Origin of the sequence: Candidatus Thiosymbion oneisti, assembly GCF_004359955.1 — a bacterium.
In the GTDB taxonomy this organism is placed as follows: Bacteria; Pseudomonadota; Gammaproteobacteria; order Chromatiales; family Chromatiaceae; genus Thiosymbion; species Thiosymbion oneisti.
Genome location: NZ_SMSC01000014.1, coordinates 1 through 57,671, shown reverse-complemented (window position 1 = coordinate 57,671; position 57,671 = coordinate 1). Strand labels below are relative to the sequence as shown.

General features: G+C 53.4%; 46 protein-coding genes and 2 pseudogenes. 31 read left to right on the top strand and 17 right to left on the bottom strand.

Annotated features, from left to right (window positions below):
- The first annotated feature begins 44 nt into the window (after positions 1-44).
- The 21 genes and pseudogenes from E1958_RS09700 to E1958_RS09600 all read left to right on the top strand — a co-directional run bounded on the left by E1958_RS09700 (position 45) and on the right by E1958_RS09600 (position 24,070).
- Positions 45-1,094, top strand: a complete 1,050-nt coding sequence (locus E1958_RS09700) for a Gfo/Idh/MocA family protein (protein ID WP_133511710.1) — start codon at positions 45-47, stop codon at positions 1,092-1,094.
- Positions 1,095-1,100: 6 nt separating this feature from the next.
- The gene (locus E1958_RS09695; RefSeq protein ID WP_133511709.1) at positions 1,101-2,165 is read left to right on the top strand and encodes a glycerol-3-phosphate dehydrogenase/oxidase; all 1,065 of its coding nucleotides are present in this window, start codon (positions 1,101-1,103) and stop codon (positions 2,163-2,165) included.
- A gap of 13 nt (positions 2,166-2,178) precedes the next feature.
- Positions 2,179-2,781: an acyltransferase gene (locus tag E1958_RS09690; RefSeq protein ID WP_133511708.1), complete on the top strand. Its 603-nt coding sequence runs from the start codon at positions 2,179-2,181 to the stop codon at positions 2,779-2,781.
- A 43-nt stretch (positions 2,782-2,824) separates the two neighbouring features.
- A complete protein-coding gene (locus E1958_RS09685) occupies positions 2,825-3,823 on the top strand; it encodes an NAD-dependent epimerase/dehydratase family protein (RefSeq protein WP_133511707.1) in 999 nt (332 codons plus the stop codon).
- Entirely contained in the window at positions 3,823-4,971 is a 1,149-nt protein-coding gene (locus tag E1958_RS09680; RefSeq protein ID WP_133511706.1) for a DegT/DnrJ/EryC1/StrS family aminotransferase, read from the top strand. The genes E1958_RS09685 and E1958_RS09680 overlap by 1 nt, the downstream gene beginning before the upstream one ends.
- Positions 4,972-5,001: 30 nt before the next feature.
- Positions 5,002-5,958 carry a class I SAM-dependent methyltransferase gene (locus E1958_RS09675; RefSeq protein ID WP_165741498.1) on the top strand — a complete coding sequence of 319 codons (957 nt, stop codon included), beginning with the start codon at positions 5,002-5,004 and terminating at the stop codon, positions 5,956-5,958.
- A 6-nt stretch (positions 5,959-5,964) separates the two neighbouring features.
- Positions 5,965-7,851, top strand: a complete 1,887-nt coding sequence (gene asnB / locus E1958_RS09670) for an asparagine synthase (glutamine-hydrolyzing) (protein WP_133511704.1) — start codon at positions 5,965-5,967, stop codon at positions 7,849-7,851.
- A 123-nt stretch (positions 7,852-7,974) separates the two neighbouring features.
- Entirely contained in the window at positions 7,975-8,469 is a 495-nt protein-coding gene (locus tag E1958_RS09665; RefSeq protein WP_207787538.1) for an acyltransferase, read from the top strand.
- 8 nt (positions 8,470-8,477) lie between these two features.
- Positions 8,478-9,653 (top strand): N-acetyl sugar amidotransferase, encoded by a 1,176-nt coding sequence (locus E1958_RS09660; protein WP_133511702.1) that lies wholly within the window; start codon positions 8,478-8,480, stop codon positions 9,651-9,653.
- Positions 9,650-10,267 carry an imidazole glycerol phosphate synthase subunit HisH gene (gene hisH / locus E1958_RS09655; RefSeq protein WP_133511701.1) on the top strand — a complete coding sequence of 206 codons (618 nt, stop codon included), beginning with the start codon at positions 9,650-9,652 and terminating at the stop codon, positions 10,265-10,267. The genes E1958_RS09660 and hisH overlap by 4 nt, the downstream gene beginning before the upstream one ends.
- Before the next feature lie 2 nt (positions 10,268-10,269).
- On the top strand, positions 10,270-11,028 hold the full coding sequence (locus tag E1958_RS09650; RefSeq protein ID WP_133511700.1) for an AglZ/HisF2 family acetamidino modification protein: 759 nt from the start codon (positions 10,270-10,272) through the stop codon (positions 11,026-11,028).
- A gap of 465 nt (positions 11,029-11,493) precedes the next feature.
- Positions 11,494-13,074, top strand: a complete 1,581-nt coding sequence (locus tag E1958_RS09645; RefSeq protein WP_133511699.1) for a hypothetical protein — start codon at positions 11,494-11,496, stop codon at positions 13,072-13,074.
- Between the two features lie 7 nt (positions 13,075-13,081).
- On the top strand, positions 13,082-14,578 hold the full coding sequence (locus E1958_RS09640; RefSeq protein WP_133511698.1) for a lipopolysaccharide biosynthesis protein: 1,497 nt from the start codon (positions 13,082-13,084) through the stop codon (positions 14,576-14,578).
- Between the two features lie 7 nt (positions 14,579-14,585).
- Complete coding sequence (locus E1958_RS09635) at positions 14,586-15,842, top strand: O-antigen polymerase (protein ID WP_133511697.1); 1,257 nt, start codon at positions 14,586-14,588, stop codon at positions 15,840-15,842.
- 204 nt (positions 15,843-16,046) lie between these two features.
- Positions 16,047-16,536 (top strand): annotated as a pseudogene (locus tag E1958_RS09630) (IS1595 family transposase); the annotation flags it as partial.
- 130 nt (positions 16,537-16,666) lie between these two features.
- On the top strand, positions 16,667-17,845 hold the full coding sequence (locus E1958_RS09625; RefSeq protein WP_133511696.1) for a glycosyltransferase: 1,179 nt from the start codon (positions 16,667-16,669) through the stop codon (positions 17,843-17,845).
- A 20-nt stretch (positions 17,846-17,865) separates the two neighbouring features.
- Positions 17,866-18,996 (top strand): Gfo/Idh/MocA family protein, encoded by a 1,131-nt coding sequence (locus E1958_RS09620; protein ID WP_133511695.1) that lies wholly within the window; start codon positions 17,866-17,868, stop codon positions 18,994-18,996.
- A 173-nt stretch (positions 18,997-19,169) separates the two neighbouring features.
- Positions 19,170-19,343, top strand: coding sequence for a hypothetical protein (locus E1958_RS20855; RefSeq protein ID WP_207787539.1), 174 nt, complete (start codon positions 19,170-19,172; stop codon positions 19,341-19,343).
- A gap of 249 nt (positions 19,344-19,592) precedes the next feature.
- Positions 19,593-20,756: an ATP-binding protein gene (locus E1958_RS09610; protein ID WP_133511694.1), complete on the top strand. Its 1,164-nt coding sequence runs from the start codon at positions 19,593-19,595 to the stop codon at positions 20,754-20,756.
- Positions 20,757-20,839: 83 nt separating this feature from the next.
- Complete coding sequence (locus E1958_RS09605; protein ID WP_133511693.1) at positions 20,840-21,487, top strand: class I SAM-dependent methyltransferase; 648 nt, start codon at positions 20,840-20,842, stop codon at positions 21,485-21,487.
- Between the two features lie 414 nt (positions 21,488-21,901).
- Positions 21,902-24,070 carry a bi-domain-containing oxidoreductase gene (locus E1958_RS09600; RefSeq protein WP_133511692.1) on the top strand — a complete coding sequence of 723 codons (2,169 nt, stop codon included), beginning with the start codon at positions 21,902-21,904 and terminating at the stop codon, positions 24,068-24,070.
- A gap of 277 nt (positions 24,071-24,347) precedes the next feature.
- Here the strand turns inward: E1958_RS09600 and E1958_RS09595 are convergent, their stop codons facing one another.
- Positions 24,348-25,451 (bottom strand): SGNH/GDSL hydrolase family protein, encoded by a 1,104-nt coding sequence (locus E1958_RS09595; protein WP_133511691.1) that lies wholly within the window; start codon positions 25,449-25,451, stop codon positions 24,348-24,350.
- Positions 25,452-26,110: 659 nt separating this feature from the next.
- Here E1958_RS09595 and E1958_RS09590 point away from each other — a divergent pair.
- Both E1958_RS09590 and E1958_RS09585 read left to right on the top strand, forming a co-directional pair.
- The gene (locus E1958_RS09590) at positions 26,111-27,736 is read left to right on the top strand and encodes a heparinase II/III family protein (protein WP_133511767.1); all 1,626 of its coding nucleotides are present in this window, start codon (positions 26,111-26,113) and stop codon (positions 27,734-27,736) included.
- A 1-nt stretch (position 27,737) separates the two neighbouring features.
- A complete protein-coding gene (locus E1958_RS09585) occupies positions 27,738-29,006 on the top strand; it encodes a glycosyltransferase family 4 protein (protein WP_133511690.1) in 1,269 nt (422 codons plus the stop codon).
- 4 nt (positions 29,007-29,010) lie between these two features.
- Here E1958_RS09585 and E1958_RS09580 read toward each other — a convergent pair whose 3' ends face one another.
- The 5 genes and pseudogenes from E1958_RS09580 to E1958_RS09565 all read right to left on the bottom strand — a co-directional run bounded on the left by E1958_RS09580 (position 29,011) and on the right by E1958_RS09565 (position 34,956).
- Complete coding sequence (locus tag E1958_RS09580) at positions 29,011-30,324, bottom strand: hypothetical protein (RefSeq protein ID WP_133511689.1); 1,314 nt, start codon at positions 30,322-30,324, stop codon at positions 29,011-29,013.
- Positions 30,325-30,424: 100 nt separating this feature from the next.
- Positions 30,425-31,228: a hypothetical protein gene (locus tag E1958_RS21275; RefSeq protein ID WP_243725254.1), complete on the bottom strand. Its 804-nt coding sequence runs from the start codon at positions 31,226-31,228 to the stop codon at positions 30,425-30,427.
- Positions 31,229-31,432: 204 nt separating this feature from the next.
- Positions 31,433-31,852, bottom strand: a pseudogene (locus tag E1958_RS21990) (J domain-containing protein); the annotation flags it as partial.
- A gap of 144 nt (positions 31,853-31,996) precedes the next feature.
- Positions 31,997-34,309 carry a GumC family protein gene (locus E1958_RS09570; RefSeq protein ID WP_133511687.1) on the bottom strand — a complete coding sequence of 771 codons (2,313 nt, stop codon included), beginning with the start codon at positions 34,307-34,309 and terminating at the stop codon, positions 31,997-31,999.
- Positions 34,310-34,326: 17 nt separating this feature from the next.
- Positions 34,327-34,956, bottom strand: coding sequence for a polysaccharide biosynthesis/export family protein (locus tag E1958_RS09565; RefSeq protein ID WP_165741965.1), 630 nt, complete (start codon positions 34,954-34,956; stop codon positions 34,327-34,329).
- A gap of 878 nt (positions 34,957-35,834) precedes the next feature.
- Between E1958_RS09565 and E1958_RS09560 the strand changes: the two genes are divergently transcribed.
- Complete coding sequence (locus tag E1958_RS09560) at positions 35,835-37,304, top strand: O-antigen ligase family protein (protein WP_165741969.1); 1,470 nt, start codon at positions 35,835-35,837, stop codon at positions 37,302-37,304.
- Between the two features lie 44 nt (positions 37,305-37,348).
- Here E1958_RS09560 and E1958_RS09555 read toward each other — a convergent pair whose 3' ends face one another.
- The 10 genes from E1958_RS09555 to E1958_RS09510 all read right to left on the bottom strand — a co-directional run bounded on the left by E1958_RS09555 (position 37,349) and on the right by E1958_RS09510 (position 46,491).
- Positions 37,349-38,821 carry a cobyric acid synthase gene (locus tag E1958_RS09555; RefSeq protein ID WP_133511684.1) on the bottom strand — a complete coding sequence of 491 codons (1,473 nt, stop codon included), beginning with the start codon at positions 38,819-38,821 and terminating at the stop codon, positions 37,349-37,351.
- A 193-nt stretch (positions 38,822-39,014) separates the two neighbouring features.
- Positions 39,015-40,469, bottom strand: coding sequence for an Asp-tRNA(Asn)/Glu-tRNA(Gln) amidotransferase subunit GatA (gene gatA / locus E1958_RS09550; protein WP_133511683.1), 1,455 nt, complete (start codon positions 40,467-40,469; stop codon positions 39,015-39,017).
- 246 nt (positions 40,470-40,715) lie between these two features.
- A complete protein-coding gene (locus E1958_RS09545; RefSeq protein WP_133511682.1) occupies positions 40,716-41,030 on the bottom strand; it encodes a CopG family ribbon-helix-helix protein in 315 nt (104 codons plus the stop codon).
- Between the two features lie 502 nt (positions 41,031-41,532).
- Positions 41,533-42,426, bottom strand: coding sequence for an HTD2 family dehydratase (locus E1958_RS09540; protein ID WP_207787780.1), 894 nt, complete (start codon positions 42,424-42,426; stop codon positions 41,533-41,535).
- Positions 42,423-43,661: a CoA transferase gene (locus E1958_RS09535; RefSeq protein ID WP_133511680.1), complete on the bottom strand. Its 1,239-nt coding sequence runs from the start codon at positions 43,659-43,661 to the stop codon at positions 42,423-42,425. Before E1958_RS09535 ends, E1958_RS09540 begins: the two co-directional genes overlap by 4 nt.
- A gap of 260 nt (positions 43,662-43,921) precedes the next feature.
- Positions 43,922-44,980, bottom strand: a complete 1,059-nt coding sequence (locus tag E1958_RS09530; protein WP_133511679.1) for an HpcH/HpaI aldolase/citrate lyase family protein — start codon at positions 44,978-44,980, stop codon at positions 43,922-43,924.
- A gap of 350 nt (positions 44,981-45,330) precedes the next feature.
- Positions 45,331-45,498 (bottom strand): hypothetical protein, encoded by a 168-nt coding sequence (locus E1958_RS20255; RefSeq protein ID WP_165741971.1) that lies wholly within the window; start codon positions 45,496-45,498, stop codon positions 45,331-45,333.
- A 2-nt stretch (positions 45,499-45,500) separates the two neighbouring features.
- Positions 45,501-45,929 (bottom strand): type II toxin-antitoxin system VapC family toxin, encoded by a 429-nt coding sequence (locus E1958_RS09520; protein WP_208108585.1) that lies wholly within the window; start codon positions 45,927-45,929, stop codon positions 45,501-45,503.
- Positions 45,930-45,952: 23 nt separating this feature from the next.
- On the bottom strand, positions 45,953-46,213 hold the full coding sequence (locus tag E1958_RS09515) for a DUF2442 domain-containing protein (RefSeq protein WP_133511677.1): 261 nt from the start codon (positions 46,211-46,213) through the stop codon (positions 45,953-45,955).
- Between the two features lie 8 nt (positions 46,214-46,221).
- The gene (locus tag E1958_RS09510; RefSeq protein ID WP_133511676.1) at positions 46,222-46,491 is read right to left on the bottom strand and encodes a DUF4160 domain-containing protein; all 270 of its coding nucleotides are present in this window, start codon (positions 46,489-46,491) and stop codon (positions 46,222-46,224) included.
- A 1,620-nt stretch (positions 46,492-48,111) separates the two neighbouring features.
- Here E1958_RS09510 and E1958_RS09505 point away from each other — a divergent pair.
- On the top strand, positions 48,112-49,104 hold the full coding sequence (locus tag E1958_RS09505) for a reverse transcriptase domain-containing protein (RefSeq protein WP_243448400.1): 993 nt from the start codon (positions 48,112-48,114) through the stop codon (positions 49,102-49,104).
- Between the two features lie 109 nt (positions 49,105-49,213).
- Here the strand turns inward: E1958_RS09505 and E1958_RS09500 are convergent, their stop codons facing one another.
- The gene (locus E1958_RS09500) at positions 49,214-50,173 is read right to left on the bottom strand and encodes a hypothetical protein (protein WP_133511675.1); all 960 of its coding nucleotides are present in this window, start codon (positions 50,171-50,173) and stop codon (positions 49,214-49,216) included.
- Between the two features lie 777 nt (positions 50,174-50,950).
- On the opposite strand from E1958_RS09500, the gene dnaE reads away from it, so the two are divergent.
- The 6 genes from dnaE to E1958_RS09470 all read left to right on the top strand — a co-directional run bounded on the left by dnaE (position 50,951) and on the right by E1958_RS09470 (position 57,567).
- A complete protein-coding gene (gene dnaE, locus E1958_RS09495) occupies positions 50,951-54,487 on the top strand; it encodes a DNA polymerase III subunit alpha (RefSeq protein ID WP_133511674.1) in 3,537 nt (1,178 codons plus the stop codon).
- 338 nt (positions 54,488-54,825) lie between these two features.
- Positions 54,826-55,269 (top strand): hypothetical protein, encoded by a 444-nt coding sequence (locus E1958_RS09490; protein WP_133511673.1) that lies wholly within the window; start codon positions 54,826-54,828, stop codon positions 55,267-55,269.
- Between the two features lie 153 nt (positions 55,270-55,422).
- Positions 55,423-55,719, top strand: coding sequence for a type II toxin-antitoxin system RelE family toxin (locus tag E1958_RS09485; protein WP_089725119.1), 297 nt, complete (start codon positions 55,423-55,425; stop codon positions 55,717-55,719).
- A complete protein-coding gene (locus tag E1958_RS09480) occupies positions 55,716-55,970 on the top strand; it encodes a type II toxin-antitoxin system Phd/YefM family antitoxin (protein WP_133511672.1) in 255 nt (84 codons plus the stop codon). The genes E1958_RS09485 and E1958_RS09480 overlap by 4 nt, the downstream gene beginning before the upstream one ends.
- Before the next feature lie 423 nt (positions 55,971-56,393).
- Positions 56,394-56,597, top strand: coding sequence for an integrase (locus E1958_RS09475; RefSeq protein WP_133511671.1), 204 nt, complete (start codon positions 56,394-56,396; stop codon positions 56,595-56,597).
- 16 nt (positions 56,598-56,613) lie between these two features.
- Positions 56,614-57,567 (top strand): D-2-hydroxyacid dehydrogenase, encoded by a 954-nt coding sequence (locus E1958_RS09470; RefSeq protein ID WP_133511670.1) that lies wholly within the window; start codon positions 56,614-56,616, stop codon positions 57,565-57,567.
- The last annotated feature ends 104 nt before the right edge of the window (positions 57,568-57,671 follow it).

Below are 57,671 nucleotides of genomic sequence, written 5' to 3'. Positions count from 1 at the left end.
GCTTGGTATGTTAACAACCAGAGCGAAAAATAAAGGCGCGCACCATGTATCACAGTATCCAAAATAGGAAAATTCGCATCGGTATCGTCGGTTGCGGCCGTATTTCGAAAAACCATTTCGGTTCCCTGGAAAAACATGCTGATAACATGGAACTCGTTGCCATTTGCGATAACACTGCCGGCACTTTGGAAAGCCATATCGAAAAATACCAAGTTCCGGGTTACGGTAGCATGGAGCAGATGCTCAATAACGAGCAATTGGACTTGGTTGCGCTTTGCACGCCCAGCGGCACTCATCCCGATCAGGCTGTGCTGGCGGCAAGCCATGGCGTTCATGTGATGACCGAAAAACCCATGGCCACACGTTGGCTGGATGGACGGCGAATGGTCAAGGCCTGTGATGAAGCTGGTGTTCGACTCTTTGTTATCAAGCAAAACCGGTGCAATACCACGCTCCAACTTCTCAAACGTGCTATCGACGAAAAGCGCTTCGGTCGTATCCACATGGTCCATCTAAACGTTTTCTGGACCCGGCCGCAAGAGTATTACGACCAAGCAGCATGGCGTGGTACCTGGGAATTCGATGGTGGCGCTTTCATGAACCAGGCAAGTCACTATGTGGATTTGCTGGATTGGCTAATCGGCCCGATCGACAGGGTTCAGGCCATGATGAGCACGACACGTGATATTGAGGTGGAAGACGCCGGTGTACTAAATATCCAATGGCGCAATGGCGCCTTGGGTTCTATGAGCGTCACCATGCTGACCTACCCGAAGAATCTGGAAGGCTCTATTACCATCTTGGGCGAAAAAGGCACTGTGCGAGTGGGTGGCGTTGCCGTTAACGATATCCAACTTTGGCAATTCGAAGAACCCCGCGACTATGATGCGCAGGTCCAGGCCGCGAATTACGAAACCACGTCGGTCTACGGTTTCGGTCATCCTCTCTACTATAAGAATGTCATTGATGTGTTGCGTGGGGAGGCAGAACCCGAGACCGACGGGCGTGAAGGTCTGAAATCGTTGGAGTTGCTGATTGCTGCCTATCTTTCGGCGCGGGATGGCAAGACCGTTTCTCTACCATTGGAATATTGAGGAAAGATGCGTGTCGGCATTATCGGAGGTGGCATCAATGGCCTCTGTTGTGCTTGGGTTTGTGCTCAAGCCGGACATAAGGTACATTTGTATGAGCGTGGCAAACTGGCGAACGAAACCAGCCGGGCCTCCTCAAAATTGCTCCATGGCGGCCTTCGTTATCTCGAACAGTATGAGTTTCGGCTGGTGCGGGAAGCCCTGAGGGAGCGGGATGCGTGGCTCGAGCGAGTTCCCGAATTGACCGAAACACTACGTTTGGTGATACCCATCTATCGGCGCGCCCGTCGTGGCCGATGGTTGATTGGCTCAGGCCTGTTTCTATATGATCGACTCGCCGGCAAAAGCATCTTACCTTCCGCATGCTGGATAGGGCCGGAGGAGCTGATGCAGCGTGACCCTCATCTACTTAGCGAAGGTTTGATAGGGGGCTATGAATATTCCGATGGCCAAATGGATGACCATCAGTTAGCCCTTTGGGTGGCGGAGCAGGCACGGCAATTGGGAGCGAACCTGTACGAACAAATGGAAGTGTCCAAACTGGATGCCAATGGTACGATTCAAGCGGGATCCTATCGTATAGAATATGACCGCTTGATCAATGTAACCGGTCCTTGGGCTACCGCTTTGTTGGAAAAGAGTGGTCTCTCAACCGACTACAAACTGGATACGGTACGCGGTAGCCACTTGTTGCTTCGTCGGGAATGTCCACAGGCCTATTTGCTGGAAATACCCGATGAGAGACGGATCTTCTTCGTACTGCCGTGGCAGGGTAGTACCTTGGCCGGAACTACGGAGGTTAGACAGCAGCTAACTGATCCCATCACTGTCTCTATAGAAGAAGAGCATTACCTGTTAAGGGCCTATGGCCACTACTTTCCCAAGCAAAATGGGGCAGAGCTTGTTACCGAACGCTATGCTGGGTTGCGGCCCTTACTCTATTCAGCAAGTGATCCAGGTAAAGCGACACGAGAATATGCCATAGAACGCAAGGGCAAGTTGATAAACGTTTTCGGCGGCAAATGGACAACGGCCCATGCCCTCGCTCGGAAAGTTGCCAATCAGATCCAATAATCTAAGAAATAGTATGAACAAGGTATTTATTCATCAAACAGCCATCGTGGACGAAGGCGCTCAAATCGGAGAAGGCTCCCGTATTTGGCAGTGGGTCCACATCTGTGGTGGCGCCAAGATCGGCAAAGGCGTGTCCCTCGGCCAGAACGTCTTTGTCGGCAACAAGGTTGTCATCGGCGATCAGAGCAAGATTCAAAACAACGTCTCGGTTTACGATAACGTAACGCTTGAAGAGGGTGTCTTCTGTGCCCCCAGCATGGTGTTCACCAACGTCTATAACCCACGTTCACTGATCGAAAGGAAGAGTGAATACCAAGATACCCTGGTGAAAAAAGGTGCTACCCTAGGTGCGAATTGCACCATTGTGTGTGGTATTACCATCGGTGAATATGCCTTCATAGGAGCAGGTGCCGTGGTGAATAAAGACGTCAAACCATTTGCCCTCATGGTTGGTGTGCCCGCCAAGCAAATCGGCTGGATGAGCGAATACGGAGAACAGATCGACCTGCCACTCGAAGGCGAGGGTGCATACATATGCCCACACACGGGAAGCCAATACCGGCTTGAGCAGGGCCAGCTCACAAAAAAAGAGAGTCGCATGGAAGAAGGGTTTTAGGTTTTAAGTTTTAGGTTTTAAAGCAAAGCAGGGGGCGTGACATATGGATCTCACAGGTAAAAAGCTCGTACTCGTTGGTGGTGCTGGGCTTATTGGTTCACATACGGTTGATCACCTCATTAAAGAGGATGTCAAAGAGATACTTATTTACGATAACTTCGTGCGTGGTAGCGTAGAAAACCTACATGATGCACTCAAGGATCCTCGTGTGAGGATCTACGATATCGGTGGTGACATCATGCAGACCGATATCTTGCAGTCTGCGTTTGAGGGGGCCGATGGCGTCTTTCACTTTGCCGCCCTCTGGTTGCTCCAGTGTCACGACTATCCCCGCAGCGCCTTTGATGTCAACGTGCGCGGTACCTTCAACGTCATGGAGGCCTGCGTTGCCAAGGGTGTGAAGCGGCTTGTCTCTTCATCCTCTGCATCCGTATACGGCGACGCGATACGAGAGCCCATGGACGAGGAGCACCCCTTCAACAACAAGAATTTCTATGGCGCCACCAAGATTGCCGGTGAGGCCATGTTGCGCGCATTCCACCACCGCTACGGGCTGGATTATGTCGGATTGCGCTACATGAATGTCTACGGCCCACGCCAGGATTATCATGGCGCCTATATTGCCGTCATCATGAAGATGCTGGATGCCATCGACAGGGGAGAGAGTCCCACCATTATGGGCGATGGTTCCGAGGCATTTGACTTCGTTGCGGTAGAGGATTGCGGCTTGGCCAATGTCTGTGCCATGAAAGCGGATGCGACCGATCAAAATTATAATGTGGGAACCGGTGTCAGGACATCTCTCAAAGAGCTGGCCGTGACGCTGCTGGAGCTGACCGGTTGTGATAAACCCATCAACTACGCACCGCGCAGCCAGGCAACACTGGTCAAGAACCGCATTGGCGACCCCAAAAAGGCTGGTGAAGAGATCGATTTTACCGCAACCATCGATTTACGTGAAGGACTCAAGCGTCTTATCGAGTGGCGAGCCAGTCACATTGCGGAGGTTGAACGTCGCCGTCGCGAAGTGGGTCTGGCCTGATGGAAAAACGCACCATTCAGATTGCTCTACCAGTCACGGGTGAGGAGGAGTGGCAGGCGGTTAAAGGGCCAATTATGTCCGGTTGGTTGACCCAAGGCCCCAAGGTGAGCGAATTTGAGAAGAAATTTGCCCGACGGCACGATGCCAAGCACGCCTTGGCCGTCACATCCTGTACCACGGGACTGCATCTGACCCTTGCTGCAATGGGTGTTGGCCCTGGAGACGAGGTGATCGTTCCCGCTTTTACCTGGATCGCGACAGCCAATGTCATACTCTATTGCGGCGCCACGCCGGTATTTGTCGATGTTCGGCGTGACACCTATAACATGGACCCGGCACAGGTCGCAGCAAAGGTAACGGACAAAACCAAGGCCATTATCCCGGTTCACCTGTTTGGTCTGTGTGCCGACATCGATGCCATCAGAGAAGTGATACCCGTGCGGGTCAAGATCATCGAAGATGCAGCCTGTGCCGCCGGCGCCAATTACAAAGGCCGGTGGGCCGGTACGCTGGGTGACGCGGCTTCATTTTCATTCCATCCACGCAAATCCGTAACTACGGGTGAGGGTGGCATGGTAACGACCAATGATGATGAATTGGCCGAGCGCATGAATCAGATGCGCAATCACGGTGCGACCATCTCGGAAGAGCAACGCCACCATGGTCCCAAGCCCTATATCCTTCCGGATTTCAATCTACTGGGCTTCAATTACCGTATGACCGATCTGCAGGGAGCCGTGGGAATCGTCCAGCTTTCCAAACTCGACGCCTTCATCGACGAACGAGCCAAATGGGCTCAATGGTATCGGGAGCAGTTGGCGGATATTGAATGGCTACATCTGCCCCAAGAGCCGGAGAAAGGCCGCCATGGCTGGCAATCATTCGTCACCTACGTCGATCCCGAAAAGGCGCCCATGCCGAGAAATGACATAATGGAAGTCTTGCAGGAGAAAGGTATTTCAACCCGTCCTGGTACTCATGCAGTTCATATGTTGAATATGTACAAAGAGAGATTTGGTATACAGGATTATAATTTTCCAGTTGCTAGAGACTGTTGCAATAACACCATGGCAATCCCATTACATAACCGGATATCGATGGAAGATTATGAATATATAGCTCAATGTATAAATGGGCTGGATCTATGATTGATAAGCCATGGCGTGGTGATGAATAATATGAACCTTTCCGAAATTTTTTCTCAGGAACACCCAATGGTTGATGGCGTGTTCATTGCCTCTGATATTAGTGAACATGAAAATCAAATTCAGACGAATGAAGCGTTTAGCGAAAAATGGTTAAAATACAATAATGAAGAAAATGAAAAACAGGAGCGGTTGTTTGAGTTTCAGCGTAACTGGTATCTTAAATTATATGGTTTCCAATCAGAAGAGGAATTGAAGCAGTATTTGGAAAAACAGTCTGTAGTGTTAGATGCTGGCTGTGGTCTTGGATATAAGGCAAAATGGTTTGCTGATCTAAGTCCTGGAACATTAATTATTGGCATGGACTATTCTGATGCAGTGTTTGCTGCAAAGCAGAAATATACAAATACCGAAAATCTTGTGTTCGTTAAAGGGGATATCGCAGATACGAAAATAATTGATGGAGTAGTTTCATATGTGAGTTGTGATCAGGTGCTTCATCACACTGAAGACCCACAAGAAACGATATATGAGCTATATCGAATCCTATGCGAGGGAGGAGAGCTGGCTGTATATGTATATGCAAAGAAGGCTCTGCCAAGAGAATTGCTAGACAGCTATTTTAGAAAACGAACGAAAAATATATCAAGTAATGAGATGTGGAAGCTCAGTGAACAACTCACTGAACTAGGAAAAAGACTGTCTGAGATGAGGAAGGATTTTGACGTACCGGATATACCTCTTCTGGGAATAAAAGGTGGGAGGATGAGTGTTCAGAGATTTCTTTATTGGAATTTTATTAAGTGTTTTTGGAATGCCAATTTGGGTTGGGAAACATCTGTGTCAACAAATTATGATTGGTATGCACCTTCAAATGCTGAACGATATAGCCAAGAAGAGTTTCTGATGATGTTGTCAAATGTTGGATTACGACAAGAGTTTATCCATACCGAGGAAGCTTGTCATAGTGGTAGATTTGTGAAGGATTGAATTGTTGTGTGCGGCATAACAGGAATTATTGAATTAGATGGGTCTCCCGTTTCCCCAGTAGTTCTGAAAAAAATGACTGACGCTATTGCACACCGAGGGCCAGATTGTGAAGGTCACTGGATTGAATGTAATGTGGGGTTGGGTCATCGTCGTCTGTCAATAATTGATCTATCTCCAGCAGGTCATCAGCCCATGATTAGTGCTGATCATCGCTATGTTCTTAGTTATAACGGTGAAATCTACAATTTTCGTGAATTGAGATCAGAATTGGAGGCAAAGGGCTACTGGTTTCGTTCAAAAACCGACAGTGAAGTCGTGCTCTATGCCCTGGCCCAATGGGGCGCCGACGCCCTGCTCAAATTCAATGGCATGTTCGCCCTGGCCTTCTGGGACCGAAAGGAAAAGACACTGTTCCTGGCCAGAGACCGCTACGGCATAAAACCGCTTTACTACAGCCAACAAGGCAACACCTTCGCCTTCGGCTCCGAACAAAAGGCGATCCTTGCCCGACCCGAATTCAAACGAAAGCTAAACAAACCGGCCCTGCTGGAATACTTCACCTTCCAAAATATCTTCACCGACCAAACCCTGCTGGAAGACATCCACCTGTTGCCTGCCGGCCACCACGCCACCCTGAATCTCAACAACCTAAAACCTAACAACTTAAAACTTAAAACCTACTACGACTACCGCTTCCGCGAACTCGACCACCCCGTCGACAAGCGCGAATACCTGGAAGAACTCGACTGCCTCTTCCGTCAAGCCGTAAATCGCCAACTGGTGAGCGATGTGGAAGTAGGCGCCTATCTCAGCGGAGGTATGGACAGTGGCTCCATCACCGCCATTGCTGCACAGTCGTTTCCAAACCTGAAAACCTTTACCTGTGGTTTTGATCTGAGCTCCGCCTCGGGGATCGAACTATCCTTCGATGAACGGACCAAGGCCGAAGCCATGTCGGCCAGATTCAAGACCGAGCACTACGAAATGGTGCTAAAGGCCGGAGACATGGAGCGCTGCCTGCCGAAACTGGCATGGCATCTGGAAGAGCCTCGCGTTGGTCAGAGTTACCCCAATTACTACGTGGCTCAACTGGCCAGTAAATTCGTCAAGGTGGTTCTCTCCGGTAGCGGTGGCGATGAACTTTTTGGTGGCTATCCTTGGCGATATTACCGTGCGGTCATTAACCAGGATTTCGAACACTACATCGATCAGTACTACCTCTATTGGCAACGCCTGGTAGACAATCGTTATTTGAAACAAATATTTGCTCCGGTCTGGTCGGAGGTTCAACATGTATGGACAAGAGATATTTTTCGGGATGTGTTTGCAACACATGACAACGCCCTGGAGTGCCCCGAGGACTACATCAATCATTCACTCTATTTCGAGGCAAAAACCTTCCTGCACGGGTTGTTTGTGGTGGAAGACAAACTCAGCATGGCGCATAGCCTGGAAACTCGGGTGCCCTTTATGGACAATGACCTCGTAGACTTTGCAATGTCTTGTCCGATAAACCTAAAACTTAACAACCTAACACTTAATAACCTAGTCCGTATTAACGAAAACGAGCCAGGCGACAAACAAAGCCAGTTCTTCCAGAAGACCAATGACGGCAAACAAATATTGCGCGATATGATGACTCGCTATATTCCGGAAGATATCACTAAAGCGGAAAAACAGGGTTTTTCATCACCGGATGCCAGTTGGTTCAAGGGGGAGAGTATCGAGTTTGTGCGGCGCACGCTGTTGGACAGCCATGCGCAAATATACGATGTGATGGATCGCAAGGTGGTAAGATCCTTGATTGAGCAGCACCTCGGTGGGAAACAAAACCGGCGACTGTTGATCTGGTCACTGCTCAATGTGGAAGCGTGGATGAAGGATTGTCTATGAATCTGAAGGAAGTAACCTATGAACAACGAGACTATAGTCACACCCAACTCTCCGAATTCTTCGGGGGGGGGGACAGCGGCTAGGCGTATCGCCGAGTTGCTTGAGGAGCTCCGGACCTTACGAATGCAGCAACAGACCCTAGTGCAGCAGCGTTGGAACCGGAGCTTGCCTTTTGCCGACTATATTGTCGACCGTTGGGACAAGGCGCGTGAACTAGGTTTCGATGATGGGTGCAGCATCTACGATAGCTCCCTGGTGTTGGGTGATGTATTGGTGGGCAAGAATACGTGGATTGGACCCTTTACCGTATTGGACGGCTCTGGAGGATTGGAGATCGGTGAGAACTGCTCTATCAGTGCAGGCGTGCAGATTTACACCCACGATACGGTGAATTGGGCAACCAGCGGTGGTGAAAAACAGCCGGAGCGTGCTTCTGTCTCCATTGGTAACCGTTGCTATATCGGTCCAAACGTTATCATCAGTAAAGGCATCACCATTGGTGATGGTTGTGTGATCGGAGCGAACAGCCTCGTGAACAAAGACATCCCTGACGGCATGAAGGCTTGGGGTTCTCCCGCACGGCTTCAGGGCGAAGTGCCCCCAAATGGTAAGGACTGAGGGAGAACGTGTTACAAAATCCCGATATCAATCAGGTCGACCTTCGGATCTGTAAACGCTGCATCTATGATGAGCGCGTACCATCTATCCACTTTGATGCTGAAGGTGTATGCAACTATTGCCGGCAGGTGGAAAATCTCATTGAGCAATACGGTACCGGTCAGCCCAAAGGCGAGGCGCTCTTTGTTTCCACACTTGAAGACATCAAGCGTACGGGTAAGGGGAAACCATACGACTGTATCGTTGGTGTGAGCGGTGGTACGGATTCTTCCTACTTGACTTATCTCGCCAAGGAATGGGGCTTGCGACCACTCGCGGTGCATTATGACAACACATGGAACTCCGCCATAGCCACAATGAACATCCACAAGGTTTTAAGTGGATTGGGCGTAGACCTTTATACCCATGTTGTGGCGAACAAGGAGGCAGACGATATCTTTCGCGCTTTTTTTCTCTCGGGGGTAGCAGAGATCGAGGCGGCGACTGATTTGGGTTATGCCTACCTTTTGCGCAAGGTGGCAGCCAAGTATTCCATCAAATATATTCTGGAAGGCCACTCTTTTGTCGAGGAGGGAATTACGCCCCTGGGACGTAATTATTTTGATGGCCGTTACATCCAGGCAGTACATCAGCAATTCGGCCAGATGAGGATTGAAACATACCCGTTGATGACGTTTTCACGGTTTTTAAGATCCGCCCTTTTCCATCGGGTTAAATTTATACGGCCGTTGTGGTATCTCAAATATACGAAAGAAGATGCTAAGACATTCCTTACCGAAAAATATAGCTGGCGTTATTACGGTGGGCATCATCTCGAAAATCGCATGACTGCTTTCTGTCACAGTGTTTATCTGCCACAGAAGTTTGGCAGTGATATGCGCAACAACACCTTGGCAGCTCGGGTGCGTAATGGAACTTTGTCCCGTTCCGAAGCCTGGGCCGAGTACAACACACCGCCACTGATCGAAGACGAATTAGTAAGCTATTTCAAAAAACGACTCGATCTAAGTGATGAGCGGTATGAGCGGGTAATGCAGGCTCCCCCAAAAAACTGGACTGAATATCCCACCTATAAAAAACGTTTCGAGCGTTTGCGCCCGCTCTTTTTCATGCTTGCCAAGGCTAACCTGGTACCAATGAGCTTTTATCTAAAATATTGTTTTCCCGCCAAAGTCCCATCATGATCACCATCGTCAATTACGGCATGGGAAATCTAGGTTCCATGCTCAATATGTTCAAGCGTGTCGGGGTGCAGGCATGCATTGAATCCGATCCAGTTGTTTTGCAAGATGCGGAAAGGTTCGTCCTGCCTGGCGTTGGCGCTTTTGATACCGCAATGCAGCGCATCGATGGTATTCCCGGATTACGAGATGTCCTGGAACACAAGGCCCTCGTTGAGAAGGCACCTGTACTGGGCGTATGTCTGGGCATGCAACTACTAACTCGTTCCAGTGAGGAAGGCGAACTGCCTGGCCTGGGTTGGATACCTGGCGCCACCCACCGCTTTCCTAAGCAGGAAAGTCTCAAAGTGCCCCACATGGGCTGGAACATTGCCCTGCCCACAGCCTCCAAAGCCTCCAATTCTCTTACCGTAAATGCGGGGCCTGAACCACGCTACTACTTCGTGCATTCCTATTTTGTAAAGGTGGACGATCCGGCGCATTCTCTCATGCGTACCTATTACGGCATCGACTTCGATTCCGCCATCGGGCGCGACAATATCTTTGGTGTCCAATTCCACCCCGAGAAGAGCCATCGGTTCGGTGTGCAGCTCCTCAAGAACTTCGCGGAGTTGTAACCATGCTCCGTACCCGAGTAATTCCCGCCCTCCTGCTGCGCGACGAAAGCCTGGTCAAGACCGTGCGCTTCGGTAGATTTACCTATGTAGGCGATCCCTGCAATACGGTAAGAATCTTCAACGAACTTGAAGTTGATGAACTGCTCTTTCTGGATATCACCGCATCAAGGGAGGGACGAGCACCCAACCTGAAGGTGCTGGGCGACATCGCAAATGAGTGTTTCATGCCACTGGGTTACGGCGGTGGCATCCGTTCACTCGATCATGCAAAGGCGGTGTTTGATATCGGATTTGAAAAGGTAGCGGTCAATTCTTATGCGGTGGATAATCCCTCGCTCATCACCGAGATCGCCAGCCACTACGGTAGTCAGGCCGTTATTGCATCCATAGACGTGAAAGCAGGACTGTTTGGTGACTGGTCGGTGCGCACCAAGGGGGGCAAACACAACACTCACCGTGATCCGGTTGAGTGGGCGCAGGAAGTAGAGCGCCTTGGGGCGGGGGAAATCCTGCTGACTTCCATCGATCGAGAAGGTACCTGGGAAGGCTTCGATTTGGAAATGGTAAGGCGTGTTACTGATGCCGTCTTTATCCCCGTAATCGCACATGGCGGTGCTGGCACAGTCGAGCATATCGGCCGCGTCGTGAAGGAAGCCAATGCCTCTGCTGTCGCATTGGGCAGTATGGTGGTCTTTCAAAAAAAGGGAATGGGTGTGTTGGTGAATTTTCCGGATCAAAGGAAATTGCAAGAAATTTTGTAAGACTTTAGCCTTTTGAAAAATCATAGGCAATCTGGCCGCCACATCAAGCCGCCTACTTCTATACATTCCAATTATGCAGTTGGATAGCTCTCCCATCAATGGCTGCTTTGGTCAAAGAAACAACTAACTCGTCAGGCTGACGCCCCTGTAATTCCTGTCCAGAATAGCGTCAGCATGATAGCATGGGTTATTGCTCCATGCTCCGAACGGTTTTGCTGACAGGTCTTACGCACCACTAGTTGTCCAAATGTTTGGCTAGACAGACGCCGGGCATCGACGTTTTCGTTGTTTGAAGGCCGCGGTATCCATCTCTGAACGCTGAACATTGAGGCGCAAGGCGTCTTTCAGCAGGCGCGACAGCCTTTTTTTGGAAGCAGTTGTTTCCCCCATGGAGAAGGAAATATTACGGCTTGTCTTGTCTGACACCAGCGATTTTTCAGAAGGCTAAAGTCTTACGGTGAAAAAATGTTTGCAGAATTTAATTATGATATTTATCAGATAATCACTTTGTTACTGATTGCAATATTGTTAACTTTTGGGTTTTCAATTGTACAATCGATAATATCCGAAAAATCCGGATCGGATCATCCTGTACACCAGTTTTTAAGGAACAGAATCATTGAAAATAGAGGTCGTTTATTCACTACTATACCTAATCTGTTGAATGTTTCTCACTGTGCGGCGTTACCACTATATCTTCACTGGATCATAGCGCGTTTTTCAGTCGGTGCAATTAAGTGGTCAGAACGAATGTTAAATCCTATTGTGAATTCCATTCATACACTTCTCATATTTTGTATTGCCGGAACAGCGACCTTTTTTTCTGAAATCAGTATTGAAGAAGTTACGTGGTCTGCTTTGTTATTTGCGTTGACTCCGCAATTTTATCATGCATTGAGTGCAAGAAATTTTGGCCTCAGTGCACGAGGCACGGGATTGGTATTATTGACAGCTTTTTTTGCTTGTGCGTACCACATGAAGTTTATCCCTTCTACAATACCTTGGTGGGTAGCAACAGCTTTATTTTCCTGGTTGGTGTGGGGGGTTAGCACATTCGCTCAACAAGCATTGTTGTTCATAAGTGTTTTGTTGTTATTTGTGGGCCAATGGCGTCCATTTGCGGGCATGCTACTTGGTGTCGGGTTATTTATTGTGCTTCACCCAAAGTACGCAGTGTATTATTTATGGAACACTTTTTTATTTCTTCGAAGTTATGCTGCAGAGTTAGCTCCTGTTTACATTTTAAAATATAGACCCAGTATATGGAGAGATCTTGTCTATGATATTTGGAAAAAGAAATCAGAGTATGGATGGCGCAAATTCCTATTGTATTCGTACGGGAATTCTGTTTTTATTGTGTTTTTCCTGAATCCATTGGCGGTCTATTCCGTGTTCCACTACTCATACGCATGGGAATGGGAAGGATGGTATTCATATGTCATTTCGATTACTTTTGCTGGGGTTGGTTCTGCAATTGTTACTTCCTTACGTAGCACTCGTTTTCTTGGAGAGCCAGAACGCTATATAGAAGTTGTGACACCATGGGTAACTATCTCGTCTGTGCATATGCTTGTAGAAAACGACGATATTCTAATTATAATTATGATCTTATTTATAATGTTAAATATTTTTCAGATTATTATTAGCTGGAAATTGATGCGTCACGTAACACTTGCCAATGATGAATTACTAGATGTGGAAGAGGCCATTGAGGCGTATTTTGGAGAAAATGTGAGATTTTGCTGTAATAATGAGCAAATAACGAAGTTTTTTTTAAAAAACAAATGGAAATTCGCTTACTATATAGCAACTGGTCAGGAATATGGGGGCTTGACTGTCAATGAAATATATTCACAATTCCCTAATTTGAGTCAATCATCTTGCGAACGTGTTGTTGAAAAATATCGTGTAAATTGTCTCTTACTTGATAGAAATGTTTTTGAAGGTGTTTTTGTTGACCAAAACAAAAATATTTCGCAAATGGAGGTCATTTACAAATCAGATAGATTCTTATTGATTTCTCTGAGATGGATAAAAAGCTATTAGAAGTTAGATGTCATCAATATTTCGCCAGTTTATAATCTATGGAATGGGAGGTGCAGCGAGTCGCATGGCTTCTGTGTTCTTGGTGCCATTGTACACACACTCTCTCAGCCCTCAAGAGTATGGTAAGTTGGAGTTGTCTCTGGCAATTAATGGAATTTTAATAATATTTGCAGGAATGCAAATAGAATCAGCTGTTGCGAGGGAATACATTGAAGCCAAAAAAAAAGGTATTCGTGCTCCAATGGTTGCATCTTCATTCGCTCTCACTTTTGTTGGGGCGTTTTTTTCAATGTCTTTTGTTTCTATTGTTGTGGCCACTGGTATAGCTAATAACTGGATAGATGCAAGTGTATTATTGCTAATTGGATTTTTGACACTGCCATCGCAGTTATTAGGCGTACAATTTGTGATGTTACGCTTTGATGGTAGAGCAACATTCTATGCGTTACTTTCGTTAATTGATGTTGTATTGACGGCAGTATTAAGTCTCCTATTGATCCTCTTTTTTAATGCTGGGGTTTTTGGAGCGTTTGTTGGTATATTAGTATCTAAGGTTATTTGTGTTCTAATCGCTTATCCAAGCACTTTTAGGGGTATAGGCAATCCGATAAATGCGTTAATGGGAATAGATAAGTACTGGTCTTTTCGTTTGCTAGCTTATGGGATACCTTCATTGCCGTCTGTCTTAGTATCATGGGTGCATAACTCCGGGAATAGGCTTATTTTGGCCGGTATTCTAACTATACAGGATGTTGCAATAACTGGTGTGGCTATAAAGGTCGCTGCTATTTTTGGTTTTATCGTCTATAGCTTTAGACTTGCATGGGAGCCATATTCTATATCAATGTTGGAAAAGTTTAAAAGTGATTCTGGATTTTATCGTCGAATTTTAGAATGGTATTCTGTGGTGATGTTCATGTTGGCAGTAATTTTATGCGCAATAGCTCCATGGGTCGTCGCATTTTTTGCACCTACTAAATACTCAGAGGCCGCGAGTATAGTCGTTTTTGCTTTGGTTGCACATTACTGGGTTGGAGTAACTCATATTACAATTATTGGTGTACAAGGATCACGAAAAACCTATTATCTCCTACCTGTATTTGGAGGAGGAGCGGGTATAAATATTGTTGTATTGTTTTCCACTGTATTAATGCTAGGCGCAGTTTCGGCGGGGTTAGGGTTGTTGATTGGTTCAATATCCACTTCAATGTTTGCAGCAATTATAAGCAATAAAGTTTACGGAACAGAATTCAGAAGTAAGTTGCTGTTGTCAATGTTTTCGATATCTATAATAACACCCACTTCTCTATGGTATGTAATGGATGTGTACGGTAATCCTTCGTTAATAAATTCTGGGGTTTTATATTGGGTTGGAGTGAATGGAGTGATTTTAGCCATTGGCTTGTTGGTATTGTCGATAGGTTTAGGGTGGTGTCGGAGTAAAGAAATGGTTTCTATTGTGGGCAGTTATTTAAGACTGATCGCTGTTAATAATAGATGGTGAAATTACAATGGATATGTTAACGGCAATTATGTTTATATCAATTTGCGTATATGCGCTAACAACAAACTCAGATCTGTGTTCGCCAACAAAACTCTATTTAGTGCATTTCTTGGTATTCTATTTGGGTGCATGGACCTCGCCCCAAGGTATAGAAATATGGCTGTTAATGAATATCACTTTGATGGTGGGATTATTTAGTGCGATAATTGAGGGTCATAAACACACAAAGAAATTAATGCCAAACAATGCTAAAAAGGCATTAGAAAAAGATAAGTTTACTTTTTGGATATGGCTGTTTACATTACCCGCACTGGCTGCAAGGCTTTATCTAGTTTATTTATTTGGGGGGATTGAGGGATATGCTGATGTGTTGCCTTTTAGAGTAATAGAATTCCGTGGGCTGGGTTGGCTGACAAGTGTTGCAAATACGCACCTTGTTGTTAATTTGGTTTATTTTGCGGTTGGCGTTACAGGGTCAAGAAATAAAAAATGGTGGACTGGATATGCGATACACTTTTTTTTATTTGTAATATTTGGATTACTTTCTGGATCACGCACAGGAGTATTAATTATATTGCCATTGTTAATGTATCTAGTACATTATCTTAAAAGAAGAGTGTCAATTACGTTTTTTGTAGTTGTTGCATTACTGAGCATTGTTTCAGCCATAATAATGGGCGTGGTAAGGAAAACTTACTCTTACCATGATGGGCAGCTTAATCTTGGGCTGGAGGATAAGGTAATTTCATTTTTTGATGCAGAGGGTTTTAGGTATGGAATATTGCCTTTAAAGATATTATTGTCCGAGGGTCTAAAGGAACTGCAGCTTGGTACAACATTTGCGACAATTTTTACAAATGCAATACCAAGATATATATATCCGGAAAAGCCAGATACTGGAGGTGTTGTTTTTACAAAACTATATACGGGGGATGCGTGGTTAGGGGCATCGAATTTGACGCCCACTTTTCTTGGAGAATGGGTGATTAACTTTGGGTGGGGGTTTGGTGTCGTTTTTTTTGTGGTTAGTTACTCATGGATTATGTTGATGATGATAAAACAATATAAAAGGAATCTTTACAAATGGACGGAAAATATAAATAGAAAATCTGCTTTTGATGCTACGATGTATATCGTTTTATTGTGGTCGATGGTCGCGTTAATGGTGGGTGAGTCTACTAACGTCATTGTGAGAATGTTTGTTGAAAAAATTATTCCACTAGCCGCGATGCGTGTATTTTTTTTATCGAAATTCAAATATTAAAGGATTTTATATGTAGTATAAAACCGCAAAATTCCCCATACATAAAGAAAACTCTTATGTGGTTGGGGTCGATGCTACAAATCTCCGGCACGGCGGAGGACGAACACGTCTGATTGAATTAGTTCATGCCGCGAATCCTACTATACATGGTTTTTCAAGAGTTGTAGTTTGGGGGAGTCGAACGGCGCTAAACATGATAAATGATCGCCCATCTCGGGCGAGATTGAGGTCGATGAGTCTTATTTTGGTGCCCGGCGTGTTCGCGGGAAGAAAGGCCGCGGAGCAGGCGGTAAAACGATCGTCTTCGGGATCCTGGAACGCCAGGGGAAAGTCTACACGGAGATCGTCCCGGATGCCTCCAAAAAGCAGCTACAGGCTGTGCTCCAGGGCAAGGTAGCCCTCGATAGCATCATCCACTCGGACGGCTGAAGGGGCTACCATGGGCTGGTGGATGTGGGCTACGAGAAACACCTCCGGGTACGTCATGGCAGAGAATGAATTTGCCCGCGGTAATTGCCATATCAATGGCATTGAATCATTTTGGTCATATGCCAAACGAAGGCTTGCTAAATTCAATGGTGTTCCCAAACATACGTTTCATCTGCACCTCAAAGAATGTGAGTTCAGATTTAATCACCGAGAAGAAAACCTCTGTGATACAATACTGACTCTGCTGAGAGAAAATCCACTCTAAAGCTATCTAGACCCAATTGAATACACATTGTGATGCGCTCTGCACTATACGCGGAATTCACGACGAACGTCTTTCTCAGATATCGAGAAGACACTAGTGAATCAATGAGGAGAAAGCATGAAAAAGAGAAATGCTCAAAAAAAGAAAGAATTCACCTGAGCCAACGATTGTTTTAATGAACTGCCTCTCCTCCGTTAGCGGCGGGGCGGTGTCCTACCTGCGCAACCTTTCGCCCCTGCTGTTGGCCCGGTTTAAGGCATCGCTGGGCGAACACAAGCTCATTTTTCTGGCGCATGAATCCCAATGGGAGCTGTTCGCTGGTGTGCCGGACGGGCATTGCCACTGGATCGGCGGCACGCGGCCAACGGGATGGCGACGTGTGGTGTGGGAGTGCCGCAATCTCGATCGCATAGTCAACGAAACGGGGGCCGAGGTCCTGTTCACGCCCTATCAAATCGCTACCTCCGTCAGTGGTGTGAAGCAGGTGCTCATGCTGCGCAATATGGAACCCTTTCTGTTCGGGCGGTATCGCTATAGTTGGAACACTGCGCTCAGAAACCGACTGCTCGCCAGGAGCTCCCGCCAGTCCCTGCGCTGCGCTGACCGGATCATCGCGGTGTCGGCTTTTGCGCGTGACTATCTGGTCGACGAACTGGACATCACGCCCGATCGCATCCGCTCCGTCTATCATGGTCGATCTGAAGCATTGGCTGAGCGAGGCGATGCGGAATGGGACCGCTCGCTGCTTGCCGACCTCGGCGTCAACGGGCGATTCGTCCTCACGTGCGGATCGCTTCTCCCCTATCGGCGCTGTGAAGATGTCATCCGCGCTTTCGACGCGATCGCACGCAAGCTCCCGGATGGCATGCAACTAGTCATCGCGGGCTCCGGCACCGACCAGCGCTATGGTGCGCTCGTTCGCGAGACCATCGCGAAGGCGTCCGCACGTTCTCGGATTCTGCTCGCTAGCCATGTTGCCTGGGACAAGATGAAAGCGCTTTATCGGCAGTGCGATGCCTGCGTCATCGCCACCGAGATCGAGGCCTGTCCCAATATCGCCATAGAAGCCATGACGGCCGGCTGCGCCATCATAGCCAACGACAAACCGCCGCTTCCTGAAATGTTCGATACCGCCTCCCACTCCTATCGGGCCCGTGACATATCGCATCTGGCCGAGGGGATGGCGCAGGTGATAAGGGATGAGCAACTTCGCGAGACGCTGAGGGCGCGTTCACTGAAGCGTGCCGAACATTTTTCCTGGGCAACATGCGCCGACGAAACCTACGCCGCGCTCACCGACTGGTCGTAACTGAAGAGATAGAAACCTGAATGGACTACACAACACAATCCCTCGGCTTCAAGATCAAGAAGACCCTTCGCTATGTCCGCCTGTATGGCGTCAAACGCACCTTGATGAAGGTCAAAGGGCAGTATCACATGAAGAAGGCCTACGAGACCCTGCCCGACCTGTCGGCAGCTGGCGACCACAAGGGGCGGATCGGCCTCATCGGTTGCGGCAACCATGCATTCAGCAACATCGCCTACTATCTCGATAAGAAGAGCAAGGGCGCCATTCGCGCCTGCATGGACAAGGATATCGCCAAAGCCGCCTCCCTTTATAAAAGGTTCGGTCTGCAATACTACACGGACGATGCCGCGAAGATCGTCTCCGATCCTGACATCGCACTGGTTTATATCGCGTCAAATCATGCCTCGCATGCGGAATATGCCATCGACTGCATCAAGGCAGGAAAACACGTCCATATTGAAAAGCCGCATATCGTGAACCGCGACCAACTGGATCGCCTGATGACCGCTATGCAGGCGCACCCGGAGGCGAAAGTCTATCTCGGCTTTAACCGGCCGCGCAGTAAGCTATTTCGAAAACTGCAGGATTTCCTGGCGCGGCAGTCTGGTCCGCTGATGATTAACTGGTTCATTGCCGGTCACGAGATCCCCGACGATCACTGGTATTTCGACGAGGCCGAAGGCGGCCGCGTGCTCGGCAATCTCTGCCACTGGACGGACCTGATGCTGCATCTTGTGGGATTGGAAAACGCGTTCCCGTGCTCCATCGTTCCGGCGACGCCGGAGAACGCCAAATCCGACTTCGTCGTCTCGGTGATGTTCGCCGACCGCTCCTGCGCCTCGATCACGTTTTCTGCCAAGGGGCATACCTTCGAGGGTGTACGCGAGGTGCTCAACCTGCATAAGGGGGACATTCTGGCAAATCTGTCTGACTTTCATAGACTCTCAATCGATGTAGTGCAGAAACGATACCGATTTTCATCTTTTTATCGCGATCACGGTCACGAAGCCAATATTGTGAATTCTTATCAAAGTGTTAAGGATAAAACTTCTTCCGGAGAAAATATCCACTATGTCAGAGCAACAGCACTGTTTTTCTTAGCGATAAAAGACGCAATTGATACGGGTAGGGCCGTTGAGCTTTCATTGTAAGCACCGAGATAGCCGATTGTCTCAAAGAAGGAAAAAGCTGTGAAACAAATCCTCCAATCCCTTAAGACCGGCGTCACAGAAGTCGCCGATGTCCCCGTGCCCAAGACGGGCCGCGGTCAGTTGCTGATCCAGACCTCGCACACCCTGGTTTCCGCTGGTACTGAGCGCATGCTGTGGTCGAGTTCGGCCAAGCCGGCTGGATCGAGAAGGCCCGCCAACAGCCGGAGAAGGTCCGGATGGTGCTGGATAAGATCAAGACGGATGGCTTGCAGCCGACTATTGAGGCGGTCTTCAACAAGCTGGATCAGCCTTTGCCTCTGGGTTACTGCAATGTCGGCGGGGTATAGAGGTTCAAGGCTCAAGGGGCAAGAGCGGGACTTCAAGGTCGGTAATCGGGTCATCTCTAATGGGCATCATGCAGAGGTTGTAAGTGTGCCTTTCAACCTCTGCGCCAAGGTGCCCGCCGCCATTTCCGACGAAGCGGCCTTTACGGTGCTAGCCGACATTGCCTAGCAGGACATCCATTGCGGTCCGCCGTGCCCCAGCTCGATACTCTGTAAATTGAATCTGTAACCTTCATATTGTAAAATCGGCGCATGATTCCGAGGCAGGCGCAAGCAGCAGCCCTTAAGTTGGCGAAGGGCTTTCCCATTCTGGCGTTGACCGGGCCGCGTCAGTCGGGGAAAACGACGCTTGCCCGTGTGCTCTTCCCTCAACGTGACTATGTAACGCTGGAAAATCCTGAGCAGAGAGAGTTCGCTTTACGCGATCCACGGGGATTTCTCGATCGATTCAGGGATGGCGCGATCATCGACGAGGCGCAGTACTGCCCGGATCTGTTTTCCTATCTGCAGGGTATCGTCGATGAGCGGCGTCGCATGGGGGAGTTTGTCCTTACCGGATCACAACAGTTCGGTCTGCGTTCCGGGATCAGCCAATCGCTGGCGGGCCGTGTCGGTCTGGTACAGTTGTTGCCATTTTCTATGTCGGAGTTGGCGGCCGCCGGCTTGCTGTCCGATGACCTGGACAGGTTGTTATGGCTTGGTGGCTATCCGCCCATCTATGATCGTGATCTGACGCCCGATCTGTGGTTTCCCAATTACGTGGCTACCTATGTGGAGCGGGATGTCCGGCAATTGCTGGCCGTACGCGATCTGGATCTCTTTCAGCGTTTCGTGAAGCTGTGTGCGGCGCGAACCGGGCAATTGCTCAATCTCTCCTCCCTGGCGATGGATTGCGGGATTTCGCATGTCACTGCACGCGAGTGGTTAAGCGTGCTGGAGGTGAGTTATCTGACAATGAGGTTGCCGCCCTATTTCCGTAATTTCGGCAAACGCCTGGTGAAAACGCCGAAACTCTACTTTCTGGATGTTGGACTTGCCGCCTGGTTGCTGGGCATTCGCGATGCGGAAACGCTCAACACCCATGCCCAGCGCGGGGCGCTATTTGAAACACTGGCCGTTTCCGAGTTCGTCAAGCAGCGCTTCAACGCAGCGCAGCCCGCCGATCTTTATTTCTGGCGCGACAATGTGGGCCATGAGGTGGATCTGTTGTTCGAAGTGGGGCAGCAACTGCAGAGTGTTGAGATCAAGTCCGGCGCAACCTTTGTCACCGATTGGCTTGATGCGGTGAGGAAATGGACAGGTTTTGCTAGGGATGCCGCCTTGCCGCCCTGGCTTGTCTATGGTGGCGCTACGGGATATCAACGGGAGGGCGTCACCGTGCTGGCCTGGCGAGATCTCGCGAAACCAGACATATAGTGTCAAAGGTGGAGAGTTTTTCCTGGTTAAGCAAATAGCTCTCATAAATCGTGTACTACTTTGATGTATAGGGAGCACACCACATGAATCGTTTGGTACGCTGGCTCGATGAGAGACTTTATCCGGGTTTCGAGCGCAACTGGGATGACCAATTGTTTCGGCATAGAATCCTGGACCATCTTAGTCAGAGGTCAATGGAAGTGCTGGATCTCGGCGCCGGCGCCGGTATTGTGTCACAGATAAATTTTCGTGGGATTGCGGCGCACATCTGCGGAGTGGATCCGGATCCGCGCGTCGAGAGCAATCCCTATCTCGATGAGGGGAAGGTGGGATTCGGTGAGTCTTTGCCATATCCCGACGCCCGCTTCGACATGGTGTTTGCCGACAATGTGCTGGAGCATCTGGCGGAACCGGAAAAGGTCTTTGCGGAAGTTGCGAGGGTACTGCGTCCGGGTGGGGTGTTTCTCGTGAAGACGCCAAATCGGTATCATTATATGCCACTTATTGCTCGCCTCATGCCGCATCGGTTTCATCAGTGGATCAACCGCAAACGCGGACGGGCGGAAGAGGATACCTTTCCGACTCTTTACCGGGCTAACACGAACCGGGATATCCATCGCATCGCGGATTCCGCCGGACTTACGGTTACCCATATGGAATTTATTGAAGGCCGACCGGAATACCTGTGGATCACAGCCTTTACGTATCTTTTCGGATGGCTTTATGAATGAATCGTCAATAGCCTGTCTTGGCTAAAGGGCCTGCGTATATTGATTATCGCCGAGATGCGAAAGACCGGTTGATGTTTTGCAATTCACACCGTCGATTTCTGCTATTTTGTTCCGTGTTTGATGCCCGGTGCGCGGAGTAGTCATTCAGATCCCTACTATTAAATTTCATCTAATTTTGCTGGTTGTCATTTCGAGCGCAGCGAGAAATCTTGTGACTTGAGTGGTTGCCTTCTCGACAAAGATCTCTCCCTGCGGTCGAGATGACAGAGACTGGCTTTACCAGAAAATTTTGGTGAAACGGGGTACTACTGTTTTTGCCATCCATGGCACCTGGATTCCGGTAATCCCTGCTGGAATGACGAGGTGGGGTCTGAACGATTAGTCCGCGCAGCATAAGAAAAGGCTGTACCCATATTGAAACAGATTCTTCAATCTCTAAGGACCGGTGCCGCGGAAGTAGCCGATGTCCCCTGTCCCGCTGTCAAGCGCGGTCAACTGCTGATCCGCTCGACCCATACGCTAGTCTCTGCAGGAACCGAACGCATGCTGGTGGAGTTCGGCCAGGCCGGCTGGATCGAGAAGGCCCGCCAACAGCCGGAGAAGGTCCGGATGGTGCTGGACAAGCTCAAGACCGACGGTCTGGTGCCGACGGTGGAGGCGGTGTTCAACAAGCTGGACCAGCCGCTGCCGCTCGGCTACTGCAACCTGGGCACGGTGTTGGAGGTGGGTGCCCAAGTGGGCGCCGGCCTGTCGGGATTCGCGGTGGGCGATCGGGTGGTGTCCAACGGCAAGCACGCCGAGGTGGTGAGCGTGCCGGTGAACCTGTGCGCCAAGGTGCCGGACGCGGTCTCCGACGAGGCGGCAGCCTTCACCGTGCTCGGCGCCATTGGGTTGCAGGGCATCCGCCTGGTGGCACCGACCCTGGGCGAGGCGGTGGTGGTGACCGGCCTGGGACTGATCGGTCTGGTGACGGTGCAGCTGTTGCGGGCCCAGGGCTGCCGGGTGCTGGGCATCGACCTGGATGCGGAAAAGCTGGTCCTGGCCCGGCGCTTCGGGGCCGAGGTGGTGAATCCGGCGGCGGGCGAAGACCCGCTGGCCGCCGCCGAGACCTTTTCGCGTGGACGCGGGGTGGATGCGGTGATCATCACTGCCTCCACCCGCAGCAGCGAACCGGTGCACCAGGCGGCGCTGATGTGCCGCAAGCGTGGGCGCATCGTGCTGGTGGGGGTGACGGGGCTGGAGCTGTCGCGGGCGGATTTCTACGAGAAGGAGCTGACCTTTCAGGTGTCCTGCTCTTACGGGCCGGGCCGCTACGATCCGAATTACGAGGACAAGGGTCAGGATTATCCGCTGGCCTTCGTGCGCTGGACCGAGCAGCGTAACCTGGAGGCGGTCCTGGATATGATGGCCCGCGGCGCCCTGGACGTAAAGCCTCTGATCTCGCACCGCTTTGCCTTGGAGGAGGCGGAGCGGGCCTATGCCGTGGTGGCGGGGATTGAACCCTCGCTCGGCATCCTGTTGGAGTACCCCGGCCCGGAGGTACAGTCGGATCAGGCCTTACAGGCGGCCACGGTGCGCCTGAGTCCGACCCCGGTCACAACGGACGTGGCCCGGCGGCCGGCGGTGGGTTTCGTGGGCTCCGGGGGCTATGCGACGGCGATCCTGATCCCGGCCTTCAAAGCGGCGGGGGCGCAGCTGGTCTCCGTGGCATCGAGCACCGGCGTGAGCGGGATGTATGCGGGGCGCAAGTTCGGCTTTGCGGAGACTACCACTGATACCGATCGGCTCTTTTCGAACAAAGAGTTGGACGCAGTGGTCATCAGCACCCGCCACGACAGCCATGCCCGTTTTGTGCTCCGGGCGCTCGAGGCCGGTAAGCATGTGTTCGTGGAGAAACCGCTGTGTCTTACGCCGGAGGACCTGGCACGGATCGCACAGGCCCATGAAGCAGCGTTGGACCGGAAGAAGGCGCTGCACCTGATGGTCGGTTTTAACCGGCGCTTTTCGCCATTAGTGCAGAAGATGAAAAAGCTGCTCGGGGGCGCGGTCGGGCCCAAGGCCCTGGTGATGACGGTGAATGCCGGGGCAATCCCGTCAGACCATTGGACCCAGGACCCGGAGGTCGGCGGCGGACGCATCCTGGGCGAGGCCTGTCACTTCATCGATCTGCTGCGCTACTTGGCCGCGGCGCCTATCGGCAAGCATTCTCGATCAGTAATGTCCGGCCCGACCGGGGATACCGTCACCCTGCAACTCGGCTTCGACGACGGCTCCATCGGGACCATCCACTATTTCGCCAACGGCCCGAAGACCTTTCCCAAGGAGCGGCTGGAGGTCTTCACCGCCGGGCGGGTGCTGCGGCTCGACAATTTTCGAACCCTTACCGGCTTCGGTTGGCCGTCCTTCCGGCGCCAGCGCCTGTGGCGGCAGGACAAGGGCCAGCAGGCCTGTGCCGCGGCCTTCGTGACTGCCCTGCGGGAAGGCGGTCCCCCGCCGATTCCGGTCGAGGAGTTGCTGGAGGTGAGCCGGGTGAGTATCGAGCTGGCTGGTGTTTCTGTTTTATCCGCAAATGAACGCAAATAAACGCAAATGGAATCGATTCCGAATTTGCGTCCATTTCTCTCGTTCCCACGCGTTGAGACTGTGAAAGTATTCGGTTTTCCCGGAAGCGGTGGGATGAAGCTACCATATTTCACGCTGAATTCCGTATCAAGTGGGGCCGAGGAGAAAGATTTTTGGCTAAATAAGGAAATTGTGTTTCCTTGTCCCTGAAGCTCTGAAAATCCGGCAATACTTTCACAGTCTCGTTGCGTGGGAACGAGAAAAGCCAAGCAAATCAAGTTTGCCTTGTCAGGACTGTTCATATTCCATAATATTGATCGATAAAATCTCTAATAGATTCCTCGACAGCCAAGGAATAGTAATAGTATCCTTTTTCATTATAGTGGCCCTCTGGAAAATAAATATCACTAACTTCTTCCCCACTAACCATCGCCTTTAATTCTTTAGTGGGATCATAATAACTGTAATTCGTTTCTGACGCTCTTTTTACAACTTTTCCCTTAAACCTTTCATAGAATGGTATATTCCCAGCGAAAAGTTCTCTTTGATCGGGAATCCAAATAACTAACAATGGGAGTGAGTTTTCTTTACAATACTCTGATAATCGATCTAAATGAGCCATCGCTACCGCATGTACCATCCTCTCATTTTCAGGCGAAAGAGTGTTTTCGCTTACTTTTACAACAGGGTCTGCATTTCTGCTTGAACCTTTTAAGATTCTTTTTATGAACACAAACAGATGAGAGTTTTTATTTAACCAAACATATAAAGGAACTTTGGTTACCACGAATCGTTTAACTTGTGAATAAACTTTTTTATCTTTTAGGGTTATTAAGCCAGATTCTGTTTTATCAAGTGAAACAACCTGATAATCTATGCTTGTCTTCATATTATCTTGCAAATCGTTTGAATTCATAAAATATATAACGCCGTCTATATCTAATTTTTTATGAAATCTTCTCAGGTATTTTAAGACGTGTCCGGTTGAATAAGCACCAATCCCTGCGTTTAATAACTGAATATTATGATACTGTTTTTCCATATTTTCCTTTATTATTTGTGCAAACGATTTCCCAATTTCGACTCCCCATCCAAATGTAAATGAATCGCCCAACATTATTATTCTTTTTTTATCTACCGATAAATCAACTTCATCATCCATTCGCAATCCGTTGGAATTTGTTCTTACATGATAGGTGAAATATTTAGGCGCAAGTTCATCATAATAAACTTGATTAGGCCCCAATATATGGCCCAAATCAGCGTCGGGAATAACATATCCACGCTGCAGTTGTTGAGGAGCTAACCACCGAATCAATAATTCTCCCATCAATAAAGAAATAGATAGAGATATTAGAAGCAATAGGAGTGAGCCTATTAACTCTTTTTTTATCTTAAACATGCTGTCACCTGTATTTTATTGTAACCCTAATGTTTAAGTTCGGATGGAGAATGCCCGGTTTCGATTTCCTCACCCCAACCCCTCTCCCGGCGGGAGGGTATCGTAAAAGGTAAGGCTCTTTATGGATTCCAGACTGGTAGGATATTTTGCGCAAATTCGCCTTCTCAGCAAGCCAGAGGGACGTCGTATAACTTGCTGTTGTTGAGACAAAGACTGCCTGTTCTGTCATCGGTCAGAGTGCTGCGGACCGCCGTCCCCTTCGAGCAGTCTGGAATCCATAAAGAACCAAAGGTAATACCTTCGGGGGAGAGGAGCCGATGACTGCTCGCTTGGATCGAATCAGGAGCACCGTTGTGCCGGCTTACGCCAAAACAGCAGGCCGTCATTCCGGCTGGGACGCCGGAATCCAGGTGCCAGGGAGGGCAAGTTACGGGAATCGCTGCTGCCCGCTCCAGGTGCCAGCGCTCGTTGTTGGTGACCCCAAGGAACCATTTGGTCGCCTTGCGATGGTGGTGGTTTGACGTCCCTGGACGGCTAGGTTCCGGGGTCCACCTCAATAGTTCCAGATTCGCGTGATCCGTGGTTCCTGTTTTCGGATTTTGTGCGCAAGAGTACCAGCCTTGGCCGGGCTGGCGCGTGGGTTGCGCTTATTCTACACGATGCGGCATTTGCGGCCCATTCAAGTGTATAGCCGTCTCTGGTTCCAAGCCCACCGACCAACGCCCGACCTGTCGCCGGCTCCGGCAGTCAGGGTCACTACAGGGCGTTGGCAGCGCCCGGCCCGGCGTCTTGCTTCGCTCCTGAACCCTTCCCTTCTGAACGAATATGCCTTCTGTTTTCTGAATGAGCGGTACGCGATCAAGGCCCCTTCCGACTGGAATCATCCGAGTTGGGAAAAACTCTGGCTCTATAACCTGCATTATTTCGACGACCTGAACGCCGAGGGTGCAGAAGGCCGCACCGAACAGCACCGCGCGCTGATCGTGCGTTGGCTGGCGGAGAATCCACCCGCGGTGGGGATCGGCTGGGAGCCTTACCCCATCTCGATGCGCCTGGTGAACTGGATCAAGTGGGCGCTGGCGGGTAACGCCCTGGCGCCGACCTGGGTGCGGAGCCTCGCGGTACAGGTGCGCTATCTAAGCCGGCGCCTGGAGTACCATTTATTAGGCAATCACCTGTTAGCCAATGCCAAGGCGTTGGTGTTCGCTGGTCTGTTCTTCCAGGGGGAGGAAGCGCGGCGCTGGGTGGAGAAGGGTCTGGCCGTGCTGGACCGGGAGCTGAAGGAGCAGATTCTGTCCGACGGGGGCCACTTCGAGCTCAGTCCCATGTACCATAGTCTGATCCTGGAGGATCTGCTCGACCTGCTCAATCTGCTGCGAACCTACCCGGACGCCGGAGTGGACCCTGCCTGGGAGGCCCGCTTGTGCAAGCTGATCGGGGCGATGCGCGAGTGGCTCGCCGTGATGTGTCATCCGGATGGTGAGATCGCTTTGTTCAACGATGCGGCCTTCGACATTGCCTGCCCACCCGCGGAATTGGATGCCTATGCCACGCGCCTGGGTCTGCTGGCCTGTGCTCCAGGCTCTGGACCGATCCGGCATCTGACCGCGACCGGCTATATCCGTTTGGACCAGGAAGCTGCTTGCGTGCTGCTGGATGTTGCGAGGATCGGGCCCGATTACATCCCTGGGCACGCGCACGCGGATACCTTGTCGTTCGAGCTTTCGCTGTTCGGCCAGCGGGTGCTGGTGAATTCGGGGACGGCTTGCTACGGGACCGGCCCGGAGCGCGAACGGCAGCGTGGAACCGCGGCGCACAATACGGTGGTTATCGACGGGCAGGATTCCAGTGAGGTGTGGTCCGGCTTCAGGGTCGCCCGCCGGGCGCGGCCCAGGGATCTAAAGGTCGAGCAGAGGCACGACGGCATTCAGGTACGCTGTGCCCATGACGGCTATCGGCGTTTGCCGGGAAGGCCAGTGCACAAACGTCGCTGGAAGCTCGGCAAGGGGTATCTGGCGGTGCGGGACGAAATCGAGGGACCTTGCACCGAGGCACAGGCCCGCTTTCACTTTCACCCTGAGATGTCCGTCGAGATTTCGGAGGATTGCTCACGGGGTCGATTACGTCTGCCCGGCGGTCAGGCCATTGGTTTGGAGATCAGAACCGGGAGCTGTGTACTTGAAAAGACGACCTATCATCCGCACTTCGGCATCAGCGAGCCGAACAGATGCCTCTGCGTCGGCTTGCCGGGGCGGGTCAGTGAGGTCGTGCTCCGTTGGGTCTGATATGCACATTCTGTTCGTGACAGACAACTTCCCGCCGGAGACCAACGCCCCGGCTTCCAGGACCTACGAGCACGTCAGGGAATGGGTGGAAGTGGGGGAGCAGGTGACGGTACTCACCTGCGCGCCGAACTTTCCCTTCGGCAAGGTCTACCAGGGTTATCGTAACGCTTTGCTGCAAACAGAGACCATGGACGGGATCAAAGTTTACCGCGTATGGACCTATATGGCCGCCAACCAGGGCTTTTTTCGGCGGACCCTGGATTTCGTGAGCTTCATGGTCACGGCCGTTCTCGGGTCATTCCGGATCCAGTCGCCGGATGTTGTGGTTGCCACCTCGCCACAGTTCTTCGCTGGGCTAGGCGGTTACATCATCTCCAAACTCAAGCGGCGCCCCTTCGTTTTCGAGGTCCGTGACCTCTGGCCGGAGTCGATTGAAGTCGTCGGTTTGATGCGGAAAGGTCCCCTCGTGCGTCTGCTGGACGGTTTGACCCGCTATCTTTACCGTCACTGTGATCGATTGGTGGCCGTCGGCGAAGGCTACAAGGCGCAGATCCAAGCCAAGTACCATGTACCGGAGAGCAAGCTCGCCGTAATACCCAACGGGGTATTGTTCGAGCACTTTTCGAGGCAGGGTCGACGGGATCAGTACCGTGAGGAACTCGGCTGGGGAAATAGGTTCGTTGTAGTCTACGTTGGGACTCACGGAATGGGCCAGAAACTGGAGACGCTGCTTGAGGCCGCGCAGTACATTGCCGATCAGAACATCCTCTTTACCTTTGTTGGCCACGGGGCAGAAAAGGAGAAGCTGATAAGACTGAAGGATCAGAAGGACCTCCAAAATTGCGTCTTCTACCCGGTCCAACCCAAGGAACAGGTACCCAGGTTCTACGAGGGAGCAGATGCTTGTATTGTGGCATTGCGAAAGAGTGAGCTCTTTAAGGGTAACTACCCCTCGAAGATGTTTGAAGCACTGAGTATGGCGTGTCCCGTGATCTTATCCGGCGAGGGGCGGAGCGCAGAGATCTTGATGGCGTCCGGCGGGGGACTTGTCGTGCCGCCCGAGACACCGGAGGCCTTGGCCGAACAGGTGTTGTATCTACGTGAGCATCCTGCCGAGGCCGCCGCGATGGGTGAACGCGGGCGCCATTATGTACAGATTCACTACTCCCGGCGCGTGTGGGCGCAGCGATATTTGGGGTTACTGAGGCGGGTGACTTCAGGGGTAAATCCGATTACCGGTGGCGCGCCTCGTTCACGTCGAGCGCGTTGAAATCTCAATCCGTTGTCGAACCGGCGGGCTCCGCCGTCGAGGTTTCGTTCGGAGGTGATGATTTGACCTCTATGCGTGGCGTGAGGACCTTGTGCATCGATATGGCGTCGAACCAGATACTGCCGGTCATCTTGTGCTCGAATCCATAGGTTCCGGCGGAGACGAGGCGGATCTCCTGTACCATGCAGTCTGTCGGCACCTGGACCCTGAAGGAAAATTCGTACCACTCACTCGAGCCCAGAAACTTCCCGCTTTCCCCAAGAACCCGGGGCGTTGGAAATTGGCAAACAACGACCCATTTGAGTCCGCCCCGCGAATCGAGGTTGTCAACACGCACTTTACCCGTCACGCGGTAGGAGGCCCCCGGATCCAGGAACAACGGCTGGTAGATGTGGCGATAGGGCTTCTCTCGACGCCTGAAGGTCAAATGAAGCGCCTGCTTGCCTTCAACTCCGACAGTGGTCGCGGTAGTGACGATAACCCGATCGGTACGATCGAGATGCCAATCGAATCCGGTGTTCGTCGGTTCGATTTCAAAGCTTCGGTTATTGATGATCCCTAGGTGTGCCTGTTCCACTTCGTCGAGCCCGTTTACCCATACCAAGTAGGCCTCCGTAATTTTGCCTTCTCGCTTCAAGCGCCGGGTATAGTGGTCGCGTTCCTCCCGTGTCGGGGGGGGGCCATCCGTGGTGCGGCGAAAGGCATAAAGCGTTCTGACCGTTTCCAGATCCTGCGCCTGTCTTGTCACGTATCGGAAGAAACCTTCCCACCATGACGGCGGAGATTCCGCCAGGGACCGGAAGAAACCGATGGTCCGTGGTTCCTCAGCCAGCCTGAGCAACGTCGGGAACAGCTTGTTCGAAGCTTGCCGGCTTGCCACGAGTGCCTGCGACCAATAGGTCATCGCCGCACCGACATTCCTTAGAGTTGCCCAATAGTTACCCACAAGGATTTGGACTGTCGGATTAGCCGGCATCAATTCGGCGCCGATCCTGATCAATGCATCGGCTTGGTCTCGGTCGCCCGCATTTTTTGCCTTGTCCGCAAGCACAAGCAAGGGAAACGAGGAAGCAGGATTTTCGGCAAACGATCGCCACAATAGGTTTGACGAGCCTGTGGGATCCTCTTCCCCGATTGTTTGGGATTTTCGGTACAGGGTATCCGGATGCCGTCGATTCCAAACGAGTGCCCTGTCGATTGCCGAAGCGTCCCCTGCGGACGCCCTCCCCAGGTAATATTCACTGATGCCGAAAGACATCATGCGCCACCCTAAAAAGGTGGCCACAATGACTAACAAGACGCGCCGTAAAATCAGCATGTAACGTTATGTCCTTTCGCCGCTTTTCAGCAGCTTCGTCTGCTGGCCTGCGTATCCCACTGAAGCAGCGGGCGGCACTTTATTCATTAGGGGAGGAGCCTTACTCTCCCCCATGGTTGGCACCTGGAAACCACAGTTTTCGGATACTGGGCTGAACAGCCCCTGAAATAGCCTTTAGGGTATAGATCAGCTTAGCAATCCTGTAACCGGACATCCATGGGGCGAGCTCGATCAGCACCTCCCCTGATGAAGACTGCCATGTGGCGTTTCGGCGCTCCTTGATGTGTGCTTGATACCCACCCCGACCAACTGCTCTACCGCCGTTCTTGGATTCCCATTTCAGATTACCGATGGACAATCGACGCCCCGACGTCTCGGCAAACAACCCGGCATAGTCTTTCCGGATAAAATCCGTTCCACTACCGTTGTTTACCTGCGCATCGGCCGTAAACAGGCCCACCAAGCCATCCAGATTGCCCGCATGATAGGAGTTGATCAGCCGGGCGATCAAATCAAGCCGGGTTCGGCTTGCCTCTCGTGATTCCGTCTGTTTCGGCAAGATTCGGCCCGTTTCCCCTTCGCTATGCCATTTGGCAAATGTCCCCAAATCCGAAGGCTGACGCTTCCCCGGCTGGCTTCGTGTCTTCTCCTTGAGTTTTTCCTTCTCCTGAAAGTCCGATGGGTCGAGGTGTGCCGACGAGGCGACGACCGTGGGAGGTCTCGGCGACTGAAAAGGCCCGGCTTCCCGGGTACCAATGGCGGTATTGGCCGGAAAGGATCGATCGGGGTGCTGAATCGGATTGATAGGCGATGCCTTGAGGTACGGTAGAGTCACCAACGGATCATGCGACAGATCCGGATTAGCCCTGAGCAACGGCTGCCTGTTGGAAAACAATATCGCCAAGGTCACTACCACCAAGGCTGCACCCCCTCCCCACCAAACAAGGTACCTAGTCGGCAGCCATGGCCTGCGAATCAAGACTCGTGCACCAGGTTCGTTGGTTGGCCCAAGGGGTAAGGTCGATGAATGGGACCCCACAAGCCCCCCATCGATTCCCTTGGCTGCTCCCCGCCGTGACCGAGAGGTCCGCTGTCGGTCGTACTTCCGACGTTCGGCTGGATGCTTCAAGACATCGTAGGCTTCGTTTATGCGTGCCGTACATGCCGTATCGTACTCGGAATCGTCCCCGAATCGGTCCGGGTGGAAGATACCAATGAGAAGTTGGTAGTGTCGACGAATGGCTTCGTCGGATGCGTTCTCAGACAGCCCCAGGACCCGGTAATGATCATTCCTCGGAGACAAGAGTACGTGGCGTAGAAAAAAATGCACTGCGCGTTCGACCTCTGTCGGTCGGATCCCCAGCGCCTTGGCGGCAGCCTCAACGATTTGCGGTGACAATACGCTGCCAATATCATCTATAAGATTCTCGAGGCTTTCGGACAACGCCCGCTCCGGATCTGCCAGATGAGAGAACCGCAGTGGCGTCCGGTAATAGTCGAGCGCCAGGATAATTAGGTCGGGAACCATCCGTCAGTGGGATTCAATGCCTGTCTGACTGCGCGGGATCAAGGGGCCAGATTTGGCGCTCGATTGAGGCGAATAATGGATCGCTTTAACGAGATTGAGCGGGATCTCGATTCCGCAGGTAACAGTCGTAAGTCAGACCGGTTCTTAGGATACCGATCGCTCGGGTAGACTAGTTGCCTGTTCGTCCACGGCTCTGTAGCCATAGCGATAGGGGTCGTAGTATCCGTATCCGTATCCGTAACCGCTAGCGTACCTGACCTTGCTGAGTACGCAGCCGACAATCCGTGCATTTGCGCCCGACAACCGTTTGATCGAGGCAGCCAACACTCCGGCACGTGTCTTGTCTGCTTCGACAACGAACAGGCTCGCCCTGGCCAGACTCGCAAGCACCAGGGCATCCGCCAGCTCAAGAACAGGTGGTCCATCAATGAGCACATAGTCGAACTTTTCCTGCGCCAAGCTGACAAGTTCGAGCATTTTGCCGCTGGAAAGGAGTTCGACCGGATTCGGCGATACAGGCCCGGCAGTGACCACGAACAGACGCGAGATATTCGTCGCCTGGGCGATCCGTGCGGGTTCGACGTCACTGGCCAAATAGTTCGTGAGACCTTCCGTGTTCGGAAGAAAAAACACCTGGTGGAGCGACGGATCGCGCAAATCCGCGTCGATAAGCAATACCTTGTTGCCGGTCTGCGCGAAGGTAACCGCTGTATTCACGGCTACCATCGTCTTGCCTTCGCTCGGACTTGAGCTCGTGAAATGGAGAACCCTGGGAGCACCCTCCGCAGTCGCAAAAATGAGGGACGTACGCAACGAACGGAAAGCCTCACCGAGGACGCTTTGTGGAGCTTGGTGGGCGAGTAACGAAACGGATTGCACTTCGCTATCCTGGTTCGCGGCGGACACGAAGGGTACGATACCCAATACCGGTACTCCGGCATGTTTCTCTACCTGTTCGCTGCTCTTCATCGTGTCGTCCATGGACTCGGAGAGAAACGCCAACAAAATGCCGCCAAACAGGCCGAGCGCAAGTGCGATCGCAAGGTTTTTCTTGAGGTTTGGCTTATAGGGGCCACGCGGGATCTCGGCGGAATCGACAACGGAGATATTGTTAGTTCCGACACCGGCGGCGACACCGACTTCCTTCATGCGCTGAAGCAAGCCATCGTAAAGCCCCCGGTTCGTGTCCACCTCGCGTTTGAGCGTTTGATAATCGGTACTGCGGTCCTGCAGCGCGAGAATCTCTTCTTTGATCTCGCTGATACGCAGCCTGATCTTTGCTTCCCTGCGTATCTGGGCTTTGAAGTCGGTCTCGACCGACTTGGCAATAGCCGCCAATTCGTCGGCAATCTTCCGATCGATCTCGGCGATCTGCTTTTGGAGCTGCCGCATCCGCGGATAGCTGGGTTTATAGATCTTAATCAGCTCTTGGTACTCGATATCGAGGTCGGCCTTGCGTGCCTTGAAGCTCTCAACGACACGGTTTCCGAGGCTGGCGGCGGTGGTACTGGCCGGGCCTTCTTTCAGCATCTCCTGGTACTTGGCCTCTGCCGAGATGCGCGCCGACTCCGCTTGGATAAGCTCTGAGCTCATTTCCTTGAGCTTCTGCATCAGGATCTCGAGCTTGTCATCGAGGTTTATGATTTCCCGCTCTCGTGCATAGGCCACTAACCGCCGTTCGGAATCCTCCAAGTTTGCCTGCACCTGCTCAGTTTGCTCTTCCAAAAAGGTCTTGGCGTACGCTGAGGCCTCGTGGCGACGCTCGAGGTTCATGTTAATGAAATTTTCCGCAATGGCATTGACGACAGCGGCCGCTTCCTTAGGATCCGGACTGTCATAACTCACCCGGACCAGTCTGGATTTCTTGACTGGGTGGACCCCGAGATTTGCCAAGAACAGGGTCTTCACGTCGGGTTCCACGACTTCTTCCGCCTGTGAACTGTCGCCCTTTATCCAATCTGTGATGGTACCGGCAACTTCACTGAAAAATGAGAGTGCATCTGTATCCGATGCATCGGAGGCGCCCGCGCCCGCGGACCGCAGGCCAAGCTGGTCGATGACGCGTCCTGCAAGGCTTCGGCTCCGGAGAAGCTCGTACTGGGTTTGATAAAAATCCTTGGAATTAAAAGATTCCTGGGTCGTTAGGTCCTGGTACTCCAGAACCTTTCCCTCTTCACGATCTATCTGGATCAGTGTCTCGGCACGAAAAACCGGCGTTGCCAGAAAGGTGACCAATACAGCGACCACCAGCGACACGGCTAGAACCATGGCAACGGTGGCTCTACGCCTTACCAGAATATTCCAATATTCTCGAAGATCGATGAGATCTTCGTCGTCCTCCCGATGGCTTACGGAGACTCCAACCTCCTCTAGCTGTTGCAGGTTCCCGCTCCGTACCTCCGGCTCGAGTTGACGATCGGACCGCATGGCGCCAGCCGGATTCACTGCGCTTGACATTGACCTATATTCCGACTCTATAGGGTACCGAAACTCACAAAGCCCCGTAATGTGTCCACGATGCCCTTTAAGAAGACTACGGTCCCTGACTTGGATACGATGACCCGGTCATCGCCCACTAAGACGGGATCCGGTAGATTGCCATCTTGGATCTTATCGAGACTGACGACATAGGCCTGCGCATGGGAGGTTCCCCGACCTCGGAAGATAACAACCTCGTCCTCGTTTGCCAGACTGGCGAGCCCCCCCGCCAGTGCAATTACCTGCAACAATGTCGTGCGCCCCGTTAGCGGAAATACGCCAGGCTCTCTCACCGCGCCGACTACCGTTACGTCTTGACTGGCATATTCCGAAACGAAGATATTGACTTGGGGATCTTGGAGGTAGGTCCGCCCCAGGATATCGGCGAGCCTTTGCTCTGCTTCCCGCAGCGTAAGCCCACCAACGGACACACTGCCGATCAGAGGCATAATGATACTCCCATCCTCGTTCACGCGTTCCTCACTGGATAGCTCATCGACATTGAAAACCTCTATCTCCAACAGATCGTGCGGTCCTATGCGATAAATAGCGTCGTTGCCCGGACTCGGCGGCAACCCGACAACCGCCGGGACCATCTGTCCGCCACCATGGGATTCCTGGGCCATTGCCGGCCCACCGGATTGTGAATCGGAAGCAGAAGGGCGCGCGGCACGGCTGTCATCCGACGCAGTTACGGCTCCAGGTGACGAGCATGCCTGGAAGATCAGCACCGAAAGAAAAATACAAAGTAACTGATAAATGTACATGAAGTAAAGCTCATGGAGGGAGGTGGGATGCCAACATCCGGCGAAGACCGAAGCACCAAGAACATCATAGTAAAAAATCGATCCTTCGACCAAACTTCGGACATGTTCCGGCTTGCCTGCTGCAAGACAGGTGTGGGAGAAATCCTGATGCTCCAGCGCCACCCAACAAGGGCTTGATTGAGCATAGGAAAAGTGATCTGGTCGGCTGTTGGACAGCTCATGTTGTCGGGTGCGTTGTCGGGTGAGCGCAGCCTAGCCCGTCTAGCTACCAGTCACCAGCCGTTGCAGCGGTGGTCCGTCCCACCACTATGTCTTCGGCAGAATCCATACGCGCCCGTCCCGGCTGGCGGCTGGAAGCCCGCGACTGGAAGCTAACGGCGCACGAGGTTCGCGCACCTTCGAGGTTCGCGCACCTTCGTGGTGTTTGGACTCGACCATGCGCATGCTGCATAATCCCAGGTAAGGTTTGCGACCAATGCCATTAAGTTAGCTGCTGACCGCTTGTCGTGGTCGGTCAGGATGCGGAAGAGAAAACGACGAAGCGCGCGAATCCGAATCCATTTGCGAGGATTCGCGTGATTCGTAGTTTTTCCTCTTTTTCGCTGACCGGTAATGGCATTGGGTTTGCGACTTGGCCAGGCCAAGAGCCGGTCCGACTTACATGATTGTCCTACAGCTTATTTAGCGTCTTTACCTACATGGCAAATGACAACTCCGTTGGGCACCTTAGGGCTGTGATGCCTTGGCTGCTCGGTACCATCTTGATATTCGCCCCCCTGTTTCGCGCCGGACAGGAACCGGTGCCCTTGCTCACCTTGCAGCTGCTCGCTGTCTTGGTGCTCCTCTTATCGCTCTGGACACCTGCTGCTTCCCATAGGCTGAGAAAATCGGAAATAATCGTCCTTGCACTTCTGTTTCTTTTCCCCCTTCTCTTCATCATTCCGGTGCCGGGTTTGCCTTTGGATTGGCTGCCTGGGCGTGACAAATACCTTGAGGCACTTGCCTTGAGCGGACAAGACCAGCTCATGCGGGCCCCTACCTTATCCATCTATCCGCTTGAGACCGAATCGGCATGGCTTACACTCCTGATCCCCGTCGCTGTCTTTGTCGCCACCAGGAAACTTGCCCGCTCCCACCTAGACCAACTGATCCTGCTCGTCATGGCAATCGCCGGTATTCAGGCTGCACTGGGCCTTATGCAGTTCGGCGGTGGACCGAAAAGCCTTCTGCACTTGGGGCTTCCTTATAGCGTCGATAGCGGCGTCGGTACCTACACCAATCGCAATCACCTCGCGGGCTTGATCGAGCTGGTCTTACCGGTCACGCTGGCACTGTTTCTCTATTCGCTCGGCCGCAATGAGCGGCGTGATCCCCGGAGCTGGCGGGCACGTATCCTCTTTCTATCCACGCTTCGAGGTCACGCGGCGTTTCTCTACGGCGCGCTGGCTCTGCTTCTGCTCTTAGGCATGATCTTTACGCGCTCCCGGACCGGCATCGGTCTCACCATATTAGCGGTGCTTGCCGTTACCTTCAGTTTCGGTCGCCGGATCGGTGGAAACAATGTGTACGGACCGATCGGGACGATCCTCACCTTCGTGGTAGGAATCGGAATTGCCATCGGGCTGGCCCCGGTACTCGATCGTTTCGCATCCGCTGACCTCCAGGAGGACAGCCGGTGGATTGTCTTTTCGGCTACTGTGGATGGGATTCTCGACTTTTTTCCGCTCGGCAGCGGTCCGGGCACCTATCCGGATGTCTTCCACGCCTTTCAGCCTACCGAATTGGGTGATTTCTTCGTCAACCACGCCCACAACGATTACTTGGAATGGTTGTTCGAAGGCGGTGTCTTTGTAGCCCTTCTCATTGCCTTGCTGCTCGGTCTATATGTGGTCCAATGGGGGAAGGTCTGGACCAAAGAGGCTTGGTCGCGTTTCCGGTTTTTACAAGTTGGCGCCGGCATCGGCATTTTCCTTTTACTTCTCCATGAGTTTGTCGACTACAACCTCCTTATTCCCGCAAACATGGTCTACTTCGCGTTTCTGGCAGGTATCTTTTTCAGTGATCCTGACCAACGGGCAGTGAGCAGCAGGGGACATGGCAGGGAGCGACCACTTCCCGATTCGATGCCAACCACCAGCCCCGGTGGTCCTGTCGTTAAACCGATGGAGCCGGCATCCGATCAGATCAAAAATCCGTTCCTGGATTAGTCCTAGCTGCGTAACCTGCGGATAGAAAAGGATGTCATTCGGGTTCACGCTGCCTTTAGGTCGAGTAGACGTAGGAGCCATTCGGTATCCAAGTGCTCCTGAACCAGGTCGGCAATCCGGTCGATGGCCGCCTCCCGAGTCGCGCGGAAGTCCGTTTGCCGCTGTCCCCGCAGTCCCGCCCAGTGTAGCAGCGCCGCACAGGCAGCGTCGAGGTCGAACAGGCCATGCACGTAGGTGCCGAGTACTCGACCATCGCGGCTCAGGGCCCCATCGCAATGGGAGTCCAGGAGGACCGCCGGGCGTGCCAGCGCCGGTCCTCGGGTTACCCCGGCGTGAATCTCGTAACCGCTCGCTTCGGCGTCGCCGATGGTAAGCCTGCCTCGGACGTTGCGCAGTTGTTTCTCCGGCTCCAGACTGGTTTCCATAGCGAGGAATCCCAGCCCTGGGGTACTGCCTGGATCACCTTCCAGACCGAGGGGGTCGTGCACCTGGGTGCCGAGCATCTGGAACCCGCCGCAGATGCCGATGAGCTTACCGCCGTAGCGCACATGCCGCTGCAGCGCTGCCTCCCAACCCTGCTCCCGCAGCCAGGCCAGGTCGGAGCGCACGCTCTTGGAACCCGGCAGGACGATCAGATCGGCAGGCGGGATGGCATCGTCGCGGCCGATGAAGCGCAGATCCACCTGCGGGTGGAGGACCAGGGGATCGAAATCGGTGTGATTGCTGACGCGCGGAAGTACGGGAACCACGACGCGAATGTGCTCGGTATCGGCCGCAGGCGCAGACGCTTGCCGGCACGCCAGGGAATCCTCCGCGTCCAGGTGCAATCCGTGCAGATGGGGCAGCACGCCTAGAACCCGCCGCCCGGTGTTTTCCTCCAGCCAGTCCAACCCCGGCCGCAGGAGCTCGAGGTCGCCGCGAAACCGATTGATGACCATACCCAAGGTACGGGCCCGTTCGCTCTCCGACAACAGGGCCAGGGTGCCGTAGAGATGGGCGAATACCCCCCCGAGCTCAATGTCGGCGATGAGGATCACCGGACAATCGACCCCCTCGGCAAATCCCATGTTGGCGATATCGTCGGTGCGCAGATTGATCTCCGCCGGCGAACCCGCGCCCTCGACGATCACGGCGTCGAAACGCGAGGCCAAGCGCCGGTAAGCCTCGAACACCGCCGTACGTGCGATGCGTTTGTAAGCGTGGTAGCGGCGTGCATCCATATTGCCCACCGCATGACCCTGGACGATAACCTGCGCACCGGTATCCGTATTAGGCTTGAGCAGAACCGGGTTCATATCAATCTGCGGCTCCAGCCGGCAGGCGATTGCCTGCAGCGCCTGCGCCCGCCCGATCTCACCCCCGTCCGTGGTTACGGCACTGTTCAACGCCATGTTCTGGGGCTTAAAGGGCGCGACCCGAACCCCCTGCCGGACCAACCAGCGGCACAGGGCTGTCACCAGCAGGCTCTTCCCCGCGTTCGAAGTCGTCCCTTGCACCATCAGCGTGCGGGCGGTCATGCCTTCACCTCGGCGTACCCGACCTCAGGGTATGGGCTTGTAGCCGAACTCGACAGTTTCATGACGACCAAAGATCATCGATGGTCATCGCTATGACCTCCATGAGGCGATGAAGCAATGTTTGTGCGACCGGAACCCTGTCCTCAGGAAGATTTTGACAACCTGTGAAAATCTGCGAATTGGAGTTTTACCCTTAGGGTTCAAAATCAGGGGCAGTCCGATGCCAGTCCGTGGTCTGCTGCCACTGGTGGGCGATAGCCAGTAGACGAGTCTCGTCCCAATAGTCCCCGATGAGCTGCAGGCCCACGGGGAGGTCCGCGCTGAATCCGGCGGGGATGGACAGGCCAGGGAGGCCGGCCAGGTTGAGGGAGAGAGTATAGATGTCGCCCAGGTACATCTGGACCGGATCATCGGTCTTGGCGCCTAGGAGGAAGGCGGGGGTCGGGGCCACCGGCCCCATGATGACATCGACCTGCTCGAACGCCCGGCGGAAGTCGTCGGCGATCAGGCGGCGGATCTTCTGGGCCTTCAGGTAGTAGGCGTCATAGTAGCCAGCGGAGAGGGCATAGGTGCCGATCATGATGCGCCGTTTGACCTCGGTGCCGAAGCCCTCCGCCCGCGAGCGTCGGTAGAGATCCGTCAGGTCGGCGGGTTCCTGGCATCGGTGCCCGAAGCGTACTCCATCGTAGCGGGCCAGGTTGGACGAGGCCTCGGACATGGCTATCACATAGTAGCCGGCGATGCACAGGGGGCTATGGGGGAGCCGGATCTGCTCGACCCGGGCGCCCATGGCCTCGAATCGGGTCAAGGCGGCCGTGACGACGGCGCTGACCCCTGGGTCCAGGCCCGTCCCGAGCCATTCTTCCGGGACGCCGATGCAGAGCCCAACGATGTCCGTATCCAGGCCGCCGGGATAGTCGGGCACGGGCCGCTCGACGCTGGTGGAATCCCTGGGATCGAACCCGGCCATCGCCTGCAGGATCAGGGCGCAGTCCTCCGCGGTGCGGGCGATGACGCCGCCCTGGTCGAGGGAGGAGCCGTAGGCGATCATGCCGTAGCGCGACACCCGCCCATAGGTGGGCTTGATGCCGGTGACCCCGCAGAACGAGGCTGGTTGCCGGATGGAGCCCCCGGTGTCGGTGCCGGTGGCCGCCGCGCACAAGCGGGCGGCCACCGCCGCCGCCGAGCCGCCGGAGGATCCGCCGGGAACCCGTCGCACGTCCCAAGGGTTCCTCACCGGTCCGTAGAAGCTGGTCTCGTTGGAGGAGCCCATGGCGAACTCGTCCATGTTGGTCTTGCCGAGCACTAGGGCTCCGGCCTGCTCCAGCCGCTCCACCACCGTGGCATTGTAGGGCGCGATGAAGCTATCCAGCATGCACGAGCCGCAGCTGGTCTTGATCCCCTGGGTGCAGAAGATGTCCTTGTGGGCAATGGGGATGCCGGTGAGGGGGCCGCCTTCACCTCGGCCCAGTCGCACATCCGCGTGGCCGGCCGCCGCCAGGGCGCCCTCGGGATCGACGCTGATGTAGCTGTTGAGGTGCGGATCCAGGCATTCTATCCGTGCCAAATAACGACGGGTAAGGTCGGTGCTCGTGAACTCGCCCCGGCGCAGACAGGCCGCCAGCTCGGCGATGGTTTTATGGTGCATGAGTAAAGATCCCGGATTCGGGGCAATCAAACGAGATCGGCTAGATGTGATTGGGTAGTGGCTAAATTTTAAGTGATGAAGTCTGCCGACCCCTACCCCGTCATTCCGGCAGGGATTGCCGGAATCCAGGCGCCAGGGATGGCAAAAGCAGTGGGGGTCGAATCGTTAAGTCGCACAACCATGTCACTTTGAATTTAACCACTACCCCTTTCCGGTCGGTACTCGCCGGGCGGGTCCAAACTAGCTTCACGGGTTCGACGGCGCCGAGGTACCTTGATCAGGCTGCACGAGCTTCCGCCGCACCCCCGCCCGCCAGGCGGCGGCCTCGGCCTCGACTTCCTCAGCCGCAATCACATCACCGGCGTCGGCGGCGTCGATGCCGACCTGCACCTGGCGTCGGAACCAGGCGTCATGCTCGGCGGCTTCTTGCTGTTGCCGCACGAAGTCGCGCATGAAGTCACGCAGGAGCTGGGCGCCGGTCCGGTCACGAGATTTCGCAGCCGCGGCGAACTCGTTTTTCAGTACCTCATCGACCCGAAAGGTGAAAGTTGCTTCGTTCATGGCGGCAGCCCCTTTGTGTTACAGGTTTAGTATAGAGTAGCACATCGGCGACCGCGCTCAAGATGGGAATTATTTTTTGCCTAAATGAACGCTAATGAACGCAAATCGGTCGCAAAAGATTACATGATCTTTATCTGTCCACAGATTCCGCAGATTGTTTCGTTTTTAATCTGTGAAAATCCGTGTCATCTGTGGATAGATCGAAGCGACCGAATCATTCTTCCCATACTCAATCATAACCTCGGCGGTTCCGCTTTTTACCGCCGATCAATGCAAATCGGTCGCAAGTTGAGAGCATCTGTACTAGCGCGTAGGTTGGGGTGAGGAACGAACCCCAACGTTAATCTCGTCCGCCGAGATCCTTTAGAAAGTCATCCACACCACCCCAATTCGCACTTACCTAACCGATCTGTCGTTCCCCTTTCATCCTTGTACCCCTTTGTGGCTTTGTGTGACGTTCGTCTTTCTCACACAAAGCCACAAAGACACGAAGAATGGCGCGTTAACCCAGCACCGCCGTCGCCTGCATGGTGGTCTTGCCGTCCGGTCCCTGGGCCTCCAGGGTGACCGTATCGCCCTCCGGGCGGCCGATGAGCCGGAACGGATACAGATCGAACAAGGGTGCTCGGCCCTGGAAGCTGAATTCGGTGATGCGCTTGTGGGGGTTGTGTCTGACCGTCAGCCCGGCCAGCATCACCGCGGTCAGGGGGCCATGGACGACCAGGCCCGGATAGCCTTCTTCATCGAGGGCGTAGGGTCGGTCGTAGTGGATGCGGTGGGCGTTGAAGGTCAGGGCGGAGAACCGAAACAGCAGGACGGTATCGGGCGTGATCTCTTCGACCCAGGCCCCGGCGGGGACATCGGGCAGGGATCGCAAAGGCATCGGTTCTGGAATGATCGGCCCCGGTTCCTTGTAGACGATGTCCTGCTCTTCCTCGATACGAACTTCGCCGTCCTGCCGGATCCGGTAGCGCACGGTGACGAACACCAGCTTTCCGGCCTTGCCGGATTTCTCCGCCACATTGAGGATCTCGCCCTCGCGAGTCGCCGCTTCCCCGATGGTGAGAGGGCGGATGAAGCGAGTCCGGGCGCCGGCGAACATGCGCCGCGGCAGCGTAACGGGCGGAAAAAAGCCGCCGCGCTTGGGATGGCCGTCGCTGTCGATCCGGGAGCGAGCAGCCTTGGGCAGGAAGTAGAACCAGTGCCACAAGGGGGGCAGGGGATCGCCTTGGCTCATGGGGGGGGTCATGGGTTCCCCGTCCAAATCCAGCATGGCGGCCGCGGCCTGGGCCGGAAACTCGGCGATGGTCTCTTCGCGGATCTCTCGGGACCCGATCCAATCGGATAATGGTTTGTTTTGGGGCTTGCCTTGGGGCTTGTTTTGGTCGCTCATCATGAAACCTCCACAGGTCCGGCAACCACGCCCGCCGCGCGCAACCGGCCGATCTCGCTGTTGCTCAGCCCCAGGTCTTGGCTCAGGATCTCATCCGTGTGCTCGCCCAGCAGCGGGGCCCGACGCGGGGGCTCGCGGCTAAAGGCGCCGAAGTCGATCGGTGAGCCGGGGACCAGATAGGGGCCGATGCCGGGCTGTTCGAGCTCGGAGAACATGGGATTGGTGGTAGAGACCCGGGGGTCCTCTGCCAACATCTGTCGGAAGGTGCGGTAGGGGCCCCAACAGACGCCGGTGCCTTTGAAAGTCGCTTCGATCTCCCCCAGGGTGCGTTGGGCGCACCAGGCGCGAATGGGTACCGAGATTTCCTCGCTGGCGAGAAAGCGGTCGCCTTCTTTCCTGAAATCGAGGTCCAGCCTGGCTGCGATGGCACCGATGGCGTCACCCAGACCGGTGACCTTGAGCAGTTCCTTCCACATATAGCCGGTCACCACCACGATATAGAGCCAGCGCCCGTCGCTGGTCTCGAACGCGCTGCCATAGGCGCCATAGAGGTAGTTGCCGTAGCCCTTGCGGTCTTCCTGGTTGATCTGGGCCTCCTGAATGAATCCCAGGTGCCCGGTTATGGCGAAGGCGATGTCGGACAGCGCCAATCTGACCAACTGACCTTCGCCCGTCAGGCGCCGGTGACGCTCGGCGGCCAGGATCGCCAGGGCCAGGTTGACCCCGGCCAGGGCGTCCCAAGCCGGCAGGACATGGTTGACCGGCCGCGGCGGACCTTCGGCATGATGATTGCCGGTCACAAAGGGAAACCCGGCGGCGCAGTTGACCGTATAGTCCACGGCCGAGGTCCCGTCGGAGCTGCCGAGTAGGTTGACCATGATCAGGTCCTCCCGGCGCTTCTTGAGCTCGCCATAGCTCATCCAGCCCTTGTCGGCACGCAGGTTGGTCGAGAAGATACCCTTGCCCGCACCGGGCGCGGCGATCAGCTCGCCCAGAAGTTCTTGTCCCTCCGGCTTGCTCGCGTCGATGGCTAGGGATCGTTTGCCCTTGTTGAGACCGACCCAGTACAGGCTCTTGCCGTTCTTGGTGATGGGCCATCTGCGGGCGTCGATCCCGCCGCGAATGGGGTCGAAACGTATGACATCCGCGCCGAGTTGCGCCAGGGTCATGCCGCCGAGGGGGCAGGCGACGAAGGCCGAGGACTCGACGACACGCAGACCTTCCAGAATCTTGAACATGGATGCCTCCGATACTAAGGGTTGTTGACATAATCTTAGTGCCAACCGCTAATAGGACAAGATTAACAGGATGATCAGGATTAACAGGATTATTTTCTGAATAATCAATTATAAATCCTGTCAATCCTGGAAATCTTGTGAATCCTGTACCATTAAGGAGACAAGCTCGGAGGTCAGGGTTTACTCCTTTTCCCTCCCCCACCGGGGGACGGGCTCCGCATTGCCCATCCTACGAGCTGAATGTCAACACGCCCTGGTCCTTATAACCCGTAGGCGGCGCCCCGTTCGGGATCTTTCTCGGCCACCAGCCGGGCCAGGTCGACGATCACCTTGGCCTGTTTCCAGGTGGCATCGTCCTGCATCTTGCCGTCGATCATCACCGCGCCCGAGCCGTCCGGCATGGCCTCGAGAATGCGTTTGGCGAAGCGCACCTCTTCGACCTCGGGGCTGAAGACCCACTTGGCGATCTCGATCTGATTCGGATGCAGGGTCCAAGCACCCACGCAGCCTTGCAGGAAGGCGTTGCGGAATTGGGCCTCGCAGGCCAGGCTATCCTCGAAGTCACCGAAGGGACCATAAAAGGCACGCAGCCCGTTGGACTGACAGGCGTCCACCATGCGCGCCACCGTGTAGTGCCAGAGATCCTGTTGGTAAAACGCCCGTTGCTCCTTGCTCTTATCGGGCTTGCCCTCATCAGGATCGGCGATGACGCCGTAGAAGGGATGGCCGCCGCCCACGCGCGTCGTCTTCATACCCCGGGACGCGGCCAGATCGGCGGGGCCCAGGCTCATGCCGTGCATGCGGGGACTGGCTTGAGCGATCTCGTTGACGTTCTTCACGCCCTGGGCCGTTTCCAGGATGGCATGGATCAGGATCGGTTTCCGAATCCGGTGGCGGGCCTCCAGCAGCGCGAGCAGTTGGTCGACGAAATGGATATCCCAGGGGCCTTCCACCTTGGGGATCATCACCACGTCCAGCTGGTTGCCGACAGTCCCGACGATCTCGGTCATGTCGTCCAGAAACCAAGGGCTGTTCAAGGCATTGACCCGGGTCCAGAGGCCGGTGGGGCCGAAATCCACCGCCTTGGCTACCTCGATGAATCCGGTCCGGGCCGCCTCCTTGGCCTCGATGGGAATAGCGTCTTCCAGATTACCCAGGAGCACGTCCACCTTTTGGGCGATCTGTCCGGCCTTGGCCCGCATCTTTTCGATGTGAGGGGGCAGGAAGTGAATAGTGCGTTCCAGTGCGATCGGCAGCTCGCGGATAGGTTCCGGCGCACCGATGGTGAGTGGCTTGAAAAAGTTTGCGGGTGTTTTCATTGAACTCTTCTCCGGTTGTTTTCAGGGTATCTTGACTTCGTAGAAGTATTATTGTTTTCATCTTGGCAGGGGCAGTGAAGTAAATTACTCTCACTCCACCTCTTTTTCCATGGCCTTTTCTGGTCCACCTGACTTTTCGGATACCACCGGATCCCGGGACAACATCTCCGGTGTCCGGATTCTCAGCCAACCATGCAGAGAACTCACCACGCTCATCCTCAGACCAATAATCCGGCCATAGCCTTGTAGATAATGGTATGTCTAACGTCAGCTATTACCCGCCGCTTCTACGAAGCAAGGTACGAGCGAAGCGGCAAACGGTCGGGAGCATGGCCAAGTTAGGTTAGAGTCTATGGTTTCTTGTGAAGAACCTTTGGGTTACGAACAACTTTCCACCAATTGCATTGTTGCTCTTTAAATTTCAAGTCTGCAAACATAGCATCTAGATCAAATCCAAATTTTTCTGCGTATTTTTCTCTGATTTTGTGGATTTCCTCAATAATCGGGTCGTTTCGCATCGCTATATCTCCAGTAATTCTTCCGGGATACAAATAACTGGTGGGGTAATTTCCATGTCTCTGCACAAATTTTCAATTTTGGGTCGCGTAACCGCATTTGCGATATGTTTGCAATTCCATGTCAGCAAATAATCCATGCCGGTAGTTGCAGCAATCACAATATGTAGCGCATCAGCCAGTGCTTTTTCCGGTACGAGGTTTAATCGAATCAGCTTATAAGCAAATTCTTTCGCTCCTTCGGTGAGTTCAAGAAATGGAATACCGGTAATTACATCAATACGACGTTTTGCTGCTTCTGGATCACCAAGTGAAATTTCATTCAAGACAACCTCAGATATGAATAGGTCAAAACGGTTACGATTTTCCCACCATTCTTTAGTGAGTTCTTGATGGGCAACTAAAATCAAGTCCCTACTTGATTTCGCAGTCAAGTAGCTTGGTAAAGTGTCCGAGTTTATGACCTTGTTATACGGTTGCTTGTTATACGGTTGCTTGCCAAATACAAAGTATCAGGACAAAAATCTTGCCCGTGCTCCCACTGTATGCTACCTAAAACTGGCTTTACCGATTTAAACACTTTGATATCTTTTAGCTCTTTGAATATTCCTTTATTCAGATAAGGAGATACGTCGAACACTCTTTCTTCTCCATTGTCAAATAATAAATTTATTGTGTAATCATCGTTTGGGTTAACATCTTTTACTCTTGGATTCATGAAATTTCTCACTTCAAAGGATCGATTTTAAATATCTCTTGACCATTTACTGCCAACTCCCAATCGGCCATCAACTCATCTTTATGAATTTCTATCCACGCCTGGACGAGTCTCTTCTTGTTCGTCTTGATACTACCGGCAATCAGCTCAGCATCAATAATGGAAAACACTGCTTCTTCATCTTGATATCTGACGTGGATATGTGGAATTTTATGTTTCTGATTGTCAAAGAAATACATCGAAATGATGATTCCGTAAAACATGGAAATTACCGCCATTACATATTCCATATTAAAGTACTATCTGTTTCTCGCCTAACGGCATGGCTAGGCGGCCCAATACCGGGCTTATCAATGATTTGAGCCAAGCTCCTGAGCTCGATGCGCGGTATTGGGTCGGGCTAAGCCATTTGGGTAGTGTTATTACTTTGTTGCTTGTTATAAATAACTTGATATAATTACCTGAGCTTTAAGCTACTAACCTTCGATTAGAAGGCGTCACATTCCACCAAATTGGTTATGGACCATAATAACCTGAACGGCCAGCTTGTAAAAATCGCCATGCGAGAGGCTTCTCTAGGTTTGATGTTGATCATGTTGGAAGAACCCAGAGCGACCAACTCGATATAAGAGGATCTTGTTTGCTTGATTCAAACCCACCATCCAAAATGTTCCTGACCTTGACCAATTTTATAGTCTCTAAAACTTCAGTCCGCCGAAGGCGAAATAGAAGTTAAAAGGAAACCTCCATCTTCAGATCGCGGATTCTCTTCAGTCGGCGGTTTAGTCCGCCGAGGAGCCGCTAGCGAGCACAATCCTACCAGCTTCAGCTGGTAGTGGTTAATTCTCTCGGAGAATTTGGCGCATGATCAGATAAATGTCTTTCCGCGCCTTTACGGTGACTTTTTTTTGTTGCTCCTGTAAAGCGAGTAATTCATATTTAATTTCTCCACAACCCTCAGCAATTTGCTGGGGCTTTTTTATGGGGCCTAACGCTGGCGTCGGCCGCCGCGAGCCACTGCACTGGCCCCGAATCTACCACAAACCGCTCGGTGGCTCGCCCAGTCGGCTGGACGCGCTTGTGTACACCGGCACGGGCGTGAACTTATGGGGTGAAAGTCCCTGTAGGAGAACCGACGTTATTGTGGCGATAACTCCGGGCGAAAGCAAGGAGGCGTCCCCACTTGAGAGGTCCTGAAAGGCTGAAGCCAAAGCCTGCGCAGGCCGACGGACAGAAACGTCATAGAAGGCTGAGTCAGGGCGAGTCAGCACAACAGGTGCAGAAGTCTGTCCCCATTCTGCAAGGGCAGGCCGTGGCCGATCTGTAAGATCACCTGATTCGATTCGGTGGGCACAGCCCACCCTACAAGATTACCCGATTCGGTAGGCGTTCCAACCAGCATACTTGATACTGCGATGAGCGGGGTCATAAAGTCTCCGCGTCCAAATCAACCGTTCGTCCATTAGGCACTAGGGGAGCCGAACTGAGGGCCGTCGCGAAAGGGACGGAATCACCACCGGCCCCTACGGCGACTCGGGCCGCGGGCACGACGGCAACGTCGGGCGTGATGGGGCAGAAGTCAGCAGAGGCCATAGTAGTCGGTGCCGCCCGGGAGGGCCGGGCCGATCAAGGGCCGAACAGCGTTGTATAAGGAGGAGCCATGACGTACTCAGACTTGGTGCTGAACCCGTTCGGGGGAGCCGAGACGCGGCGTACGGCCATACAGCCAGCCTTAGGTGAAGACCTGATGGAGCGGGTTGTGGACAGCGCGAACATGCGCCGCGCCTGGAAGCGAGTGAAACGCAACAACGGGGCACCCGGCATTGATGGGATGACCCTGGAGGAGTTTCCGACGCACGCACGAGCGCACTGGCCTGAAATCCGCCACTCCCTGTTGGATGGCACGTATCAACCTTCTCCCCTGCGTCGGAAGATCATTTTTCTCGGCGTCGAGTTTCGGCTTTCGACCGAAGCGCTCGGCCCATGGAGCGGTCAAGCAGGTCAGGGACTTTATCCGCGAGGGGTATCGAGTCGCCGTCGATCTGGACTTGGCGAAATTTTTCGACCATGTTCAACACGACGTTATGATGTCCCGCGTCGCCCGTAAGGTCTCCGATAAGGTCCTGCTGGGGCTGATCGGACGCTACCTGCGGGCGGGCGTGATGGCCGAAGGGATAGTCCAGCCAACGGACTGGGGAACCCGGCAGGGTTCTCCGCTCTCTCCGTTGCTCGCCAACATCGTGTTGGACGACCTCGACAAGGAATTGGAACGGCGCGGACACCGCTTCACCCGCGATGCCGACGACCTGGTTATTCTGGTCCGAAGCCAAAGCGCAGGTGTTCGTGTCAAAGCCAGCGTCACGCGGTATCTGACCCAAAAGCTCAAGCTGCGGGTCAACGCGCACAAGAGTCAAGTCGTGCCGAGCGATGATTGCACGTTCCTCGGCGTTACGTTTCGTGGAACCAAGAGACGCTGGTCGGATGCCGCGTTCACCGACTTCCGGCACGCGGTTCGCCGTTTGACGGGCCGAAGCTGGGGTGTGTCGATGGAGCACCGCTTTGACAAGCTCAACCGCTACCTCAGGGGCTGGATGAACGACTTTGGCATCTCGCAATACGACCGCCCGATCCCCGAACGCGATGGCTGGTTGCGTCGCCGGATCCGGATGGGTTACTGGAAACCGTGGCGTCGAGTCCGCACACGGATACGCAACCGCCTGAAACTTGGGACGGGTAAACGTCAGGCGATTCTCACGGGCCTTAGCCGTAAAGGCGATTGGCATCTGGCGAGGACCTTGGCCACGCAGACGGGGATGACCAACCAGTGGTTAGCGCAACAGGGTTTGCTGTCGATTCGTGACCTTTGGCTCAAAGCCCAGGGTTACGCCTGACAGGCTCTCGGTCAACACTTGCTCCGCGACGGTGAACCGCCCTGTGCGGACCCGCAGGCAGGGTGGTGTGGCGAGGGCGGGTTAGACACCCGCCCTTACCCAATTAGCTTTATGCTTGTCTAATGCTTCGTTCAATGACTCTTTTGATGCATAACTCAGCCACATATTTTTCTTCGATGGTATAATGAAAGCACAGGTTGTTAATTCCGGGCGTATAGCCCCACGCCTTGGTGAAAAACTCTGATTCCACTGGTCTTAAGAATTTAATAGTGTTTGCGCTGACACCATTTGCAATCCTAAGCGCTCCTACTATATTGTTAATAGAGTTTGATATTAGTTGCAGCAGAATGATAGTTTTTTCTACTCTCCAATTAAAAGATCGATTCTTAGAAATAAGACTGCGACTCCCTTTTTGGTTCCCAACTTTTTCCAAAGTATAAAGAGAAACTCCATATTCTGAGTAACCAACAGTCTTCATTTCATCCTTAGGACAAGGAACTCCATATTCATGTTCTATTCCTACGCTCAGCCCAAAGCCTCCAGGGTGAACGCGAAAGCCGTGCTTCATGCTATTATATTCGATGGCATGATTATCGTCGGTGAATTCTCTTGCGAGCCTAAACCAGAGATCTGCAAACAATTCGATAGTATCGTTTTGCTTTTCTGTGCCTGGCATATACTGCTGAAAAACGAGTCTAGAAATATTTTTCCATGATATCGATGGTATGTTAAGTTTTGTAAATAAGCTGTCGTCGTTCAGAGAAACCTTTTCTATGACGCTCCTCAGTTGTACATTTTGTACTTTTGCGATCCATGCATACGCACAATCAGGAGCTTGAATATATGCTCCAATGTAAGAAAATAGTGTTTCTAATGCATGGTGATATGCCAACTGTAAAGCAACGGAAGCTCTTTTGTCATCTTCAGCTTCTGCATTTTGCTTGAGAACGTAATCAAAATATTCAACATCGATTGATTTTAGAAATTTCTCATTCTGCTCGGATATGTCGACTTCCCATATGCAGTACGGCTCTTTGTCAACTACGATTATGGTGTTTTCCAGTGGCATAGGTTTGATTCTAAGCTAACTTCTATGTGGACCTCAAAAGCGACGTAAGAAACTACGTCGAAAATGAGGCATAATCTCCCTGCATGTTTGCAAGTACCTGATATAGATTGCCGGTATAGAGGACAAACCCGTCGGGCACTGACATGGGAAACACCCCCGCCGCCGGAACGCGGACCAAGCCCCGCCTGCCCGACCAGATCCGGGACAAAATCCGTTTTAAGCACTCTAGTACCAAGTTTCATCGAATTTTGCTGGTTGTCATTTCGAGCGCAGCGAAAAATCTTGTGACTTTGTGGTTACCTCATCGCCAAAGATCTCTCCCTTCGGTCGAGATGACAGAGACTGGCTTTACCAGAAAATTTTGCTGAAACGGGGTACTCGTACATCTGCGTACAAATCCTGGCAACAAGAATTTTATGGAACGATTCGTGTCCATTCGTGTTAATTCGTGGTTCTTGTGCGCGCAGGTATACTCGCATCCGCACCGAGCAAGCCTAGCTGGTCTCGGAGTAGTTTACCTCCCATAGGTTTTGGAAAGGAAGTATCCGAACGCGAACCGGGAGTGGGGCCGGCAGTCGGTTTTTCCGTCCAAAGCCATCTCCATTCGCGTGATACGTGGTTTGTGCTTAGACTGTCCCGCGGTCAGTGCAGAAGAGGCTTTTTTCGTATGTTCCGTAAGGGAAGGGCCTCCGTATTTGCGTTTTTTGCGTTCATTTGCGGCCAAAAAAGGGGCGCCCCTACAATAACCGCAATTAGTTCAGAGATTAGGTCGATCCCGTGGCACCGCCCCCCCAATTCGTTCACCTGCATCTGCATTCGGAGTATTCGCTGGTCGACGGCCTAGTGCGCATCAAGCCCTTGGTCGAGGCGACATCGGCCAAGGGTATGCCTGCCGTTGCGGTCACCGATCAGTGCAATCTGTTTTGCCTGGTACGTTTTTACCAGGCTGCCGTGGCAGCAGGTATCAAGCCCATCGCCGGCTCGGATCTGTGGGTCCGTAACCGGGACGATGCCAACCAGCCCCATCGGTTGTTGGTGTTGGTCCAAAACCGGACCGGTTATCTGAATCTGACTAAGCTCATCTCTCGCGGCTATCTGGAGGGTCAGCACTTAGGCTTGCCGCAAGTGGAACGGGCCTGGGTCGAGGCAGCGACCGAAGGCCTCATCGCCCTCTCGGGCGGTCCCCACGGTGATGTGGCCCGGGCCCTCCTGGCCGGTCATCAGGAGCGGGCCGAGGCGCTGCTCGACCGCTGGCTCGAGGTCTTCGGCGACCGCTATTACCTGGAGCTGATCCGCACCGGGCGCGAGCACGAGTCCGAGTGCATCGCGCGTTGCGTCGAGCTGGCCGCCCGCAAGGGCGTGCCGGTGGTGGCAACTAACGACGTGCGGTTTCTCGACGCCGAGGACTTCGAGGCCCATGAGGCCCGGGTCTGCATTCACGACGGCCGCACCCTAAACGACCCGCGCCGACCCCGTCTCTACAGCCCGGAGCAGTACCTACGCACCCCCGAGGAGATGGCCGAGTGCTTTGTCGATATTCCGGAGGCCCTGGAGAACAGCGTCGAGATCGCCAGGCGCTGCAACCTGGAGCTCAACCTGGGCCAGAGCTTTCTCCCGGATTTCCCGATCCCGGAAGGGATGACCACGGAAGCCTTTTTCGCCGCGGAATCCAAGCGGGGGCTGGAGCGGCGACTGGAGCGCATCAGTGACCGCGACGCCCCGGATTTCAGCGCTCGGCACAAGGTCTATGACGAGCGCCTGGCGCTCGAGCTCGGCGTCATCAACCAGATGGGCTTTGCGGGCTACTTTCTGATCGTCGCCGACTTTATCCGCTGGGCCAAGGACAACGGCATCCCGGTAGGGCCGGGGCGCGGGTCCGGTGCCGGCTCCCTGGTGGCCTATGCGCTCGAGATCACGGATCTGGACCCCATCGAGCACGACCTGCTGTTCGAGCGTTTCTTGAATCCCGAGCGCGTCTCGATGCCGGATTTCGACGTGGACTTCTGCATGGAGAACCGGGACCGAGTCATCGACTATGTTGCCGAGCGTTACGGACGCGATGCCGTGTCCCAGATCATCACCTTTGGCACCATGGCGGCCAAAGCCGTGGTCCGTGACGTCGGCCGGGTCATGGGCCACCCCTACGGAATGGTGGACCGGATCGCCAAGATGGTGCCCTTCGAGCTGGGCATGACCCTCGCCAAGGCCCTGGAGGAGAACGACGACCTTAAGGCCGCCTACCAGGACGAAGAAGAGGTCCAGGCCATCATCAACCTGGCCCGCAAGCTGGAGGGCCTGGCCCGCAACGCCGGCAAGCACGCCGGCGGCGTCGTCATCGCGCCCACTAAGCTGACGGATTTCGCGCCCCTCTACTGCGAGCCCGGCGGCGAGAACCTGCTCACCCAGTTCGACAAGGACGACGTGGAACAGGCGGGACTCGTCAAGTTCGACTTTCTGGGGCTGCGTACCCTCACCATCATCGCCTGGGCACTCAAGACCGTCAACGGGGTCCGGCTCCAGGCCGACGAGTCCCCTATCGACATCGGTACCATTCCCATGGACGACGCCGATGCCTTTGCCTTGCTCAAACGCTGTGAGACCACCGCGGTCTTCCAGCTCGAGTCCCGCGGCATGAAAGAGCTGATCAAAAAGCTGCAACCGGACTGCTTCGACGACATCACGGCCCTGGTGGCCCTGTTCCGCCCCGGTCCCCTCCAGTCCGGCATGGTGGACGACTTCATCGACCGCAAGCACGGACGGGCCAAGATCGCCTATCCCCACCCTGGGCTCGAATCCATCCTCAAGCCTACCTACGGCGTCATCCTCTACCAGGAGCAGGTCATGCAGATCGCCCAGGTATTGGCGGGCTACACCCTGGGGGGAGCGGATCTGCTGCGCCGGGCAATGGGCAAGAAAAAGCCCGCGGAGATGGCCAAACAGCGAGCCGTTTTTGTGGACGGTGCGGTGGAACGCGGCGTCGCCTCGGAGACCGCTACCTACATCTTCGATCTGATGGAGAAGTTCGCGGGCTACGGCTTCAACCGGTCTCACAGCGCCGCCTACGCCCTGGTCGCCTACCAGACCCTGTGGCTCAAGGCCCACTATCCGGCGGCCTTCATGGCGGCGGTGCTGAGCGCCGACATGGACAACACCGACAAGGTCGTGACCCTGATCGACACCTGCCGGGAGATGCAGCTCAAGCTCGAGCCGCCGGCCATCAACCGGTCCGAGTACCGGTTCACGGTCCGGGACGCGGGAACCATCGTCTACGGCATCGGTGCCATCAAGGGCGTCGGCGAGTCTGCCATCGAGGCCATGCTCCAGGCGCGCCGGGAAGACGGACCCTTCAAAGACATCTGGGACCTCTGCCGGCGCATCGATCTGCACAGGGCCAACCGCCGGGTGCTCGAGGCCCTGATCCGAGCCGGGGCCCTGGATGAGCTGGGGGAGAATCGGGCGACCCTGACCGCCCAGCTGCCCCTGGCCCTCAAGCTGGCCGAGCAGCACAAGGAGACGGAAACGGCCGGGCAGACCGACCTGTTCGGGACCCTCGACGCGAGCGCCGTGGCCCAGCCCGATGCCCAGCTCGTCTCCCGCACCTGGGGCGAGTGGGAGGAAGAAGAGCGCCTCCAGGGCGAGAAGGAGACCCTGGGTCTCTACCTGACCGGACACCCCATCCACCGGGTCGCAGCGGAGCTCGACGCCATGACCGGCGCCCGCATCGGTGCGCTCTTGCAGTCGGGTCGGGGCGCCAACGACGGCGAGCGACGGACGGTCGCAGGATTGGTCGTCGGTGTGCGCCACGGCAAGACCCAGCGCGGGCGCATGGGCTCGGTGATACTGGACGACAGCACCGGGCGGATCGAGGCCACCTGCTTTTCCGAAGTCTACCAAGAGGTGCGCGACCTCCTGGTGGCGGACAACCTCCTAGTCGTCAGCGGCACCTTGAGCTACGACGACTACCGCGACGGCTGGTCCCTACGCACCGAGCAGGTACGGACCCTGGAGCAGGCACGGGCGGACCTGGCGGATCACCTCACCCTGATATTGGATCTGAGCGACCCGGATGCCCGCGCCCGGGGCCAAGCCCTGGTCGGAGAACTAGGCACCATCCTGCGTACCTTCGCCGGAACCGGCCTGCCAGTCTACATCCATTACCAGCGTCCCGACGCCCGTGGTCACCTGCTGATGGGCAAGGATTGGCGGGTACGACCCACCGACGAACTCCTCAAGCGGCTGCGCCAGCTGCTGGGCCCCGCAGCGGTTCAGATCTCCTATGAGCGGGTTGGATCTGAGGGGGCGGTGGTCAATTAGGCGAACGCGTACCCTAGTGGGCTGTGCCCACCGACGACTCTGATGAACCGCAAAGGCGCAAAGGGTACAAAGAGTGTGTCGGTTGAGGTGAAGAACGAACCCCACTGAAAGAAAAATTACGAATCACACGAATCCTCGCGGATCGATTCGCGCTGATTCGCGCGATTCGTAGTTTCCCTAGCTTGAAATGTTCTCCATGCTTCCGGTAAGCTCCGCAAGCGCTACTGGAAAACAGCGGGACATCGACAGGAAGTTGCTGTGTTAGGCTGCTCGCATACTGATGCAATAACGTATGTGCAATCTAATAAAACTATTATGCCTTTAAAGGGAACTGACAGATGGAGCCAAAAACCATATTAAAAACATTGAAAGAGGCGTCTCCATTTGACCTGTTTCTAGTGTCGTTCCTGCTATTACCATTCGTGGCAGACTCATGGCTGGGGGTAATTAATAAACTTAACTTAGATCAGTTGGCACGCTACTGTGGACTTGGTATAGTCGTAGTCGCATATATCATTGGTATTATTCTTATGCTACAGGGGAGTTCGAGAGCAAGGAGACGAGAAATAGCAAAGGATCTGATAATTCAATATCTGACATCAAAGAACTTTGAAATGATGTCATTTGATCGAGTCAGAAAAAATATCAATAAGTCCTATACGAACGAATTTTTGGAAAGTCTGATCGAGCATTTTCCAAAGGAGTTGAGAACAGCAAGATTAAAAGGCTCCAAGTCAGGTATTGCAAGAATTATAGAATCCGATGAAGATGAAGAGGCATAACAAGGCAAATGCACTCGGACGGCAAAAAGCACTACTCGTTCCTCGCTCTGCTTTTTGCTGCCGGTGATGTGAAGCGTTAGACTTGATAACCAGTTAAGTTGTTTAAGATATATAGAGCCGGTAAGTTACCTGGATGTATAGAGTAAGAGGCTCATGTATACGATAGATTTTGCTGAATCCGTTAAAGATCAACTAAGATGTTTGCCGGCTCATCAAAGAGTTACAATACTTGATTCAATAGAAAAACAGCTGTCGTATGAACCACTATTAGAAACCAAGAATAGAAAATCACTCCGACCAAATCCTATTGCACCATGGGAATTGCGTGTAGGAAACCTTCGCGTTTTCTACGAAGTAACGCTTGATGAGCCTCATATTGTCAAAATTCTAGCGGTCGGTTATAAAAAAGGGAATAAGTTATACATCGGCAACAGAGAGGTCGGTTTATGAAAGCAATCGAAATTTCCGAAGCGTCGAATCCATTATCTGATTACGCCGACGAATTAGATGAAGGTATGATAGTTCTAACCTCAAATAAAAAACCTATAGCTGCGCTTGTTTCCTTAAAAAATGCAGATCAGGAGTCCTTAGCATTAGGTATGAATCCGGAATTTATAAAAATTATCGAAACGGCCAGAGAAGAATTTAGGGCTGGTAAAAAGTTATCACTAGAAGAGATGAGACGAGAGATTTTAGGATAGCTGTCAAATACCGCAGATTCCGGACTCACCCGGCCTAATAAGGCTACGGTTTTTATCCGCGGGACAATTTGAACCGAAAAGGCGCAAAGAACACCCGGCTACCAGCTTTTAGTCGCCGGCAGTGCAGGAGCCCGTAGGATGCGGTGAGCGCCTGCCGACCGCCCCAGGGACGCCTGCCTGTGCCGGTACGGCAGACAGGGGGCAGGCAGGCAGCGAACCGCATCTTGGGACGGCGGCGTGCCCAACATTCACATCTGCGGTTTTAGTCGCGGGATGGTTTGAACCGCAGAGATGCAGAGGGCAGTCGTGTAGGATGCGGTGAGTGAAATGAACCGCATCGCCGGAACCGGTAGCTAACAAGAGTTCCCCGATTCCTCTTTGCGGCGTTGAATTCCACGATCTCATCGAGGTAGGAAAAAGAACATGTCAACGATGATCACCGAAGTCTACGAGGCATTTATTTCTGCCGGTGCGGATGACGAAAAAGCAAAAGCGGCGGCGCAAGCACTTGCTGATTATGAATCGCGTTTTAATCGCATAGACAGCGACCTTCGAATCCTTAAATGGATGGTCGGAGCAATCCTGGCCGGCGTTGTTTCTCTGATCATTAAAGGCTTCTTTACATAACCGCGGCCGACTGAGAATGAAAGCCGTCTTTCTCGATCTGGCAACCCTGGGCGATGACGTCTCGACGTCCAGCCTGCGGCAGGCACATGCCGACTGGGATTTTCATCTCCGGACGGAAGCAGACCAGGTATTGGAGCATATTGCGGCTGCAGCTATCCTCGTCTGCAACAAAACCATCATCTCAAGTGAAACGATGCGGCATGCGAAATCACTCAAGCTCATCTGTGTAATCGCAACGGGTACCAATAATGTTGATCTGGCTGCCGCTAAGGATTTCGGCATTGCTGTAACCAATGTTATCGGTTACGGCACGGCATCTGTCGTGCAGCATGTATTTGCACTGCTGTTTGCCTTAACAACCAATCTATTGAACTATGACCGGCTGGTTCAGGCTGGTGCCTGGCAGCGAGCGACTGGGTTCTGTCTGTTTGATTTTCCAATTAGGGAGCTGGCCGGAAAGACCATGGGTATCGTGGGTTATGGCGAGCTGGGCAAAGGTGTTGCGTCTGCCGCTAAGGCATTCGGCATGAAGGTCCTCATCGCGCAAGGTGTCGGCAATAACAAGGACACAGACAGACTTCCATTAGATGAGCTTTTACCTCAGATCGATGTACTGAGCCTGCATGTACCCCTGGCTGAAAACACTAAAAATCTGATTGGGAAGGATGAGCTGGCGCTGATGAAACCCGATTCGTTTTTGATCAATTGCGCCCGCGGTGGCGTCGTTGACGAAGCTGCTCTGGCACATGCATTGAAGAATGGTGTTATCGGTGGTGCGGGTGTCGATGTACTGACTAGCGAACCGCCAACGCGAGGTAACCCCCTCCTTGACTCGGGTATTCCCAATTTGATTGTCACACCCCATATCGCCTGGGCCAGCCGGCAGGCACGTCAACGTCTGCTTGATGATGTCGCAAAGACCATTGAAGCATTTCACCAGGGTCGTATCAGAAACCATGTAAACGCCTGAAACTCCGGTTCTGATTTATGGAGAAGGCACGCAAAAGCATGACCGATCATGCAGCGTTGCCGTGCTCAATATCATGTTGGGCATGCCTGTCGTCCCTGCGAGCT

Bases quoted from the DNA above. Each gene is read 5' to 3' on its own strand.
- E1958_RS09700 (WP_133511710.1), top strand. From the start codon at position 45: ATGTATCACAGTATCCAAAATAGGAAAATTCGCATCGGTATCGTCGGT.
- E1958_RS09695 (WP_133511709.1), top strand. From the start codon at position 1,101: ATGCGTGTCGGCATTATCGGAGGTGGCATCAATGGCCTCTGTTGTGCT.
- E1958_RS09690 (WP_133511708.1), top strand. From the start codon at position 2,179: ATGAACAAGGTATTTATTCATCAAACAGCCATCGTGGACGAAGGCGCT.
- E1958_RS09685 (WP_133511707.1), top strand. From the start codon at position 2,825: ATGGATCTCACAGGTAAAAAGCTCGTACTCGTTGGTGGTGCTGGGCTT.
- E1958_RS09680 (WP_133511706.1), top strand. From the start codon at position 3,823: ATGGAAAAACGCACCATTCAGATTGCTCTACCAGTCACGGGTGAGGAG.
- E1958_RS09675 (WP_165741498.1), top strand. From the start codon at position 5,002: ATGAACCTTTCCGAAATTTTTTCTCAGGAACACCCAATGGTTGATGGC.
- E1958_RS09665 (WP_207787538.1), top strand. From the start codon at position 7,975: ATGCAGCAACAGACCCTAGTGCAGCAGCGTTGGAACCGGAGCTTGCCT.
- hisH (WP_133511701.1), top strand. From the start codon at position 9,650: ATGATCACCATCGTCAATTACGGCATGGGAAATCTAGGTTCCATGCTC.
- E1958_RS09650 (WP_133511700.1), top strand. From the start codon at position 10,270: ATGCTCCGTACCCGAGTAATTCCCGCCCTCCTGCTGCGCGACGAAAGC.
- E1958_RS09645 (WP_133511699.1), top strand. From the start codon at position 11,494: ATGTTTGCAGAATTTAATTATGATATTTATCAGATAATCACTTTGTTA.
- E1958_RS09640 (WP_133511698.1), top strand. From the start codon at position 13,082: ATGTCATCAATATTTCGCCAGTTTATAATCTATGGAATGGGAGGTGCA.
- E1958_RS09635 (WP_133511697.1), top strand. From the start codon at position 14,586: ATGGATATGTTAACGGCAATTATGTTTATATCAATTTGCGTATATGCG.
- E1958_RS09625 (WP_133511696.1), top strand. From the start codon at position 16,667: ATGCTCAAAAAAAGAAAGAATTCACCTGAGCCAACGATTGTTTTAATG.
- E1958_RS09620 (WP_133511695.1), top strand. From the start codon at position 17,866: ATGGACTACACAACACAATCCCTCGGCTTCAAGATCAAGAAGACCCTT.
- E1958_RS09610 (WP_133511694.1), top strand. From the start codon at position 19,593: ATGATTCCGAGGCAGGCGCAAGCAGCAGCCCTTAAGTTGGCGAAGGGC.
- E1958_RS09605 (WP_133511693.1), top strand. From the start codon at position 20,840: ATGAATCGTTTGGTACGCTGGCTCGATGAGAGACTTTATCCGGGTTTC.
- E1958_RS09595 (WP_133511691.1), bottom strand. From the start codon at position 25,451: ATGTTTAAGATAAAAAAAGAGTTAATAGGCTCACTCCTATTGCTTCTA.
- E1958_RS09590 (WP_133511767.1), top strand. From the start codon at position 26,111: ATGCGGCATTTGCGGCCCATTCAAGTGTATAGCCGTCTCTGGTTCCAA.
- E1958_RS09585 (WP_133511690.1), top strand. From the start codon at position 27,738: ATGCACATTCTGTTCGTGACAGACAACTTCCCGCCGGAGACCAACGCC.
- E1958_RS09580 (WP_133511689.1), bottom strand. From the start codon at position 30,324: ATGCTGATTTTACGGCGCGTCTTGTTAGTCATTGTGGCCACCTTTTTA.
- E1958_RS09570 (WP_133511687.1), bottom strand. From the start codon at position 34,309: ATGTCAAGCGCAGTGAATCCGGCTGGCGCCATGCGGTCCGATCGTCAA.
- E1958_RS09565 (WP_165741965.1), bottom strand. From the start codon at position 34,956: ATGGCCCAGGAATCCCATGGTGGCGGACAGATGGTCCCGGCGGTTGTC.
- E1958_RS09560 (WP_165741969.1), top strand. From the start codon at position 35,835: ATGCCTTGGCTGCTCGGTACCATCTTGATATTCGCCCCCCTGTTTCGC.
- E1958_RS09555 (WP_133511684.1), bottom strand. From the start codon at position 38,821: ATGACCGCCCGCACGCTGATGGTGCAAGGGACGACTTCGAACGCGGGG.
- gatA (WP_133511683.1), bottom strand. From the start codon at position 40,469: ATGCACCATAAAACCATCGCCGAGCTGGCGGCCTGTCTGCGCCGGGGC.
- E1958_RS09545 (WP_133511682.1), bottom strand. From the start codon at position 41,030: ATGAACGAAGCAACTTTCACCTTTCGGGTCGATGAGGTACTGAAAAAC.
- E1958_RS09540 (WP_207787780.1), bottom strand. From the start codon at position 42,426: ATGATGAGCGACCAAAACAAGCCCCAAGGCAAGCCCCAAAACAAACCA.
- E1958_RS09535 (WP_133511680.1), bottom strand. From the start codon at position 43,661: ATGTTCAAGATTCTGGAAGGTCTGCGTGTCGTCGAGTCCTCGGCCTTC.
- E1958_RS09530 (WP_133511679.1), bottom strand. From the start codon at position 44,980: ATGAAAACACCCGCAAACTTTTTCAAGCCACTCACCATCGGTGCGCCG.
- E1958_RS20255 (WP_165741971.1), bottom strand. From the start codon at position 45,498: ATGCGAAACGACCCGATTATTGAGGAAATCCACAAAATCAGAGAAAAA.
- E1958_RS09515 (WP_133511677.1), bottom strand. From the start codon at position 46,213: ATGAATCCAAGAGTAAAAGATGTTAACCCAAACGATGATTACACAATA.
- E1958_RS09510 (WP_133511676.1), bottom strand. From the start codon at position 46,491: ATGGCGGTAATTTCCATGTTTTACGGAATCATCATTTCGATGTATTTC.
- E1958_RS09505 (WP_243448400.1), top strand. From the start codon at position 48,112: ATGGCACGTATCAACCTTCTCCCCTGCGTCGGAAGATCATTTTTCTCG.
- E1958_RS09500 (WP_133511675.1), bottom strand. From the start codon at position 50,173: ATGCCACTGGAAAACACCATAATCGTAGTTGACAAAGAGCCGTACTGC.
- E1958_RS09490 (WP_133511673.1), top strand. From the start codon at position 54,826: ATGGAGCCAAAAACCATATTAAAAACATTGAAAGAGGCGTCTCCATTT.
- E1958_RS09485 (WP_089725119.1), top strand. From the start codon at position 55,423: ATGTATACGATAGATTTTGCTGAATCCGTTAAAGATCAACTAAGATGT.
- E1958_RS09480 (WP_133511672.1), top strand. From the start codon at position 55,716: ATGAAAGCAATCGAAATTTCCGAAGCGTCGAATCCATTATCTGATTAC.
- E1958_RS09475 (WP_133511671.1), top strand. From the start codon at position 56,394: ATGTCAACGATGATCACCGAAGTCTACGAGGCATTTATTTCTGCCGGT.
- E1958_RS09470 (WP_133511670.1), top strand. From the start codon at position 56,614: ATGAAAGCCGTCTTTCTCGATCTGGCAACCCTGGGCGATGACGTCTCG.